The 57,671-nt window shown below is 66.0% G+C and carries 52 protein-coding genes (2 of these 52 cut by a window edge); 26 read left to right on the forward strand and 26 right to left on the reverse strand.

Annotation, left to right across the window (positions count from 1 at the left end):
* Window positions 1-281: the 5' end (the start) of an NAD-dependent epimerase/dehydratase family protein gene (locus IE92_RS0113280; RefSeq protein WP_030148992.1), read on the reverse strand. It extends 808 nt beyond the left edge of the window; the window shows 281 of its 1,089 coding nt (coding positions 1-281); it begins with the start codon at window positions 279-281; its stop codon lies off the left edge, out of view.
* Between the two features lie 61 nt (window positions 282-342).
* Complete coding sequence (locus tag IE92_RS0113285) at window positions 343-1,533, reverse strand: acyltransferase family protein (protein ID WP_052367304.1); 1,191 nt, start codon at window positions 1,531-1,533, stop codon at window positions 343-345.
* Between the two features lie 183 nt (window positions 1,534-1,716).
* Here IE92_RS0113285 and IE92_RS0113290 point away from each other — a divergent pair, with 183 nt between their 5' ends.
* On the forward strand, window positions 1,717-3,372 hold the full coding sequence (locus IE92_RS0113290) for a DUF2142 domain-containing protein (protein ID WP_281173600.1): 1,656 nt from the start codon (window positions 1,717-1,719) through the stop codon (window positions 3,370-3,372).
* A 94-nt stretch (window positions 3,373-3,466) separates the two neighbouring features.
* Here the strand turns inward: IE92_RS0113290 and IE92_RS0113295 are convergent, their stop codons facing one another.
* Window positions 3,467-5,941, reverse strand: a complete 2,475-nt coding sequence (locus IE92_RS0113295; RefSeq protein ID WP_281173601.1) for a glycosyltransferase — start codon at window positions 5,939-5,941, stop codon at window positions 3,467-3,469.
* Window positions 5,942-6,176: 235 nt separating this feature from the next.
* Here IE92_RS0113295 and IE92_RS0113300 point away from each other — a divergent pair, with 235 nt between their 5' ends.
* Window positions 6,177-7,532, forward strand: coding sequence for a glycosyltransferase (locus IE92_RS0113300; protein ID WP_043322174.1), 1,356 nt, complete (start codon window positions 6,177-6,179; stop codon window positions 7,530-7,532).
* 66 nt (window positions 7,533-7,598) lie between these two features.
* On the opposite strand, the gene IE92_RS0113305 is transcribed toward IE92_RS0113300, so the two are convergent.
* Both IE92_RS0113305 and IE92_RS18425 read right to left on the reverse strand, forming a co-directional pair.
* Window positions 7,599-9,011 (reverse strand): glycosyltransferase family 2 protein, encoded by a 1,413-nt coding sequence (locus IE92_RS0113305; RefSeq protein WP_156027559.1) that lies wholly within the window; start codon window positions 9,009-9,011, stop codon window positions 7,599-7,601.
* Window positions 9,011-9,385, reverse strand: a complete 375-nt coding sequence (locus IE92_RS18425; RefSeq protein WP_156027561.1) for a hypothetical protein — start codon at window positions 9,383-9,385, stop codon at window positions 9,011-9,013. The genes IE92_RS0113305 and IE92_RS18425 overlap by 1 nt, the downstream gene beginning before the upstream one ends.
* Before the next feature lie 128 nt (window positions 9,386-9,513).
* Here IE92_RS18425 and IE92_RS17460 point away from each other — a divergent pair, with 128 nt between their 5' ends.
* Together IE92_RS17460 and IE92_RS0113320 are read left to right on the forward strand one after the other, a co-directional pair.
* Window positions 9,514-10,677 carry a glycosyltransferase family 2 protein gene (locus IE92_RS17460; RefSeq protein WP_245601297.1) on the forward strand — a complete coding sequence of 388 codons (1,164 nt, stop codon included), beginning with the start codon at window positions 9,514-9,516 and terminating at the stop codon, window positions 10,675-10,677.
* Between the two features lie 134 nt (window positions 10,678-10,811).
* Window positions 10,812-11,738 (forward strand): ABC transporter permease, encoded by a 927-nt coding sequence (locus IE92_RS0113320; RefSeq protein WP_030149000.1) that lies wholly within the window; start codon window positions 10,812-10,814, stop codon window positions 11,736-11,738.
* 121 nt (window positions 11,739-11,859) lie between these two features.
* Here IE92_RS0113320 and IE92_RS17465 read toward each other — a convergent pair whose 3' ends face one another.
* Window positions 11,860-14,268, reverse strand: coding sequence for a hypothetical protein (locus IE92_RS17465; RefSeq protein WP_051701960.1), 2,409 nt, complete (start codon window positions 14,266-14,268; stop codon window positions 11,860-11,862).
* Between the two features lie 230 nt (window positions 14,269-14,498).
* Here IE92_RS17465 and IE92_RS0113330 point away from each other — a divergent pair, with 230 nt between their 5' ends.
* Both IE92_RS0113330 and IE92_RS0113335 read left to right on the forward strand, forming a co-directional pair.
* Window positions 14,499-15,743, forward strand: coding sequence for an ABC transporter ATP-binding protein (locus IE92_RS0113330; protein WP_043322176.1), 1,245 nt, complete (start codon window positions 14,499-14,501; stop codon window positions 15,741-15,743).
* A 55-nt stretch (window positions 15,744-15,798) separates the two neighbouring features.
* A complete protein-coding gene (locus IE92_RS0113335; protein ID WP_030149003.1) occupies window positions 15,799-16,668 on the forward strand; it encodes a glycosyltransferase family 2 protein in 870 nt (289 codons plus the stop codon).
* A 63-nt stretch (window positions 16,669-16,731) separates the two neighbouring features.
* Here IE92_RS0113335 and rfbA read toward each other — a convergent pair whose 3' ends face one another.
* The 3 genes from rfbA to IE92_RS0113350 form a co-directional block, all read right to left on the reverse strand.
* Window positions 16,732-17,604, reverse strand: coding sequence for a glucose-1-phosphate thymidylyltransferase RfbA (rfbA, locus tag IE92_RS0113340; RefSeq protein ID WP_030149004.1), 873 nt, complete (start codon window positions 17,602-17,604; stop codon window positions 16,732-16,734).
* A gap of 4 nt (window positions 17,605-17,608) precedes the next feature.
* Complete coding sequence (locus IE92_RS0113345) at window positions 17,609-18,214, reverse strand: dTDP-4-dehydrorhamnose 3,5-epimerase family protein (protein WP_030149005.1); 606 nt, start codon at window positions 18,212-18,214, stop codon at window positions 17,609-17,611.
* Between the two features lie 65 nt (window positions 18,215-18,279).
* Window positions 18,280-19,572, reverse strand: coding sequence for an alpha/beta hydrolase (locus IE92_RS0113350; RefSeq protein WP_030149006.1), 1,293 nt, complete (start codon window positions 19,570-19,572; stop codon window positions 18,280-18,282).
* Between the two features lie 139 nt (window positions 19,573-19,711).
* On the opposite strand from IE92_RS0113350, the gene rfbD reads away from it, so the two are divergent.
* The gene (gene rfbD / locus IE92_RS0113355; protein ID WP_030149007.1) at window positions 19,712-20,575 is read left to right on the forward strand and encodes a dTDP-4-dehydrorhamnose reductase; all 864 of its coding nucleotides are present in this window, start codon (window positions 19,712-19,714) and stop codon (window positions 20,573-20,575) included.
* A 112-nt stretch (window positions 20,576-20,687) separates the two neighbouring features.
* Window positions 20,688-21,818 carry a glycosyltransferase family 4 protein gene (locus IE92_RS0113360; RefSeq protein ID WP_030149008.1) on the forward strand — a complete coding sequence of 377 codons (1,131 nt, stop codon included), beginning with the start codon at window positions 20,688-20,690 and terminating at the stop codon, window positions 21,816-21,818.
* Between the two features lie 56 nt (window positions 21,819-21,874).
* Here IE92_RS0113360 and IE92_RS0113365 read toward each other — a convergent pair whose 3' ends face one another.
* From IE92_RS0113365 to IE92_RS0113375, 3 genes are read right to left on the reverse strand one after another with little or no spacing between them, the layout of a single operon-like run.
* Window positions 21,875-23,230 carry an LCP family protein gene (locus IE92_RS0113365; protein WP_030149009.1) on the reverse strand — a complete coding sequence of 452 codons (1,356 nt, stop codon included), beginning with the start codon at window positions 23,228-23,230 and terminating at the stop codon, window positions 21,875-21,877.
* Window positions 23,227-23,736, reverse strand: a complete 510-nt coding sequence (gene purE / locus IE92_RS0113370) for a 5-(carboxyamino)imidazole ribonucleotide mutase (protein ID WP_030149010.1) — start codon at window positions 23,734-23,736, stop codon at window positions 23,227-23,229. The genes IE92_RS0113365 and purE overlap by 4 nt, the downstream gene beginning before the upstream one ends.
* A 17-nt stretch (window positions 23,737-23,753) precedes the next feature.
* Window positions 23,754-24,938 carry a 5-(carboxyamino)imidazole ribonucleotide synthase gene (locus IE92_RS0113375; protein WP_425411845.1) on the reverse strand — a complete coding sequence of 395 codons (1,185 nt, stop codon included), beginning with the start codon at window positions 24,936-24,938 and terminating at the stop codon, window positions 23,754-23,756.
* 108 nt (window positions 24,939-25,046) lie between these two features.
* Between IE92_RS0113375 and IE92_RS0113380 the strand changes: the two genes are divergently transcribed.
* The 6 genes from IE92_RS0113380 to ptsP all read left to right on the forward strand — a co-directional run bounded on the left by IE92_RS0113380 (window position 25,047) and on the right by ptsP (window position 31,823).
* A complete protein-coding gene (locus IE92_RS0113380) occupies window positions 25,047-25,619 on the forward strand; it encodes a GtrA family protein (RefSeq protein WP_051701962.1) in 573 nt (190 codons plus the stop codon).
* Between the two features lie 249 nt (window positions 25,620-25,868).
* Window positions 25,869-26,645 carry a DeoR/GlpR family DNA-binding transcription regulator gene (locus IE92_RS0113385; protein ID WP_245601298.1) on the forward strand — a complete coding sequence of 259 codons (777 nt, stop codon included), beginning with the start codon at window positions 25,869-25,871 and terminating at the stop codon, window positions 26,643-26,645.
* Complete coding sequence (pfkB, locus tag IE92_RS0113390; protein WP_030149014.1) at window positions 26,642-27,589, forward strand: 1-phosphofructokinase; 948 nt, start codon at window positions 26,642-26,644, stop codon at window positions 27,587-27,589. Before IE92_RS0113385 ends, pfkB begins: the two co-directional genes overlap by 4 nt.
* A gap of 44 nt (window positions 27,590-27,633) precedes the next feature.
* Window positions 27,634-29,730: a PTS fructose transporter subunit IIABC gene (locus IE92_RS0113395; protein WP_030149015.1), complete on the forward strand. Its 2,097-nt coding sequence runs from the start codon at window positions 27,634-27,636 to the stop codon at window positions 29,728-29,730.
* 117 nt (window positions 29,731-29,847) lie between these two features.
* Window positions 29,848-30,117, forward strand: a complete 270-nt coding sequence (locus IE92_RS0113400; protein WP_030149016.1) for an HPr family phosphocarrier protein — start codon at window positions 29,848-29,850, stop codon at window positions 30,115-30,117.
* Window positions 30,114-31,823, forward strand: a complete 1,710-nt coding sequence (ptsP, locus tag IE92_RS0113405) for a phosphoenolpyruvate--protein phosphotransferase (RefSeq protein WP_245601299.1) — start codon at window positions 30,114-30,116, stop codon at window positions 31,821-31,823. Before IE92_RS0113400 ends, ptsP begins: the two co-directional genes overlap by 4 nt.
* A 159-nt stretch (window positions 31,824-31,982) precedes the next feature.
* Here the strand turns inward: ptsP and IE92_RS0113410 are convergent, their stop codons facing one another.
* Window positions 31,983-32,567, reverse strand: a complete 585-nt coding sequence (locus IE92_RS0113410; protein WP_051701963.1) for a PH domain-containing protein — start codon at window positions 32,565-32,567, stop codon at window positions 31,983-31,985.
* Between the two features lie 153 nt (window positions 32,568-32,720).
* Entirely contained in the window at window positions 32,721-33,533 is an 813-nt protein-coding gene (locus tag IE92_RS0113415; RefSeq protein ID WP_030149019.1) for a biotin--[acetyl-CoA-carboxylase] ligase, read from the reverse strand.
* An 87-nt stretch (window positions 33,534-33,620) separates the two neighbouring features.
* Between IE92_RS0113415 and IE92_RS0113420 the strand changes: the two genes are divergently transcribed.
* Complete coding sequence (locus tag IE92_RS0113420) at window positions 33,621-35,279, forward strand: acyl-CoA carboxylase subunit beta (RefSeq protein ID WP_043322179.1); 1,659 nt, start codon at window positions 33,621-33,623, stop codon at window positions 35,277-35,279.
* A complete protein-coding gene (locus IE92_RS0113425; RefSeq protein WP_245601300.1) occupies window positions 35,276-35,503 on the forward strand; it encodes an acyl-CoA carboxylase subunit epsilon in 228 nt (75 codons plus the stop codon). The genes IE92_RS0113420 and IE92_RS0113425 overlap by 4 nt, the downstream gene beginning before the upstream one ends.
* Window positions 35,504-35,867: 364 nt before the next feature.
* Here IE92_RS0113425 and IE92_RS0113430 read toward each other — a convergent pair whose 3' ends face one another.
* From IE92_RS0113430 to IE92_RS0113445, 4 genes are read right to left on the reverse strand one after another with little or no spacing between them, the layout of a single operon-like run.
* Entirely contained in the window at window positions 35,868-36,842 is a 975-nt protein-coding gene (locus tag IE92_RS0113430; protein ID WP_051701964.1) for a hypothetical protein, read from the reverse strand.
* On the reverse strand, window positions 36,842-38,101 hold the full coding sequence (locus IE92_RS0113435) for a sensor histidine kinase (protein ID WP_030149023.1): 1,260 nt from the start codon (window positions 38,099-38,101) through the stop codon (window positions 36,842-36,844). Before IE92_RS0113435 ends, IE92_RS0113430 begins: the two co-directional genes overlap by 1 nt.
* A 45-nt stretch (window positions 38,102-38,146) precedes the next feature.
* Window positions 38,147-38,806: a response regulator transcription factor gene (locus IE92_RS0113440; RefSeq protein ID WP_030149024.1), complete on the reverse strand. Its 660-nt coding sequence runs from the start codon at window positions 38,804-38,806 to the stop codon at window positions 38,147-38,149.
* Window positions 38,806-40,077: a class I SAM-dependent RNA methyltransferase gene (locus IE92_RS0113445; protein ID WP_030149025.1), complete on the reverse strand. Its 1,272-nt coding sequence runs from the start codon at window positions 40,075-40,077 to the stop codon at window positions 38,806-38,808. The genes IE92_RS0113440 and IE92_RS0113445 overlap by 1 nt, the downstream gene beginning before the upstream one ends.
* A 62-nt stretch (window positions 40,078-40,139) precedes the next feature.
* Between IE92_RS0113445 and IE92_RS0113450 the strand changes: the two genes are divergently transcribed.
* From IE92_RS0113450 to IE92_RS0113460, 3 genes are all read left to right on the forward strand, one after another.
* The gene (locus tag IE92_RS0113450) at window positions 40,140-40,802 is read left to right on the forward strand and encodes a Maf family protein (protein WP_030149026.1); all 663 of its coding nucleotides are present in this window, start codon (window positions 40,140-40,142) and stop codon (window positions 40,800-40,802) included.
* A 78-nt stretch (window positions 40,803-40,880) separates the two neighbouring features.
* Window positions 40,881-42,653: an acetyl/propionyl/methylcrotonyl-CoA carboxylase subunit alpha gene (locus IE92_RS0113455; protein ID WP_030149027.1), complete on the forward strand. Its 1,773-nt coding sequence runs from the start codon at window positions 40,881-40,883 to the stop codon at window positions 42,651-42,653.
* Window positions 42,654-42,888: 235 nt separating this feature from the next.
* Window positions 42,889-43,161, forward strand: a complete 273-nt coding sequence (locus IE92_RS0113460; RefSeq protein WP_162178508.1) for a hypothetical protein — start codon at window positions 42,889-42,891, stop codon at window positions 43,159-43,161.
* A 35-nt stretch (window positions 43,162-43,196) separates the two neighbouring features.
* Here the strand turns inward: IE92_RS0113460 and IE92_RS0113465 are convergent, their stop codons facing one another.
* Window positions 43,197-43,769: a TetR/AcrR family transcriptional regulator gene (locus IE92_RS0113465; protein ID WP_245601302.1), complete on the reverse strand. Its 573-nt coding sequence runs from the start codon at window positions 43,767-43,769 to the stop codon at window positions 43,197-43,199.
* A 182-nt stretch (window positions 43,770-43,951) separates the two neighbouring features.
* On the opposite strand from IE92_RS0113465, the gene IE92_RS0113470 reads away from it, so the two are divergent.
* Window positions 43,952-45,520, forward strand: a complete 1,569-nt coding sequence (locus tag IE92_RS0113470) for an MFS transporter (RefSeq protein WP_245601303.1) — start codon at window positions 43,952-43,954, stop codon at window positions 45,518-45,520.
* A 293-nt stretch (window positions 45,521-45,813) separates the two neighbouring features.
* Here IE92_RS0113470 and IE92_RS0113480 read toward each other — a convergent pair whose 3' ends face one another.
* The 3 genes from IE92_RS0113480 to IE92_RS0113490 form a co-directional block, all read right to left on the reverse strand.
* Entirely contained in the window at window positions 45,814-45,996 is a 183-nt protein-coding gene (locus IE92_RS0113480) for a hypothetical protein (RefSeq protein WP_030149031.1), read from the reverse strand.
* A gap of 102 nt (window positions 45,997-46,098) precedes the next feature.
* Window positions 46,099-46,401, reverse strand: a complete 303-nt coding sequence (locus IE92_RS0113485; RefSeq protein WP_030149032.1) for a hypothetical protein — start codon at window positions 46,399-46,401, stop codon at window positions 46,099-46,101.
* A gap of 179 nt (window positions 46,402-46,580) precedes the next feature.
* On the reverse strand, window positions 46,581-48,020 hold the full coding sequence (locus IE92_RS0113490; protein WP_030149033.1) for an NAD(P)H-quinone dehydrogenase: 1,440 nt from the start codon (window positions 48,018-48,020) through the stop codon (window positions 46,581-46,583).
* 96 nt (window positions 48,021-48,116) lie between these two features.
* On the opposite strand from IE92_RS0113490, the gene IE92_RS0113495 reads away from it, so the two are divergent.
* A complete protein-coding gene (locus IE92_RS0113495; RefSeq protein ID WP_030149034.1) occupies window positions 48,117-48,950 on the forward strand; it encodes a purine-nucleoside phosphorylase in 834 nt (277 codons plus the stop codon).
* Between the two features lie 157 nt (window positions 48,951-49,107).
* Window positions 49,108-50,796 carry a phospho-sugar mutase gene (locus IE92_RS0113500; RefSeq protein WP_051701965.1) on the forward strand — a complete coding sequence of 563 codons (1,689 nt, stop codon included), beginning with the start codon at window positions 49,108-49,110 and terminating at the stop codon, window positions 50,794-50,796.
* Window positions 50,797-50,853: 57 nt separating this feature from the next.
* Here the strand turns inward: IE92_RS0113500 and IE92_RS0113505 are convergent, their stop codons facing one another.
* From IE92_RS0113505 to IE92_RS0113520, 4 genes are all read right to left on the reverse strand, one after another.
* Window positions 50,854-51,126: a PTS sugar transporter subunit IIB gene (locus IE92_RS0113505; protein ID WP_030149036.1), complete on the reverse strand. Its 273-nt coding sequence runs from the start codon at window positions 51,124-51,126 to the stop codon at window positions 50,854-50,856.
* Between the two features lie 15 nt (window positions 51,127-51,141).
* Window positions 51,142-51,594: a PTS sugar transporter subunit IIA gene (locus tag IE92_RS0113510; protein ID WP_030149037.1), complete on the reverse strand. Its 453-nt coding sequence runs from the start codon at window positions 51,592-51,594 to the stop codon at window positions 51,142-51,144.
* Window positions 51,595-51,676: 82 nt separating this feature from the next.
* Window positions 51,677-52,801, reverse strand: coding sequence for an adenosine deaminase (locus tag IE92_RS0113515; RefSeq protein WP_030149038.1), 1,125 nt, complete (start codon window positions 52,799-52,801; stop codon window positions 51,677-51,679).
* A gap of 156 nt (window positions 52,802-52,957) precedes the next feature.
* Window positions 52,958-54,073, reverse strand: a complete 1,116-nt coding sequence (locus IE92_RS0113520; RefSeq protein WP_030149039.1) for a mannose-1-phosphate guanylyltransferase — start codon at window positions 54,071-54,073, stop codon at window positions 52,958-52,960.
* A gap of 281 nt (window positions 54,074-54,354) precedes the next feature.
* Here IE92_RS0113520 and sdhC point away from each other — a divergent pair, with 281 nt between their 5' ends.
* The 4 genes in view from sdhC to IE92_RS0113540 are tightly spaced (at most 40 nt apart) and all read left to right on the forward strand, a layout consistent with a single transcriptional unit that may run on beyond the window.
* On the forward strand, window positions 54,355-54,774 hold the full coding sequence (gene sdhC / locus IE92_RS0113525) for a succinate dehydrogenase, cytochrome b556 subunit (RefSeq protein WP_255505689.1): 420 nt from the start codon (window positions 54,355-54,357) through the stop codon (window positions 54,772-54,774).
* 10 nt (window positions 54,775-54,784) lie between these two features.
* Window positions 54,785-55,231: a succinate dehydrogenase hydrophobic membrane anchor subunit gene (locus IE92_RS0113530; RefSeq protein ID WP_030149041.1), complete on the forward strand. Its 447-nt coding sequence runs from the start codon at window positions 54,785-54,787 to the stop codon at window positions 55,229-55,231.
* 40 nt (window positions 55,232-55,271) lie between these two features.
* Complete coding sequence (sdhA, locus tag IE92_RS0113535; protein WP_030149042.1) at window positions 55,272-57,074, forward strand: succinate dehydrogenase flavoprotein subunit; 1,803 nt, start codon at window positions 55,272-55,274, stop codon at window positions 57,072-57,074.
* 2 nt (window positions 57,075-57,076) lie between these two features.
* Window positions 57,077-57,671, forward strand: partial view of a succinate dehydrogenase iron-sulfur subunit gene (locus IE92_RS0113540; protein WP_030149043.1) — the 5' portion only. Its footprint extends 167 nt past the window's final position; only the first 595 of its 762 coding nucleotides appear in the window; it begins with the start codon at window positions 57,077-57,079; its stop codon lies off the right edge, out of view.

Here is a 57,671-nt window from a genome sequence, read left to right on the forward strand (position 1 = left end):
TGGGCGGTTCCGGTCTCGGCGGCCAGGTGCACTACCAGATCAAACGGACCGTGCTCCAGGACGCGGTCCCAGTCCTCGGGGTTCACCACGTCGCCCACAATCAGTTCGGCCTTCTCGTGCAGGTCGGCCGGACGCTTGCCGCCCGGGTGGACCTGCGGGTGCAGCGAGTCCATCACGACCCACCCCTCGCTACGGTCGGCGATCAGCTGCGAGAGTGCGCTACCGATGAAGCCGGCGCCTCCGGTCACCAAAACCTTGCCGAGGGATGCCTTCTGAGTCACGTGATTTCCATTCATTGTGGGAGTCGATGGGGAATGAATTCCCCTGTCAAGGGTAACGGGTTTATACGGAACGGGTGGCATTGGCGACCTCGGTACGCTCCCCGGTGCCGACGAATGGGGAGCGTAGGCGATCGAACCAGTAGCGGATCCCGCGACCAGGTCCCCAATCCTTCAACCGCATCGCCCACTTTTCGAGCCCGTGCCAGCTAATCCACGCACATCCAAACGCGATCAGGACACACAGCGCGGTCCAGAGCGGATAGCCTAGGTGATGCCAGCCGAGAGATGCGGTGACCTGCTGGGTAAGGAACCCATAGAGGTACATGCCATAGGAGTAATCGTTTTTGGCTCCGATCCACTGCCACGATTTCGGCAGCGCAGATGCCAAATAGAAGATGAAGTAGGCCGCGGCCGGATAACCGAAAAGGTTCAGCCACCCGGTGAGCGCCGCGACCAGGGCGAGAACGCCCGCCAGGATTCCCATCCAATGACGCATCGGAATACGTTTGCCGTAGAGCGCGGCGCAAGCGCCCCAGAGGAAGATCAGGGTGAGGTCGATGTGGTAGCGGTCAGCGAAGTAGGGAAATGCTGCGAACAGTGGTTCGGGACGGAATCGGGCGATCAGCGCGATCCCCACAAACCCCAGCGTGGCCAGTGGCACAACCCACTTCGCAAAGCGCAATGCCATCACCAGCACCAACGCGCCAATCATGACGTAGCAGCCCCACTCATAGGCAAGAGTCCATAGGGAGCCGTTAAACACGCTCGAGGATGTTTCCACACCGTACGGGGTGTTGGTGACAAAGATGTCGAAGATTCCAAACGGGCCGCCCTGAAGAGTGGCGTTACTCCACACGTAGTGAAAGGGCCCACCGGGAGCGCGCACCCAGTACTCCGCGAGCGGACGCCCCATGCTCATCCAGGCGATCGGTCCAACGCCGGCCGCGGTCACCAAAATCACCAGCCACAGCGCCGGAAAAATACGGAGGACTCGTCGCCAAAAGTACTGCACGACGTCGGAATTCATTCCGCTCTTTGTGATGAGATAGCCACTGATCGCAAAAAACCCCAGCACCGCCAGCCCACCCAGGTTGTCCTGTCCACGGGTGAAGATCACAACCGGGTCATGGCCCCAACCGCCCAGCGGAAATGCGTGGGAGAAAATCACCGCTGTCGCCAATACCAGGCGGATTACCCCCAGTGAGTTACGGTGCCCGTTCAGCGCCTGAGACAGGCTTCCTCGCGGGGTCACTGGGCACACCACTGATCTGCGGGGTAGGTTTCCATCCGGGATACTCCGTTTCGTTCACACTCGGTTGCGGATTAATACACCGCGGAAGGGCCCAGATCTTGGGGCCCTAAAATGCCCGAGCAACATAACTGACGCGTGCGGGCGCTGCAAAAGAACGACGGCCCGGCACGTAAGATGGCAAGCATGACTCAACCGGCCTCACGACCAAAATTCCCTGCGATACTCATCATAATTGCCCTTCTCGCGGGATTTGCGACACTGGGGATCTGGTCCGTGTCCTCTCCGGCCGGATCAAGCCCCGATGATGACTTCCATATGGCTAGTATTTGGTGCGGCCAGGGAGATCGTGACGGACTGTGTGAGCCCGGCCCCACGGCAGAGACTCGGAAACTACCGGCATCGTTTCAAGAGCTTGTCTGCTACAGCTTCAAGCCCGATGTAGCGGCCAGCTGTCAGGGACCGAACTTTAATGAGCCGCACAGCAACACGATTACAACCGATCGCGGAAACTTCGGCACTCCGGTGTACCCGGGTGGGTTCTACGCCGTGCTCAGCGTGTTTGCCTCCGATCACATCACAAGCTCGGCGATTGCGATTCGCCTGTTCAACTCGGCGCTATTTATTGCTCTCCTGGCGGTGGCGGCCTGGGCCCTGCCCCGAAACCTGCGCTTCCCGTTGATCGGCGGCACGCTGGTCACCGTGATCCCGGTCGGGGCGTTCATGATCGCCTCGGCAAACCCCACCAGCTGGTCGATCACCTCGGCCACCGTCACCACGATCGCAATGCTCGGATACTTCCGCACCAGCGGCAGACAACGTTGGATCCTCGCGGCAATCGCTGCGGTGGCGATCCTGATTGGAGTCTCCGCACGCGGTGACAGCTCCGTCTATGTGATCATTGGTATGCTCGCGGCGAGCGTCCTCGGATTTGGATACAAACGGGCACAGTGGAAAACGCTAATTCTGCCGGTGGTGGTTTCGCTGATTGCCGTTGTGCTCTATCTCTCCTCGCCGCAGGCAACCGTCACCGCAGATGGCACCGCATTCGCGCATAACAACCCGGGAATGGGCCTCGGCACCCTCCTCTACAGCAACCTGGTTGAGCTGCCTCAGCTATGGTCGGGGCTCTTCGGACTGCGCTGGGGCCTGGGCTGGCTGGACACCGCGCTGCCCGCCGTTTCCTGGCTTCCTCCGCTCGTGGTGTTCGGCGCCATGGTCTTCACCGGCCTGCGCATCATGAACGCACGCAAGTCCGTAGCGATGATCGGGCTGGGTATCGCGTTTGTGATGATCCCGCTATACGCACTGGTGGCCAACAAGGTTCTGGTGGGTGCCGAGGTCCAGCCTCGCTACCTCTTCCCCATCTTCCTGATGCTGGTGATCGTTGGGCTGGTTCCCCTGGGCCGACGGGAAATCACCCTCTCCTGGGCGCAGCGTATTGTCATTATCGCGGCGCTGAGCGTTTCACAGTCCCTGGCGCTGCGCTCAAACCTCCAGCGCTATGTGGGATCGCACGGATCGCTGAACATTGATTTCGGTGCACAGTGGACGCCCAGCGGCCCCTTCTCCCCGTTCCAGCTGTGGATTCTGGGCAGCGTACTGTTTGCCGTGACACTGATCGCTCTGGCAATCCTGATGGATCTGCCGCGACGACGAGGATCCGAACTTCCGCTGCGTGACGAGACGCCCCGCAGCGGCGCGAAAATCGATGCCCCGGCAGCGCAGGCTTCCCAGCCCGCAGCGAGCCTCACAGCGGCGGTCGAAGAACCCCGGATTGGAGAACGCTCCCGCGCATCCCACGCCCAGGATGGCGCGGAGGGCCTACCCACGCGCGCCTAGCCACGCGAAACCACGCTTCGCGCACGCCACGCGCTTAGCACCGTGCCCCGGTCATCTTTCGATGGTCGGGGCACGGTGCTGAGCTAGCGATGCTCTAGCGCGACAGGCGCGACTTTACCTTGCTCAGCAAGACACGCGGTCCCCCATTTTTGAGGTAGAACCCAACGAGTTCGATGTCCTTGGCGAGGCCTCGCTTACGCTTGCGGACCGTACGTCCGGTCTCGGCCCGATCCAGACGAGCCCCGGCTGCCACGCGGTCGGGGGCGAAGTGAGCGCCCTCCACAAAGTCAACCAGCGGGGCCAGCACGCGCTCCCACTTGTATTCCTCACGTACGCGGGCGACATTTGCCCGTGCGTTAGCGGCAAACTCCTCGTCGAAGAGCACGCGATCCAGGGCGGCAACCAGACCATCCACATCCTCGGCGTCCACCGCGACACCCAGCTGGTTACGCTCGACCAGTTCGGCAAAGTGGTCACCCCGGGTGACCACCATGGGCAGCTCGGCCCAGAGGTAGTCGAGGATTCGAGTGCGGAAGGAGAACGTGGTCTCGATGTGTGAGTAGTGCGTACTCACCCCCGCATCGGCCTCCATCAGGAAGTTCTGCCGGTCGGCGTAGTCAACCCAGGATGAGTTGAAGAATACGTTGCGGTCTGCCACACCCAGCTCCGCGGCGAGCGCACGAGACTCGGCGATGATCGCCATCTCCGGCACCCCGGGGTGGGGATGCTTGGTGCCCTGGAAAAAGAGCTTGACGTTGGGGCGGGTTTCGGCCAGCTTGGCCACCGCACGGATCAGGTTCTTCGGGTCAAACCAGTTATAGACGCCCCCGCTCCAAAGCAGCAGCTTATCGTCGGCGTTGATGCCGGGCCAAACCCCCTTGAGCACGTCGCGTTCATGCCGAGGCGGCGTCGAGTCCAGACCAAACGGCACCACGCTAATCAGCCCGGTCAGGTCGGGGTCATCGGCGTAGTTCGCCGGGTTGATCCGGCCAAGCGCCGCCAGCTGTCCCAGATAGAAGTGACGCTGTCGCTCGGAGGCGCACAGGAAGAAGTCACCCCGCTCAAGCTGTTCGTTGAGGACATCGGTGGCCGAGGACACCTGGCGGGTCCACTCGGCATCGCCGTGTTCGCGCCCCTGCTCAAGGTGCTCAAGGTGCATCGGGTCATAGATATCGCAGACCAGGACCTTGGTGGTGTTCCGAATCGAGGGGAACATCGCCATGGCAAGGCCCTGGAACACGATAATGTCCGCCTCGGCTTCGAGCGCCCGCATCGCCTTGTCATCCCCGGGCGCAACGTGCACGATGTCAAACGGCGCGTCAATATCCTTGACCCCGGCCAGGGTGACCAGGGTAACCCGGCTCGTTACCGAAAGGGCCTGAGCCATATTCCAGGCACGGATCGCCGGTCCCGCCATCTTGACACCGATCGGATCACCGGTGATCACCAGAACGTGGCGGTCCTTGGGCCCATCGAGTACCGCAAAGGTCTCTACCAGGTTGACATAGCCCTTGTGGAAGTAGTCACCGGTGAACGCGGGCGCATCGGTTTCGCCAAAGAGACGCCACAGCGTCGCATCGGAGACCACCCGCTCGGATTGGATCTTTTCCCGGTCGGCGCGCAGACCCGGAAGCTCGGAAACGAACTGATCAACACCGTAGAGGGTGGCCAGGGTCGACTTGGCAACCTCCTGCATCTCGTCGTCTGAACCGCCATTACGCAGATCCAGGGAGGTCGAATCTAGCTCGCCACGGGCCACGGCACGACGTGCGGTCAACGCGAGAGCCGCCGCGAGGTTTTCGTGCAGAGACTCCTGGCCGAGGTTCTTGTACATCGTAAAGAGGGCGTTGCGCTCAAGCAGATAGGTTTCCTTGAACGCACCAAACTTGCTCATCGATGCGTGATGCTTGTGGAAGGCCAGGGACTCGGGCTCATACACGTAGCGGTAACCGGCCAGGTTCAGGCGCCACCCCAGGTCCACATCCTCGAAGAACATGAAGTAGCGCTCGTCAAACCCGCCCAGCTGATCGTAGACGCTGCGACGAACAAACATTGCCGCGCCGGTACCAAACAGCACGTCGTGTACGGTGTCGGGCACGCTGGGCACGGGCTCACCGGTGAGGGGCTTATAACCCATGCCATACCAGGTGAGAGCGGCACCGATAAAGTCGACCTTCTCGCCCTCCCAGTCCAGCACTCGACTGGCGACGGCACCAATCCGTGCGGAGGTTTCAAAGCGAGCGACAGCCGCGGCGATCCAACGCGAATCGGGGCGCGCATCGTTGTTCAAAAAGGCAACGTATTCGCCTCGGCTCTTGCGCACGCCGAGGTTACACCCGCCGGCAAACCCAAGATTCTCGGCGGATTCAATCAGGGTGATCCCGGTGGCTTCCGCCTTCAGCCGTGCGGCGCTGTCATCACCAGAGGCGTTTTCCACCACCACGATCTCCAGCCGTTCCTGCGGCCAGTCCTGCTCCTGCAGGTGCCGAATCGCTGCCAACGTGTCATCGGTTCCCCGGAAGTTCACAAGGATTACGGAGACAACACCACTCTGCCCGTTTGGCAACACAGCACCTCTTTCAGTCGAGTCTTGTGCAGTGCCATCCTACCAATCCGTGCCTCGGGCGCTGCCGAGCACGGCATTCCGGGCCCGTTATCCCGGGCGTGGGCCGCGCAGGCGAGATCCCACCAACGTCCCGGAGCCCCCTGTAAACTGTCTGGTGGCCCGCGCGCCCGCGTTGCTGAACTGCGGGCTGCACCGAGGCGGTGCCCTTCCCGGAATAGACTTCGAAAGCAGATATCTGATGGCAGCCACACCCAGTACCACTCGCACCCCGCGGATCCTGATCGCCACCGGTGACACGCTGGGTGCTCGCATGGCGGGACCGGCAATGCGCGCCTGGCACATCGCCCATGAGGTGTCCGCGGTGGCCGAGGTTCACCTGGTTTCCACCGCCCGCTGCGATCTCTCCGAAGCTCCCTTCCCGGTCTTCGCCGTCAACGATGAGCAGCTGCGAGCCGAGGTCGAATGGGCCGACGCGGTCGTCTTTCAGGGACATCTGATCCACCACAATCCGTGGATCGCCGACACCGATACCGTGATCGTGGCTGACATTTATGACCCCATGCACCTGGAGACCCTGGAACAGGGCCGCTACCTGCCCGAGGACCAGCGGATGAACTTTACCCTGCAGACCGCGGAGGTCCTCAACGTGCAGATCGAGCGCGCGGACTTCCTACTGTGCGCATCCGAGAAGCAGCGCGACTTCTGGCTCGGGCAGCTCGCCGCGCTGGGGCGAATCAACCCGGTTACCTACGATGCTGATGCCAGTCTGCGTTCGCTGCTCGCTGTTGCACCGTTTGGTGTCACCAATGAGGAACCCGAGCCCACCCGGCACGCAATCAAGGGGGCCGTCCCCGGCATCGGTGCCGAAGACAAGGTGATCCTGTGGGGCGGCGGTATCTACAACTGGTTTGACCCGATCACCCTCGTGCACGCGGTTGATGACCTGCGCAAGCGCCACGATAACGTCAGACTGTTTTTCATGGGGATGAACCACCCCAACCCCGATGTTCCGGTCATGGAGATGGCCACGCGCACCAGAGAACTGGCTGCCGAGCTCGGCCTGACCGATACCCACGTCTTCTTCAACAATGAGTGGGTCGACTATAACGACCGGGTGAACTACCTGTGCGATGCCGATGTGGGGGTTACAACCCACTTTGAGCACGTGGAAACCGCCTTCAGCTTCCGGACCCGGATGCTCGACTATCTCTGGGCGGGCCTGCCGATCGTCGCTACCGGTGGCGATACCTTCGACTCGATCATCACCACCAACGGTCTGGGTATCACCGTCCCGCCCGAGGATGTGAACGCGCTTTCCGCTGCCCTGGAGACCGCGCTGTTTGCCGAGGAACGCGAGTCGATGGCACAGGCTTCGAAGGCCCTGGCACGCGAGATGACCTGGCTCAACGCGCTGCGTCCGCTGGTGGAATTCTGCGCCGCCCCGCACCGCGCCCCCGACCTGGTGGCCGGCCTGTCAACCCCGCGCTCGGAGTACGTCCGTTCGCTGGAGACGCGGATCGCCGGCCTCGAGCAGAGTGCTTCCTGGCGGCTGACTGCCCCCCTGCGCAAGCTCACCGGACTGCGCCACCGCTAGGACGGCACACCAATCACAAAGCCCCTCGTCGCGAGCGCGACGAGGGGCTTTGTGATGGAAATGGTATTAGGATCCGTGGGTCCAGAACGGGTCCGATCCCTGCACCAGCCAACGGGCGTGCAGTCGCTCATGCTCCCACTCGTGCACGGTACCAATGCGCGTCTTCGACTCGAAGTGATACCCGCGGGCGGAATGGACCCAGACCATGCTGAGGCCGAGGGTAGCGATCTTCCGGGAGAAGTCGACGTCGTTATAGTTGCTGGGCAACCCCTCATTGAAACCACCGATCTCGCGGTAGGTCTCGCGGCGCAATGCCACACAGGCGGCGGTGAGTCCGGAGGCTTCCCGATCCAGCAGGAGCACGTCGCGCGGGCCGTCCTGGTGGGCCGGCTGGGTGATCATCGCGTGGCGTGGGCTGCGTCCGGCATACCAGTGCCCCACGTGCTGGATGCTGCCATCCTCAAACACCAGGAATGCTCCGGTAACACCCACCCGCTGATCGGCAAGGGGGGCAATGAGATCCTCGATGAACCGCTCCGAGGTGACTCGAACATCGTCGTTGAGCATGAGGACGTAGTTTCCGCGGCTATGCACAAAACCCACGTTGCACTTCTCGGAGAAGTTAAAGGGGCGGGTGTACTCAACCAGCACAAGCGAGTCTCCGGCGAGCGCACGGAGTTCGTCCAGCACATCCTTCGGGGTGGCGGTGTCATACACCACAACGAATTCCAGATGTGCATCGGGGCTGGAGGCGAGCACCGAACGCACGGCTTCCACAACAAAGACCTGTTCCTGTCCCAGTACCTCGCCGCCGGTCCCCCGGGTGGGGATCACGATCGATACCAGAGCGTCCTCGATAACCGGGCGTCGCACCCGGGCACCGGCGGAGGTATCTTCGGGCACCACAGACCAGCCGGGCAGACGGGTTTCAAGCACCTCATTAATGTGGGCCATGCTGGACTGGTCGCGGGCCTGGTCCTGTTCGTACTCCCTCACCACACTCCAGGCGAGATCCTCATGAACCACGACGTCCGAGCCCTCAAACCCGAGACTTACGGCCAGCGCGTGTACGTCGAGGACACGCAGCAGCTCCCACTGAGACTCGCTTAGAACATCGGGGCGGACAAACACCGCGGGTCCCAAGAAGTCCTGCACCAGCGCCCGTTGGGGGGACCACGCCACGCGGCGCAACACAATCGAGGCATCCGAGCCCGTTTGCACCAGGGAATTAGCGTAGATCAGCCGGGCCCGGGGGTGATGATGGATAGCCTCGCGCACGCGATCGAGGGTTTTTTCGGCCAGGGTGGAGCCGAATCGAAGAATTGTCAGCCCGTACTCTCGCAACGAGTCGTCCAGGTGCGGTTGAGCCGCGGTGACCACGACGATCTCGCCGGGCGCGAACCCCGCACGCACAGCAGATTCTCGGGCGACGTCGAGCTGCGGATCGCTGAGTCCACGCCCGTCAATAATGCAGCGCACTAGCCCGCGCTCCGCGAGCCACGCAGCAGGGAGAGTGGACGCAGCACCGCATGACCGACCCGCCAGGTGCGGCTGGCCCGGAATGCTTGCTCCTGCTCGCGCAGACGCACATCACTCTCGTGGCGCAGCGTATTGAGTTCGCCCTCGAGTGCTTCGACCCGCTCCCACGCACCCTGCGCGTTAAGGGCAGCCTGGGCGGCATCGCCATCGCCCACGCGAGTGCGCAGCGCCTCAAGCTCCTGTTGACTTCCGATGAGCTGGTCCCGCAGCCGCAGCCGCTCATGCTCCAACTCGCGGACTCGCGCGGTCAGCACGTCCAGGGCGTCGTCGTTCTCGGCACGACGCGGAGATTCCTCTGCGGGGGTCTGAGTCACGGGGTCACCTTTCGCTTGGCACGGCCGTTTGGCCACGGCACATTCTATCGTTTGCCCCGCCCATAACCGCCGGGGATGCCCTCTCGTTCAGGATCTCATGCGTACAATAACCGGTGGAGGCACTACCTATGACACCAAGAATTGTGATGACGATCATGGTCCGCGATGAGGCGGATGTGATTGCGTCAATGATTGATCACCACCGCGAACAGGGCGTCGCATTTTTTGTTGTCACCGACAATGGGTCGGTGGATGGGACCACCGAAATCCTGCAGGGTTACGCCGACCAGGGGATTCTTGAACTGCGACACGATCCGGTACATCGCAAGCAGCAGTCCCCCGTGGTCACCCAGATGGCGCGGGATGCCTACACCCTGCACGGGGCCGACTGGGTACTCAACGCGGATGCCGACGAGTTCTGGGTTGCGAAGAACCCGGAAATCACCCTCGCCGAAGCATTCAGTCACATCCCCAAAAGCATTCGCTCGTTTATTGTTCCCGTGGTGGATATGACCGGGGCACCCGCCGAAGCCGGAACCGGGCTCGAGCGCCTCCGTTTCCGAGACACGCGCGATGCAGCCGAACTGGCCAGAATTGGTCTCCGCGATCATTCGACTCACGATTGTGCACACGTGGGTGATCCCGAGGTCAACGTGGTTCAGGGGAACCACTTCGTGAGCATCGCCTCCGAAGGGGCTCCGGACCCCGAATGGGAGATCGAGGTGCTGCACCTGCCCTGGCGTTCCTGGGACCAGTTCCGCCGCAAGGTTGAAAATGCCGGTCGCTCCTATGAGGCCAATCCCGAGCTGACTCCGAGCCCGAACCATCACGGTATGCGGGACTACAGTCACCTCCGCGCCGGGACACTGCGTTCGCTCTATATTGCGCGCTGTCTCAGCCCCGAGGAGATTGCCGGGGCCGATCAGAACCCCGACTTGAACCTGGAATCCCGCTTGCAGAAGAGCGGAATTCGGGTTGTCCCCGATGTACTCTTTGCCCCCGAGACGGAGGCCGAGGAGCGCACCCTGGGGCTGCTTCGCGCCGACGCTTTCAGGCTGAACGCACGGCTCTCCCACACCACCGCCGAGCTCGAACACACGGCAGCCGAGCTGGCCGAGTCTCGGGCACATGCGGCTCGGCTGCAATCCGAGCTGGACACGCGAACGGCCGAACGCGAGGATGCTCACCACCGTCTCGATCTGACTCAGCGCGAACTGCAGGCTCTGCGCCGGCGGTTCCTGGTCCGGGTGGATTCGCGTCTGCGGCGCACCTCCTCCTCGGGGGCCAACTAGTCGGTTCTTTCGCCCGATCCCGCGGCAAACCTCCCCGCGATCTGCGCTGCACGTCGGACGTTCAGGCAGCAGCGGTTAGACTACATTCTTGACCACTGTGCCCGTGCACGGACGCTTGAACGGAAAACAACTGGATGAACCCGCAGGAACGCATGGCCGCCCTGGAGCGCCTCCCCTTCGAAAACATTGGCTCGAGCGAACGAGGCGCACACCGGTTCTGGGCGCAGGTTCGGCTGATTCTGAAGAATCGTGCCATGCTGCTGCTCTTTGTGAAGCGCGACCTCAAGTCACGCTATAAGGACAGCGCGCTCGGCTTTTTCTGGACCCTGGTCCGGCCGATCACCCAGCTGCTGATCTACTACGTAGTACTCGGTAAGTTCCTTGGAGCCGAGCGCGGCATCCCCGAGTTTGCGATCTATATCTTCTCGGGTCTGACCATCTATGGCCTGTTCTCGGAGATGGTAATGGGTGGAACCGCCTCGGTGATTGCCAATGCCGGTCTGGTAAAAAAGGTGTACCTGCCGCGTGAGCTCTTCCCGCTGGCGACGATCGGTTCGGCCCTGTTCAACTTCGCCATCCAGCTGGTGATTCTGCTGGTAGCCACCCTGGCGATGGGCAGCTTCCCGTGGACCCCGAACATGGTCTACGCAATCCCCTCGCTGCTTGTTATTTTGCTCTACGGCACCGCGCTGGCGCTGCTGCTCTCGGCGGTGAACGTCTACCTGCGCGATGTGCAGTACCTGGTAGAGGTTGTGCTGATGGTGCTGATGTGGGCCTCGCCGATCCTCTACGCCTGGAAGTATGTGCGCAACGTACTCGGTGACGGTATCCTGCTCAGCATCTACAACTCCAACCCGGTCACGATGGCCGTGCTGGGCTTCCAGCGGGCCTTCTGGACCGCCGGAGACCCCACAAACACCTCCGACCCGGCGATGCACGCGGCCTACCCGGAAAACCTCATGATGAACCTCTGGATCGCCGCCCTGATCGGCGCGGTCGGGGTGTTCCTCGCGCAGCGCCTATTCGCTCGTCTGCAGGGTAACTTCGCGCAGATGCTCTAGGCACCACGTCATCCCACCGAGGAAAATCGCCCCACCCATCGGGTAGCCGCCTCAACAAATAACTCCCCGTGATCGAAGCAGACGCTTCGATCACGGGGAGTTTGGTATTTCGGGTGTATCTCTAACGCACGGTCACCGCGCGACACCCGAGCTGGGTGGGAGCGGCAGAACCCGCACTGATCGCATAGGTGCACACCTGGTAGGTACCGGGAGGCGATGCCATCGAGTAGGTGAACCCGTGTGCCGCGCCTGCCTGAGGATACCCAGCGGCCACGTCGGGACGGTTCAGGTTAGCCAGGGTCGGCTCACCGGTGCCGTTACGGTAGACGTGAACGGGAATCGACACACTCGGATTGGCCGGGTCAAGAGCCCAACCGCTCACCTGGATTCCTCCGGGCACAGCGGTCACCGCCTCGAGATTACCGATCGGCGAGCGATTATCCGCGGGCGGTGCCCCGGCAACCGTCACCGAACGGCAACCCAGCAGTGTATTTCCGGCCTTGCCGATGCTGTCAATCGCATAAGCACACACCTGATAGCTGCCCGCTGCCGCCGGAATCGACTCCGAGAAGCCGTGGTTCGGACCGTAGTCCGGGTAGCCACGAGCAACATCCGGACGCGGCTTGTCAGCCGTGTACGGACGTCCATCCGAGCCCACATAGATGTGAACCGGGATCGGGTTCTCGGTATCGGGATCCAGCGCCCAACCAGAGACGCTGATCTTACCGTTCGCGGACGTTGCTGCCTCAAAATTACCGATGGGCTTTCGCCCCTGCTCGGTAATATTTGACAGCACCGTCACGGTCTGACATCCCAGTGTGGTCGGAGGCTGGCTCCCCGTATCGATCGCGTATACGCACACGTTACGAGCACCCTTAGTAGCCGGCACCGTCACCGAGAAACCGTGCTTTGCACCGTACTGAGGGTACAGGGCGCCGACATCGTTGCGTACCTGATCCGCGGTGAACGCCGCGCCGACACCGTCGACGTAAACGTGCACCCGGATCGAGCTCGCGGTGTCGGGGTCCAAAGCCCAGCCAGAAACCTGCACGGTTCCGGGTCCGGCAACGACCGCTTCAAGGTTACCGATCGGGGATCGGTTCAGATTGGGAATGCCAGCGGGAATATTCACGGTCTGGCAGCCCAGAGTCGTGGATGCCTTACCGGCAGTATCAATCGCGTAGACGCACACGTTCTGGTTTCCCGAGACTCCGGTCACCGTCGCGCTGAAACCGTGACCCGCACCGTACTTGGGGTAAATCCGCCCGATATCGGAGCGGTCCAGATTGGCGGTGAAGGGCTGGGCGGTGTTGCCCACGTAAACGTGAACAGCGACCGGTCCGAGCGAATCAGGATCGATGCTCCATCCCGAAACGGTCACCTGCCCGGGCCCGGTGGAAACCGAATCAAGCGACCCAAAGGGCGCTCGACCAAGCTCCGGCGGAGCCCCTGCGGGCAGCGTCAATGACTGACATCCCAACAGGGTGTTCGCACCGGTGGTGGTGTTAATGCCGTAGACGCACACGTCCGCGGCCCCATCAAAGAGCACGGGGATCTGTTGGCTGAACCCGTGACGCCCCACATCGGGGCGGTTGAGGTCTGCCAACAAAACGGTCGGGGTGCCATTCACATACACATGAACGTTAATCGGGTCGTTCGTTGCCGGATCCGAAGTCCATCCCGCCACGGTAATCAGACCGGAAGAACCCTGTACGAGTTCTAACTGGCCGGTGGGATTGCTGGGAGTGCCGCCACCCTGGGTCGAACCAAACCAGTCCACAAAGTACTGGTAGAAGTTGCGGTTTCCGTAGGTGGAGCAGGAGTCACCGACACCATAGCCTGCGGCGATGGCGGCGGCGTTAGGCTGATACGGCGTGTAGTAATACAGCGCCGCGGTGGCCTTGTTCTTGATCGTCACGGTGCCCGTGCCACAGGAGACGTTGGGGTGCCACTGGATCTGTGTCGGCTTACCCACGGGGTAGCGGGTAAACCAGGCGGTGTTGCCGTACAGCTTAAACTGACGAGCGGCGCTATACAGCTGGTTGAAATATCCGAAATAACGGGTATCACAGGCAGCAGTATCCGGGCAGGCGTAGCCTGTTGCACGCTCCCACGCATAGCTCCCCAGCGGACCCGGTGCCGACTTTGTAATCAGCCCCTGTTCCTTCTGAAGCAGCACGATCAGCACCTGAGGGTTGATGCCACAGGCCTGAGAAACCTTCACCAAAATCTGGGCCGCGGTTTCCCGCGACGCTCCGTTATACGCCTTGCAATAGCTATCGCCATCACGAGAGGGCGTATCCATTACCAGGTTTCGCATACACACGTTTCCCGGTGCGCACGCGGCCACCTTGGATTCGAGGAAGGACTGAACCTGCGCCGCGTTCATCGTGTTGCCGTTATAAAACACGTCATCGCTGATGATGTTGGCGGGGTCAAATTTGCTCAGGTCGGCGGCCGAGGCCGGAGCTGGTTGGGCAACCGGAAAGGCGGTCAGGACGACCGCGGCGAGCGCGATGACAATAACCATCGCGCGCCGACGTAATCGTCGATTGTCTTTGAGGAATGTTCTTGCCACCCTTTGAGCCTATGGCACCTCCCACAATTTAGCGTCTTCGCCTCGTTTTTTGTACCAATTCGGGTATTAAGACATCGTCAAAAGCGCCCACCCTACGGGAGACAAATAGGAGTTATTCAGGGTGCCCGAGATAGAATCGGGTGTTCACCCCGTACCAATCGACACCGAGGGATCAAATCCGCATGAGTAATTCCACCGAGGCGATCCCCGCACCCACGCTGGTATCCGTTGAAAACGTGTCCAAGCGTTTTGTCATCCGCAAGGACAACTCCCTCAAGGAGCGCGTGGTCAATGTGGGTCGCGGTGCCAAGCACAAGGAAGACTTCTGGGCTCTGCGCGATGTCTCTTTGGAGATTAAGGCGGGCACCACCGTCGGCCTGATCGGGCACAACGGTTCCGGGAAGTCCACGCTGCTCAAGGTGATCGGTGGCATCATCGACCCCACCGGCGGCAGCGTCAAGCGCCGCGGACGGATGGCGGCCCTGCTGGAGCTCGGCGCGGGATTCCACCCGGACCTGTCGGGGCGCGAAAACGTCTACCTGAACGCCGCAATCCTGGGTCTCTCCCGCGAGCAGACCGATGAGCAGTTTGATGACATCATCGCGTTCTCGGGTATCGGGGAATTCATCGATACCCAGGTGAAGTTCTACTCCTCCGGCATGTATGTGCGCCTCGCCTTCGCCGTGGCCGTGCACACCGACCCCGACATCCTGCTGGTGGATGAGGTCTTAGCGGTGGGTGACGAGGCGTTCCAGCGTAAGTGCATGAACCGTATCCGCGAGTTCCAGGAACAGGGTCGAACCATCATTCTGGTGACCCACAGCCTGGGCACCGTTGTTGATCTGTGTGACTACGCGGTGCTGCTCAACAAGGGCGAGGTCGTCTTCCAGGGCGACTCCCGTGAGGCAGTGGCCGAGTTCCGCGACATTCTTGAGGATCGCCGACAGGCCGAGATCCAGGCCGACGCCGAGCGTCACGCCTCGCAGGAGAACGTCGTTGTTGAGGACATCGAGCCTCCGATCCGGTACCGCGTCGAGGCCACCGCCGTCTCCTCCAACCCTCAGGACCCCACCGTGCTGCGCAACGGAGACGACCTCACCGTGACGATGGACTTTGATGTGCGCGGTCAGGTTGACGACTGGATCTGCGCGATCCAGGTGGACAACACCATGGGACACGCGACCGTCGGCACCAAAAACTCCATCCTCGGGGTAGAACTCGCCCCGCTGAGTGGAAAGCGCCGAGTGGGCTATATCTTCAAGAACTGCAACTTCGGTGACGGCAAGTTCTTTGTCAACGTGTCGGTGCTCAGCCCCTCGGGTCAGCACCTGTTTGATAAGCCGCAGGCCTGCTCGATCGACTCGGTAACCCCGATTCCCTCGGGCGGCGCCATGTACCTCGAATCGGAGATTTTCGGCGAGATCTAAGCCCCTCCGCCGATGGCCCAACGTGCCCCTCTTACGCTCCCCTAAACTGAATCCAATGAGTCTCTCGCAAATGCCTCGCGTAGCCGCCGTCGTTGTCACCTATAACTCGGGTGATGATCTCGCGCGATTCCTCGACTCCGTGACGCGCTCAAACCTTCAGCCAGGCTCGGTTATCGTGGTCGAAAATCACTCTGCCGGGGCTCGGGATAGCGAACAGACGGCACGCGAATACGACGCCAATTGGCTTGGGCTGCCCGAAAACATCGGTTATGGCAGCGCGATGAACCGTGGGGCCAAGGCGGCTCATGATGATGCCGAGTATTTGTTGCTGTGCAATCCCGACCTGGTTGTAGAACCCGGAGCCGTGGAAATCCTCACCGCCTGGCTTGATGAACATCCCGAGGTTGCGGCCGCAGGCCCCCGAATCCTCTCCGACGACGGCACCGTGTATCCCTCAGCCCGGGCGATCCCCTCACTCACCACCGGGATCGGTCATGCCTTGCTCTCGCCGTTTTGGCCGCAAAACCCCTGGTCGCGCCGCTACCGTGCCGACAGCGATTACTCGGATGAACCACGCGATGCCGGCTGGCTCTCCGGTGCCTGCATACTGGTGCGCCGCGACGTTTTTGAATCGTTGCAGGGGTTCGATGAGGGCTACTTCATGTACTTTGAGGATGTCGATCTGGGCTACCGCCTCGCACAGGCCGGGTGGAAAATCAGTTATGTGCCGCAGGCGGTCGTGCGGCACAGCGGGGCCGGTTCCACGCACACCGAATCCGAGCGGATGCTTCGTATCCACCACGAGAGCGCCTACCGATTCATCCGCCAGCGGTACGCCGGCTGGTGGCGCGCACCGCTGCGCCTGGTCATCCGGCTGGGACTCTCACTGCGATTCCAGCTTGAGCGGCGTCGCAGCCGCGCCTAGGGGCAGCAGAAACAGCAATGGGGCACTTCCCGGAGGAAGCGCCCCATGAGTCCTAACTGAGGATTAGCTCTTTGCCGAATCGGCCAGACGAGCCAGGTACTTGCCGTATCCGCTCTTGACCAGCGGAGCCGCCAAAGCGCTCAGCTGCGCATCGTCGATCCAGCCCGCACGCCAGGCGATCTCCTCGATGCAGCCGACCTTGAAGCCCTGACGGTCCTCGATCACGCGCACATACTCGGAGGCCTGCATCATCGACTCGAATGTGCCGGTGTCCAGCCAGGCGGTGCCACGGTCCAGAACCTGAACGTGCAGGTTGCCCTGGTTTAGGTAGCGCTCGTTCACCGTCGAGATTTCCAGCTCGCCACGGGCGCTGGGCTCGATGGTCTTGGCGATCTCGATGACCGAGTTGTCGTAGAAGTACAGGCCGGGCACCGCGTAGTTGCTCTTGGGGTTGGCCGGCTTTTCCTCGATCGAAATCGCGGTGAAGCTGTCGTCAAACTCGACCACACCGTAGCTGCGCGGGTCGGCAACCGGGTAGGCGAAGATCACCGCTCCGTCGATCTCGTTGTGATTGCGCAGGGCCGAACCGAGGCCTGTGCCGTGGAAGATGTTGTCGCCGAGGACCAGCGCGACCGAGTCATCGCCGATGAATTCCTCACCGATAATGAAGGCCTGTGCCAGGCCGTCCGGCGAGGGCTGCACGGCATACTCCAGGCGGATGCCGAGGTCCGAACCATCGCCGAGGAGCGCCTTGAACTGCTCGTTGTACTCGGGGGTGGTGATGATCAGGATCTCGTTGATCCCGGCCATCATCAGGGTCGACAGGGGGTAGTACACCATCGGCTTATCGTAGATGGGCATGAGCTGCTTGGAAATGCCCTTGGTGATCGGCCACAGCCGGGTGCCGGAGCCTCCGGCGAGAATGATGCCCTTCATGGCGTTAGTTACCCTTCAGCGAGTCGTAGTAGGCGCGTGCGGCTTCCCAGGTGGGCAGCAGGCCCGCGGCGGCGGCTTCGGCGAGACCCGGAGCCTCGGTGTCCTTGGGGGAAAGCAGCGGCTCGCCGGCCTCCTCGGGGAAGACCAGACCGATTTCCGGGTCGAGCGGGTTGATCCCGTGCTCGCGGTCGGGACGGTACACGTCGTTGACCAGGTAGGTCACGGTGGCGTCATCGGTGAGGGCCACAAAGCAGTGTCCCAGGCCCTCGGAAATGAAGATTGCGCGACGGTCTACGTCGTCCAGCAGGACCGAGTCCCACTGACCGAAGGTGGGCGAACCCACCCGGATGTCGATCACGAAGTCGAGCACCGCACCGCGCGGGCACATCACGTACTTGGCCTGGCTCGGCGGCACATCGGCAAAGTGGATGCCACGAACCGAACCGCGCTTGGACACCGAGGTGTTCACCTGCGCGAGCTTGATCGAGCGGCCGGTGGCCTCTTCGAGTCGGTCAAAACGGTACGCCTCAAGGAACAGGCCACGATCGTCACCAAACTGCTTCGGGGTGATCTCGTAGCTGTCCGGGATCTTCAATTCACGAATTTGCACGGTGGCAGTCTACCAATGACTGCCTCGAAACTTGGTGTGTACGGCGAGAGCCTCCCGATCCCGGACTATTTTGTCTCCAGGCCCAGCACTGGATAAAGCACCTTGAAGCCCGCTTCCAGCCCTCCTAGGAGGGCATCAACCCCGTGTCCGGCCCCAGGCACGGAGACCAGCGTTGTTTTCATGCCCGCGGCGCGGGCCGCGGCCTCCACCTTTTTGGCTTCCTCGGTAAAGAGCGGGTCGTTCCCACCCGCGGTGAACACGGCGGTGGTGTTGGGGTAGGTGTTACGTGTGAGCAGGGTGAGCGGCTTGACCTCGTTGTAGGCGACCTGATTTCCGCCAAATACCTCACGCAGGGCCAGCTTGGGATCACCGGTGCCCTGGTACTCCTCGCCGGAGACGTCAATCACATTGTGGAACAGAGTGGGATACTTCGCCGCGAAATAAATCGAGCATTCCCCGCCGTTTGAATACCCGGCGACGGTGGTGAAGGCGGGATCCTTGATGACGTTCAGGTTGGCATGGGCCCAGTTCATCACGTCCCGGGTGATATAGGTTTCGACCTTGCCATACTTTGTCGAGTCCAGACACAGCGTGTCTAAGTTGGGGTTGCCCAGCTGATCGGCTACCACGACTATCGGTGCCAGACCCTGATGCTTGGCCGCATAAGCGTCGAGTACCTGCCCGATGAAACTCGGGTTGGGATCCCCCGGCTGGCCCATCATCATGATGACCAGGGGCAGCGGCGGGGCGTTTTTCACCCGCGCGGCGGGCGGCAGGTAGATCCCGGCCGGACGCGCCTTGAACCCCGAGATGACTCCCGGGATGACCTGGGTTCCGGTCTCCCCCGCGGCGGGCATATCCGCCGGCGGTTTCCAGGTCTGATAGAGGGGACCGGATACCTCCGTGGGGGTCTTGGTGGGGGAAACCAGGGCGATGGGTTTTTCGGTGGAAATGTGCAGGAACGCCCCCAATGTGGGGTTGATGCCAAAGGCCGCATTGATGCCCACGGTGGCCGCCAGCGCAAACGCGACAACCCCGAGCGCCGCGATCAGTTTGCGCCACCAGCGGCTGCGCCACAGGTTCACCAGGGCGATCAGGATTGCGGTAATCGCGGCCACGCCCCACACTCGCGCCTCGGGTCCGATCGGTCCACCAAACAGGTTGAGCCCACGTTCGAGCAGGAGCACCACGGCGGTTCCGCCCAGGATTCCGCCCAGCAGGGTGATCGCGATCGTCCGGACCCAGCGCCAGCCACCGGGCCGTACCAGCAGATATACCAGCAGGGCCGCGGCCACCGCATAGCTCACCACCACCACCGGGCCGGAGACGATATCGAGGTCAAGGAGCTGGGTGGACACGAGGGGGCTCCTTGCAGGTAGGAATATGAGGGTGGTTTTTCCAAGGCGGAACGACAACCGAGAGTATTACGCATTTCTGACCGCTACCTGTACCCGGTATGGACCCCGTAGAATCGGGGGAACAACACGTGAGGAACACATGCGCTACCTGATCACGGGAGCGGCCGGAATGCTCGGCCGCGACCTGCAAACCGTTTTGGCCGACCAGAGTGTCACCGCGCTGGATCGCGCCGCACTCGACATCACCGACCCCGATGCCGTGCACGCCGCCGTCGCCGGCCACGACGTGGTCATCAACTGCGCCGCGTATACCGCGGTGGATGCGGCCGAAACCGATGAGGACGCCGCCTATGCAGTGAACGCGCTGGGACCGCGCAACCTGGCCGCCGCGGCGGCCGCCCACGGGGCCAAGCTGATCCACGTCTCGACCGACTATGTGTTCGCCGGCAACGCCACCGAGCCCTACGCCGAGGACACCGCCCGCGCACCGCTGAACGCCTACGGCCGCACCAAGGCCGCCGGCGAGGAATTTGTGCTGGGCGAGCACCCGACCGGTAGTTTCATCGTGCGCACCGCCTGGATCTACGGCGAGCACGGCAACAACTTCGCCGCAACCATGCTGCGCCTGGCCGGCAGCCACCCCACCGTGAGCGTGGTCACCGATCAGGTGGGGCAGCCCACCTGGACCCGCGACCTGGCCACCCAGCTGCGTCTGCTGGCCGAGTCCGACGCTCCCGCCGGCGTCTACCACGGCACCAACGCGGGCCAGGGCAGCTGGTTTGACTTCACCCAGGCGATCTTCGCCGAGGCCGGGCTGGACCCCGAGCGCGTGCTGGAGACCGACAGCGCCTCCTTCGTGCGTCCCGCTCCGCGCCCCGCGTATTCGGTCCTCGGCCACGCGGGCTGGACGGCCGCCGGCCTGCCGATCATGCGCGACTGGCGCGAGGCCCTGCACGAGGCAATCGCCTCGGGCGCGATCCACGCCCCCGAGCCCACCGCCTAGCCAGAACGGCCGCGCCTTCGGGCGCGGCCGTCCTACTCGGCCCCACCGGCATCCCCGCGCGGCCTCGCGCGCCACACCGCCCGGTCTTTTCACCCGCAGGAGGGAACCCACGATGTCCGCAGTACTCCGTGTCATTCTCGATTCGGCCCTCACCCCCGGTCACGGCGGTAACGGCCGCTACGCCGAGGAACTCACCCGCGCCCTGATCGCCACCGCCCCGCGCGGATGCAGCGTGCACGGGGTCGTCTCGGCCCAGCCGCAGGAACGCATCGACGAGCTCGCGGCCCGCCTGCCGGGGATCACCGAAATTCAGCGCTCAAACCTGCCGCGGCGCGAGCTCACCACCGCCTGGCAGCTGGGAATCACCACCCAACTGGGTGAGGGAATGATCCACGCCCCAAGTCTGCTGGCCCCGCTGCGTCGACACGATCGCGCCACCGCCCAGATCGTGGTGACCCTGCGCAACACCCTCGCCTGGACCGATCCCAAGAGCCTCACCCCCACCTCGGTGGCCTGGCAGAAGCAGATGCTCAAGCGCGCCCGCAAGCATGCCGACGCGATCGTGGTCCCCACCCATGCGGTGGCCGCGCAGCTGGCCGAGATCGCACACTTTGGGGACCGGGTCCGGGTGATCCCCGAGGCACCGGCCAGCACCCTGGCCCTGCCCGCCGACGCCTCCTGGCGCGCCAGCAACCTCGACCTCCCCGAGCGCTTCCTGCTGACCCTGGGCAGCCTGGATCCGCGCCGCGGCCTCGACCCACTGCTGCAGGCTCTCGCCCGGCCCGGTGTGCCCGATCTGCCGCTGCTGGTCATCGGTCCCGATGCCTGGGGCTCCTCCTCCCTCGCCCAGGCCGCCGATGAGGCGGGGCTTGACGAGGGCCGTGTGCGCGCCCTGGGCGACCTCGGCAGCGCCGACCTCGCCACCGTGTACGCCCGGGCCACGCTGTTTGTCTACCCGAGCGTGCGTGAGAGCACCGGGATGCCCCTGCTCGAGGCCTTCTCGCTGGGAACCCCGGTGCTGCACACCGACGATCCCGCGCTGCTGGAGATCTCCGGCGGGGCCGGGGAGGCCGTGGAGGCCGGGGACGACGGCTTTGCCGAGCGCCTGGCCGCCTCGATCACCGAGCTGATCGAGGACGATGAGCGCCGCGAACGACTGGGCTTTGCCGGCACCGACCGCGCCCAGGTCTTCGGCTGGCGTGACTCGGCCGAGCGGGTCTGGGCACTGCACGCCGAGCTCTAGCGCCGCCCACACACACAACCGGCCCCGTCCGAGGACGGGGCCGGTTTGGTCGTGCCCTAGTTGGTGGGCGTGGTTTTCGGGTGCAGCAGGTCGTTGATCTTGGACTTGATCTCCGGCACATCCGGATGGTCCTGATCGATCCCGTTGGCCGGGGTCAGCTCGAGCTTTTGCACCGGGAGCGCGCGGGTCTTGGTAGCCAGGTTCACGAAGTAACCCAGCAGATCCTGCGGAATATCGGTCTTCACCACCTGCGACCCCGCCTCGGCGATGCCCTGGAACTTGGAGAACACGTTGGCCGGGGTGAACTGCTTGAGCACGGCCTCCTGAAGCTGACGCTGACGCTCCATCCGGTCGAAGTCGCTGGTGCCGTGGCGCGAGCGGGCAAACCACTGGGCGTGGTAGCCGTCCATGTGCTGGGTGCCGGGTTCGATCCACTCGACGACACCCTTGAGGTTCTCGTCTCCGCCGATCGGCAGGCGCTTGTCCACGGTGATCTCCACGCCACCGAGGGCGTCGATCAGGTCGGCAAAACCCTGCATATCCACCAGGACGTAGTAGGGAATGCGCAGACCGGTCAGGGCCTCGGCGGCGTCCTTGGTGGCCTCGATGCCCGGGGAGGATCCCTCGGCCTTGGCATCGGGATAGTAGTCGGGGTGGCGCAGTTCGGCCTCGGTATAGATCGAGTTGAGCTTACATGCGCTCACATCACACCTGTTGTAGCCATTGGGGTAGCGCTTATACATCGGCGAGGACTCGTTGAACGGCACGTTCAGCATGTCTCGCGGCAGGCCGATCATCGTGGCCTGCCCGGTGTCGGCGTTGATCGAGACCACCGAGAGGCTGTCCGGGCGCATGCCCGAACGGTCGGGCCCCGCGTCGCCACCGAGCAGCAGGATGTTGTAGTACCCATCGGTGGGATCCTCGGGCGGGGCGCTGGTCCCAAACAGCTTGCCCAGGGTGCCGCTGGTCACGTTGGCCACATAGGCACCCGCCGAGGCGGCACCGGTCGAGGCCACCAGGAAGACCAGGCCCAGGGCCAGGATCAGGACCCGGCCGAGCGGGGATGCCTTGATGATGCGCACCAGGCGCAGCGTATCGATGGTCAGCACAAACCACAGCACCGCATAGGCGACCAGGACAATCTGGGCGATCAGCAGGAACCAGGAGTTGGTCGCGAACGAGAACAACTGCTCCGGGTCGGTCAGATACAGTACCAGGGCGGCGATCCCGGCGATCCACATGATCAGGGTCGAGACCAGGCCGATCCGCCCCAGCCGGCGATTACCGGCGAGGACCTGCGCCGAGCCGGGCAGCACAAAGCCCAGCAGCACCAGCCACCACCCGCGCCGGGTCATCACCTGCGGCGACGCGGTGTTGGGGTGCCGGATGGGCGATTCGCTCTGCTCGATCATAGGCGGGCTTTGAGCGCTGCGTTCTTTTCCTCTACCAGCTCGGCAAGCTCGCGCTGGTAGGTGGCGAGGGTTTCGGCGAGCGCCGAATCCGCGGTGGCCAGGATCCGGGCGGCCAGGATCGCGGCGTTCTTTGCCCCGCCGATCGAGACCGTTGCCACCGGAATACCGCCGGGCATCTGCACGATCGACAGCAGCGAGTCCATACCGTCCAGGGTGGCCAGCGGAACCGGCACACCCACCACCGGGAGTGTGGTCACCGAGGCGAGCATCCCCGGCAGGTGCGCGGCACCGCCGGCACCGGCGATGATCACGCTGAGCCCGCGCTCGCGCGCCTGCTCGCCGTAGGTCACCAGCTTGTGCGGGGTGCGGTGCGCGCTGACAACCTCGACCTCGTGGTCGATGCCGAACTCGCTCAGCTGAGCGGAGGCGGCGGCCATGACGCTCCAGTCGGAGTCGCTTCCCATGACGATGCCAACACGGGGATTTTCACTGGAGTGATGAGACATGGGTCAATGCTAACGGGTCAACCCTGGAAGCGGGACTCGATCACCCGGGCGCGTTCACGCACGGATTCCAGGTCGGTGCCGGTCACATTGACGTGGCCCACCTTGCGACCCGGGCGCGGGGCCTTGTTGTAGTTGTGGATCTTGGCATCGGGGAACTCGGCCATGACCCGCGGGTAGCGATCCCCCAGCGTGCCCTCGAGCGGACCGCCCAGAATATTGGCCATCACGGTGATCGGGGCCCGCGGGGTGGTGGCCCCCAGCGGCAGATCGGCGACCGCGCGCAGGTGCTGCTCGAACTGGCTGGTGATCGATCCGTCCTGGGTCCAGTGACCCGAGTTGTGCGGACGCATCGCCATCTCGTTGACCAGCACCCGGCCGTCGGTGGTTTCAAACAGTTCCACGGCGAATACACCGGTGATTCCCAGTCCGTCGGCCAGCGCACGGGCGATCCGCTCGGCCTCGGCGGCCACGGCACCGTCGCTCCCCGGGGCGGGGGCGAGCACCTCGGCGCAGACGCCGTCGCGCTGGATGGTCTCGACCACGGGCCAATAGGCGCTCTCGCCACCGGGACGACGCGCGCCCAGCAGGGCCAGCTCGCGGGTGAAGTCCACCAGTTCCTCAACCAGCAGGCTGCCGGTGTCGCCGGACTCGGCCACCGCGGTGAACCAGTCGGTGGCCTCGGCGGCCGAACGCACCACGCGCACACCCTTGCCGTCATACCCACCACGCGGGGTCTTCAGCACCCCGGCACCGCCGTGGGCGTCGAGGAAGATCTGAAGCTCGGCGGCCGAGCGTACCTCGGCCCACTCGGGGGTGGGCAGGCCCAGCTCGGTGAGCTTGGCGCGCATCAGCAGCTTGTCCTGTGCGTAGAGCAACGCCTGGGGTCCCGGGTGCACCCGCACGCCGGTGGCCACCAGCGCGGCGAGCACCGACTGGGGCACGTGCTCGTGATCGAAGGTGATCACATCCACGTCTCGGGCGAAGCTCAGCACGGTGTCCAGGTCGCGGTAGTCCCCCACCGCGCTGGCACCGATTTCGGCCGGGGATCCGGGGGTCTCGGCGAGCACCCGCACATCCAGGGCCAGGTTGATCGCGGCGGGCATCATCATCCGCGCCAGCTGACCGCCACCGATTACTCCGATTTTCAGCACGTGGGTCTCCGTCTCCGAGGGGTTGTGTTCTTCAGCACACTCAAAGCTAATGTTATAGAACTGCGGGTAGACTATCCGTCCGGTGCACATCTTTCCGTTTGGTGCACAGACAATTGCCGAGAACACCCACCCGGGGAGTTTTCCGCCCGAGGGGGGTAAATGAACCTGAGTCGCGTGAAATCCGCATCCTGGTACCCGCTGTTTATGCAGCTCTTCAAGTTCGCCGTGGTTGGTGGCGCCGGTTTTGTTGTGACCGCCGTGTCCTTCAACCTCCTGCGCGTCGGTCCGCTGAACCCCGAGCATGTGAAGAACGGCGTGGTGATCGCCACGGTGATCGCCACCACGCTGGCCATCATCACCAACTGGCTGGGTAACCGGTTCTGGACCTTCGCCACGCACCGCTCGAACAGCACCGTGCGTGAGGGTGTGGAGTTCTTTGCCGTGAGCTTTGCCGGCATGGGCATCAGCACCCTGTGTGTCTGGGTGTCCCACGATGTGCTCGGCTTCACCTCCGCCGCCGCCGACAATATCGCGCTGAACGGCGTGGGCCTGATCCTCGGCTCGGTCTTCCGCTTTGTGCTCTACCGGTACTGGGTGTTCTCCCCCAACCGCGACCGTGCGGCCGAGGAGATCACCGACCTGGAGGCCAGCGCGGCCGAGTTCACCGAACCGGACATCGAGATTTCCAAGGTTCCCGAGGCCAAGACCGTGGCCCGGGACGAGATCCACTAGCTTTCCGCCGGGTCATCCGGCCGCCACACACCCTCACCCTCGATCGGGCCCAGCCCGACGGGAAGGTGAGGGTGTTTTGTCGTATCCGGGGAGGTGTCGCACGTCCGCCCGTTTCCCGCCGAATCCACGCCTTTTCCACCGAAACGCAGAATTCCCACCCTGTTAATTTGCTAAATCCGCGCTCGTTAATGTTGTTACGTCTTTGTTTTGCTCCGTTTGTGTGGGACTATATTTCAAATTCCTCTACCAATGACGGGAGATGCCGTGTACGCCGCGGAACGACAGCAGCTCATCCTCACCCTGGCTCGCAGCCAGGGACGGGTCGAAGGCAGCGCACTCGCCGAACAGTTGGATGTGACGGCGGAAACCATCCGTCGCGACCTCACCGCCCTGGAACGGCGCGGACTGGTCAAGCGGGCACACGGCGGAGCGATCCCCACCGATGCCCTGAACTCCGAGCTGGATCTCAGCGAGCGCATCGGCCGCCACTCGAACGATAAGCGCAGCATCGCGCTGCGGGCACTCGAGCAGCTTCCCGAAACCGGAACCATCCTGTTGGACGCCGGCACCACGACCCTCGCCATCGCCCAGGCCCTCCCCGCCGATGCCGAACTCACGGTGGTCGCCAATAGCCCGATGATCTGCGCCGCCCTCTCCACCAAGCCCGGCATCACCCTGCTTCAGCTGGGCGGTCAGGTGCGCGCGATGACCGGGGCCGCGGTCGGGCGCTGGACCACCGATGCGCTGGCCGAGCTCAGCGTGGACGTGGGCTTTATCGGGACCAACGGGTTCGACGTGGCCCGCGGGCTCACGACCCCCGACCAGATGGAGGCCGCGACCAAGCGAGCCATGGTCACCGCGAGCCGCACCACCGTCCTGGTCGCCGATTCCAGCAAGGCTGCCAACGTGCACCTGCACCGCTTTGCGAGCCTGGAGGAGATGGACGTGGTGATCACCGACTCCGCCATCGACGAGGACTTTGCCGAGGCGATCCGCGCGGCCGGACCCAACGTGGTGAACGCATGATCATCACCCTGACTCCCAACCCCAGCGTGGACCGCGCGGTCACCGTCGAGGCCCTGCACCGCGGCCAGGTGTTGCGGGCGGCATCCTCCCGGATCGATCCCGGTGGCAAGGGTGTGAACGTGGGTCGGGCGCTCGCCAGCATGGGCGAGCAACCGCTCGTGGTAGTGCCCTCCGGTGGCCCCGAGGGCACCCTGCTCGAGGCGCTGCTGGCGAAGACCGCGGTGCCCACCCGGATCGTGCCGATCGCCGGGAGCGTGCGGATGAACATCAGCGTGCTGGAGCCCGATGGCACCACCACCAAGCTCAACGAGGCGGGCCCGACCCTCGGCTCGGCGGACGTGCACGCGCTGTTTGCCGCCACGCTCTCCCCGGCCACCGCGGGCACCTGGATCACCGGCTGCGGCAGCCTGCCGCCCGGGGCCCCCGCCGACCTGTACGCGCAGCTGATCGCCGAGGCGAAGCGACTCGGTGCCCACGTGGCGATCGATTCCTCGGGACCGGCATTTGCCACCGCCGTGGCCGCGATCCCCACGCTGATCAAACCCAACCGCACCGAGCTGGAAGAGCTCACCGGACGCTCGCTCACCACGATGGGCGCGGTCATCGACACCGCCCGCGAGCTGGTCGACACCGGCATCCGGTTTGTCGCAGTGAGCCTGGGCCGAGACGGCGCGGTGCTGGTCAGCGCGGACACCGTGGTGCACGCGCGCTCGATCGTGACCGACCCGGTATCCACCGTGGGTGCCGGTGACTGCATGCTTGCCGGATTACTTTTCGGCCTGAACCGCGGAGAGGACGAGGCGGATGCACTGGTCCGCGGGGTCCGCTGGGGTGCCGCCGCCGTCCGTCTGCCCGGCACCGAGGTGCCCGCGCCCGCCGACCTTGAACACATCGAGGTCGACCTGATCCGCTCCCCGCGGCGCGATCTGCCCCTGAACGACTAATCACCCACCTCCCCGCTTTACCGAAAACCCTGAAAGGAATCGATATGCCACTCATCAACGTCGAACAAGTGGTGCTCGACCTCACCGGAGCCGACCGACACGAAGCCACCCGTACCCTAGCCCAGCGCCTGGTTGCCAGCGGACGCTGCACCGACATCGACCTGTTTATCGCCGATGTGCAGGAGCGCGAGTCTAAGATGGCCACCGGACTGCCCGGCGGCATCGGGATCCCCCACGCCCGCAGTGCGGCGATCACCGAGCCCTCGCTGGTCTTCGGCCGGATCGCCGACGGCATCGATTGGGGTGCCAAGGACGGCCCCGCCCGTCTGGTGTTCCTGATCGCCGCCCCCGCCGACGGCGGAGACGCCCACATGCAGGTGCTCCCCCAGCTGGCGCGTGCGCTGATGCACAACGACTTCCGCGAGGCGCTGCTGAGCGCGGCCACGCCCGAGGAGGTCGTGGCCATCGTCGAGGAGCACGTGCAGCTCAAGGCGGAGAAGCCCGCGGCACAGGCCCCGGCCGCCCCCGCCGCGGAGGCTACCGCTGCCGGCACCCCCGCCACCGCTCCCGCGACCCCGGCTCCCGAGGCCTCCCCGGCTACCACCGCCGCCCGCCCGCTGCGCTTTGTGGCCGTGACGTCCTGCCCCACCGGCATCGCCCACACCTATATGGCCGCCGAGGCGCTGGAAAACGCCGCCCGCGAGGCCGGCCACCAGATCCTGGTGGAAACCCAGGGTTCGGCCGGATCCACCCCGCTAAACCCCGCGGACATTGCCGCGGCCGACGCGGTGATCTTCGCCCACGACGTCGAGGTCAAGGATCGCGCCCGCTTCGCCGGCAAGCCCACGATCGACGTGGGCGTGAAGAAGGCGATCTCCGCCGGTCCGCAGCTGCTGATCGACGCGGGAAACCTGGCCGCCGCCTGGGCCGCCGACCCCGCCCGCGCCGCCGCAGCGGCGAGCGCGACCCCGGTGCCCAGCGAGTCCTCGGAGCGCAAGGGCTTTGGAACCCGCCTGCAGCAGTGGTTGATGACCGGTGTCTCCTACATGATTCCGTTTGTCGCCGCCGGCGGCATCCTGATCGCCCTCTCGTTTATGCTCGCGCAGATCGCGCTGGGCCAAAACGGTGCGATCGAGATCGTGAAGTACGGCATCCACACGCAGGACGCCGCCTTTGACATCACCCAGAACTTCAACATCGCCAGCCTCACCTCCTGGGCGGGTCTGCTGTTTGTGATCGGATCCACCTCGTTCGGGTTCCTGGTTCCGATTCTCTCCGGCTACATCGCCTTCGGGATCGCCGACCGTCCGGGTCTGGTTCCCGGCATCGTCGGCGGTGCGCTGGCGGCCTCGATGAACGCCGGCTTCCTCGGCGGTATCGTGACCGGTCTGCTGGCCGGTGCGGTCGCGCACTGGATCGCCGGCTGGAAGGTCCATAAGGGTGTCCGCGGCGTGATGCCGGTGGTGGTCATCCCGCTGCTGTCCACCTTTATCACCGCGGGTCTGTTTATCGCGGTGCTGGGTCGCCCGATCGTCTGGCTGATGACCTCGCTCAACGACGGCCTGAACGGCCTGACCGGTGCCGGCGTGCTGGTGCTCGGCCTGATTCTCGGTGCGATGATGGGCTTTGACCTCGGTGGTCCGGTCAACAAGGTGGCCTACGGATTCGCCACCGCGGGTCTGGCGGCAGCCGGTGCCTCGATGGATGCCCCGCAGCTGAAGATCATGGCCGCGGTCATGGCAGCCGGAATGGTCGCCCCGCTGGCGATGGCCCTGGCCACGACCCTGCGCCCCAAGCTGTTCTCAGCCCCCGAGCGCGAAAACGGTAAGGCAGCCTGGCTGCTGGGTGCCTCGTTCATCTCCGAGGGCGCGATTCCGTTTGCCGCCGCCGACCCGATCCGCGTGATGATCTCCTCGACCATCGGATCCGCGGTGACCGGTGGCCTGGTGATGCTCTTCGGTGCGACCCTGCGCGCCCCGCACGGCGGTATCTGGGTGCTCCCGCTGATCGGTCAGCCGCTGCTGTTTGTGCTGGCCCTGGCCATCGGTGTGGCGATCACCGCCCTGCTGGTGATCGTGTCCAAGTCGATCGCCGCCCGGAACAAGCTGGCCGCCCAGGCGACAGCTCAGGTCGCCGTCTAGTTCCCCAACCCTGTACGCCCGCTCCCGAACCGACACAGCCGGGCGCCGTCTCACTCTCACCCCTGTACGCCCGCCGCGCGGCGGGCTACCGTAGTCACAGTTATCAAAGGAGTCATCATGGCAACTCGTACCGCCACCATCGCCTCATCCATCGGCCTGCACTCGCGTCCCGCCGCCATCTTTGTGGAGGCCGTCGAGGACTCGGGCCTCGAGGTTGAGATCGGCCGCGTGGGCGAGCCCACCGTAGACGCCGGCAGCATCCTGGGCGTGATGGCCCTGGGTGCCCGCAACGGCGAGGTTGTTGAGCTCACGGCCGAGGGTCCGGACGCCGAGGCCGTCCTGGACCGCCTGGTCGCGCTGCTGAACTCGGACCTGGACGCCGAGTGAGCACCATCGGCGTCGCCGACGGTTCCGCGGTAACCGAGGTGCGGCAGGGCGTGGGCGTGAGCCCTGGTTCCGCCTATGGCCCGGTGGTTCAGGTCGCGGCGCCGGTGCAACCCCCGCAGAACGAGGAGGCCCCGGCGGATCCCGCCGCGGCCTCCGAGGCGGCGATTGCCAGCTTCATGCACGTGGCCGAGGACCTCGAGGCCCGCTCGGCGCGGGCGGATGACACCGCCCGGGACGTGCTCAAGGCCACCGCGATGATCGCCCGCGACCGTGCCCTGCACCGCGCGGTGACCAAGCACCTGGGCGAGGGCAATGGACCGGCCACCGCGATCAACCTGGCCATCGACGAGTTCGCGGCCAAGTTTGAGGCCCTCGGCGGCTACTTCGCCGAGCGGGTCACCGACCTGCGCGACATCGGCTCGCGGGCGATGGCCCACGTGCTGGGGCGGCCTGCACCGGGGGTGCCGCCCTTTAGCGTGCCCAGCATCATCCTGGCCGAGGATCTCGCGCCGGCCGAAACGGCGACGCTGGATCGTTCCCTGGTCCTGGGCATCGTGACCCGCGCCGGCGGACGCACCAGCCACACGGCGATCCTCGCCGCGCAGATGGGCATCCCCGCGGTGGTCCAGCTGCCCGGCGCCACCGAGATTCCCGCCGGAACCCCGATCTCCCTGGACGGGGACACCGGTGAGGTGGTGCTGAACCCCGATCCCGAGGTCGTCACCAATCAGCGTCTGCGCCGCGAGCGTCGCGCGGCCGCCCTGGCCGAGGTCTCCGGCCCCGGCAGTACCCAGGATGGGCACCCGATCGCCCTGCTCGCCAACATCGGCGGAGCAAAGGACGCCGAGCTGGCCGGTGCCGAGGACCTCGAGGGTGTGGGCCTGTTCCGCACCGAGTTTGTGTTCCTCTCGGCCGCCCACGCCCCGACCCTGGAGGAGCAGACCGCGATCTACAGCCGCGTCTTTGCGCCCTTCGACGGACGCCGCGTGGTTGTGCGGACCCTGGATGCCGGGGCCGATAAGCCGCTGGCCTTCGCCAACCTGGGCGAGGAGGAGAACCCGGCGCTGGGACGCCGCGGTCTGCGCCTCTCGCAGGCGAAGCCCGAGCTGCTGGAAACCCAGCTGCAGGCGCTCGCCGCCGCGGCCCGGGCCACCGGGGCGGACGTGCGGGTGATGGCTCCGATGGTGGCCACCATCGCCGAGGCCCGCTGGTTTGCCGAGCGGGTGCGTGCCAACGGCCTACCCAAGGCCGGGGTCATGATCGAGGTGCCCGCCGCGGCCCTGCGCTCGGCGCAGGTGCTGGCCGAGGTCGACTTCGGCAGCCTGGGCACCAACGACCTGGCCCAGTACACGATGGCCGCCGACCGGATGGAGGGTGAGCTCTCCGAGCTGCTGGATCCCTGGCAGCCCGGCGTGCTCGACGTGATCGCCGCCGCCGCGACCGGCGCCAAGCATGCGGGTAAGCCGCTGGGCGTCTGCGGGGAATCCGCCGGGGACCCGCTGCTGGCCCTGGTGCTGGTGGGCCTCGGCGTCACCAGCCTGTCGATGGCGACCAGCAAGATTCGCGGGGTGCGCCTGGCGCTCAAGACCCACACGCTGGAACACTGCGAGCGTCTGGCGGCCGCGGCCCTGGCCGCCGAGGATCCCGAGGGTGCCCGGGCGGCCGTCCGCGCGGCGGCGACTCCCGAGCTGGTCGCGCTGCTCTAGCCCGCTACACACAAAGGCGCACGCCCGCGGGCGTGCGCCTTTGTGTTGCCCGGGGAACACGCGTCGGGGCGAGAAGGTACCGGATTCGTGCCGCGGGGAGCGTTCCCGAAATGATAAGAAGTCGCCGGAATCGCGCCACGGCGCGCGTTCCCGGAACGGCTAGAAGGCCCCGGACTCGCGCTGCGGGGCGAGCGAGGGCACAACCTGGTTGACCTCGATCAGGTGGTGCAGGGTGTCCACGACCTGGCGGGAGCCCGGCACCGAAACCAGGACCAGCGGCCGATCGGTACCGGCGGTGAGCACGATCGTGGCCGAACCGGAGAGCGCCTGGATCGGCCCGCGCCGGGTGGCGATCTCATAGCCGCGGCTGTGGAACACCTCGCGCCGCTCACGCACCAGGAAGCCGCGGTGCATGATGACCCGACGGGTGGTGATCGTGCTGCGTCGGTTGAGCCACACCAGGTAGGGCCAGAGCACCAGGAACACAAACACGGCGATCGCCCCGCCCACCACCATCCAGAACTCCGGTCCGGTGGGGAATCGGCTGATTCCAAACACCAGGGCACCGGGCAGCGTGATAAAAATCAGCGCCGGCAGGATCAGGAAGCGTGCGTGGCGACGCAGCCGGGCAACCACCCGCTCGGTGGGCACCACACTGGGTGTGGGAAACATCGGGGCACCGGCGGGAGCTCCGAGGATCTGGGTGGCGTCCCCGGTCCCGGGGCCGCGGGTGAAATCGACCATGGTCCATTCCTATCAGCAAGCGCGCCCGGGCGGTGGATGGCTCGGCCGAAACGGCGGGATTTTGGGCCGTTTCCCGGGCGCCGGTGGGGAGGTCCGTTGCGTACCCCGAAAAGCGGGGCTGCGTAAATCGCCCGGGCGCCGGTGGGTGCGGCGCTAGTCCTGCGCGCGCAGGTGGGTGATGTCCCCGGCCGAGACCGTGGTGTGCGCGCCGGTGTCGGCATCCACGATCACGATGCGTCCGTCCGCGTCCAACGCAAGCGCCCGGCCGAACTGGAACACCCCGCCCGGACGCTCGACCCGGACCGAGCGACCCAGGGTGTCCAGGCGAGCCTCCACGCGCGCCCGCAGCCCCGAGGCCTCGGCGTCGCCCCCGGCGGCCACCAGGGCATCGTAGAGCTCGATAAACACCGCCAGGTACTCGGCCAGCAGGGCGTCGGGGTCGGGATCCGCACCGAGCACCGCGAGCGAGGTTGCGGTGTCCACCGGAAGCTGGGCGGCGGTCATCGCCGTGTTGATGCCGGTCCCGATCACCACCGATCCGTCGGCCGAAATCTCGGCCAGCACGCCGCATATCTTCTTGCCGGCCACCAGCACATCATTGGGCCACTTAACCCGGGCATCCGGGGCGGCACCGGCCGCGCTCAGCCGCGCGTTAATCGCCTCGGCCATCGCGGTCCCGGCCAGCAGCGAGAGCCACCCGTAGCTCTCCATCGGCAGCTTCCCGGCCGGACGCACCAGCAGCGAGATCGCCAGTCCACTGCCCGAGGGGGAGGTCCAGACCCGGTCCAGGCGTCCGCGTCCGGCCACCTGGGTGTCGGTCAGCAGCACGCTCAGGTGCGGCCAGCCCGCGGCGTCGGCGGTGGCCAGGGCCAGCAGGTCGGCGTTGGTCGATCCGGATTCTGCCAGCCAGCGCAGGCGCTGGGCGAGGGCACGGGAGCGGGTCAGCGAGGGCGCGTCTTCGGTCATTCCCCCAGAATACGGCCTCGGGATCCCCACCACCGTTCGCCATCTGAGCATTCCCACAACGAAACACGATTCACACTGTAGGAACCGATGAACCCGCCAGATGGGGGTGGTCGAGATAGAGTAAACCGTGTGACTGATTCTTTAGCCCAGCCGAACCCCGCCGACGGCGCGGACCTCTTTACCACCGCCGGTCGTATCGCCGACCTCAAGCGTCGCTATGACGAGGCCGTAACCGCGCCCAGTGCCGCGGCCGAGGCCAAGCAGCATGCCAAGGGCAAGCAGACCGCGCGCGAGCGCATCGAACAGCTGCTCGACCCGGGCAGCTTCGTGGAACTGGACGAGTTTGTGCGCCACCGCACCACCGCGTTCGGCATGGACCGCTCGCGTCCCTACGGTGACGCGGTTGTCACCGGAACCGGCACCATCCACGGTCGCCAGGTGGCCGTGTACTCGCAGGACTTCACCGTCTTTGGCGGCTCGCTCGGCGAGGTAGCCGGCGAGAAGATCATCAAGGTCATGGACCTGGCCCTGAAGACCGGCGTGCCGATCCTCGGCATCCTCGACTCCGGCGGGGCCCGCATCCAGGAGGGTGTGGTGGCCCTCGGCAAGTACGGCGAGATCTTCCGCCGCAACACCGCCGCCTCGGGTGTCATCCCGCAGATCTCGATCATCATGGGCCCGGCCGCCGGTGGTGCCGTGTACTCCCCCGCGCTGACCGACTTTGTGATCATGGTTGATAAGACCAGCCAGATGTTCGTGACCGGCCCCGACGTCATCAAGACCGTCACCGGCGAGGACGTGGGCATGGAGGAGCTCGGTGGCGCGCTGACCCACAACACCCGCTCGGGTGTCGCGCACTACCTGGCCGAGGACGAGTCCGACGCGCTGGACTACGCGCGCTCGCTGGTCTCCTACCTGCCGGATAACAACCTGGCCGAGCTGCCCGAGTACCCCACCGAGGTGGACCTCGAGACCAGCGACGCCGACCGCAAGCTCAACGTCCTGATCCCCGACTCCCCCAACCAGCCCTATGACGTCAAGACCGTCATCGAGCACGTGGTGGACGGTGGGGAGTTCCTCGAGGTGCAGCCGCTGTTCGCCCCGAACATCGTGATCGGTTTCGCCCGCGTCGAGGGACGCCCGGTGGGTATCGTGGCCAACCAGCCGCAGGCCATGGCCGGCACCCTGAACATCGAGGCCGGCGAGAAGGCCAGCCGCTTCGTGCGCTTCTGTGACGCGTTCTCGATCCCGATCCTGACCCTGGTGGATGTGCCCGGCTACCTGCCCGGCACCGACCAGGAGTGGACCGGCGTGATCCGCCGTGGCGCCAAGCTGCTCTACGCGTACGCCGAGGCTACCGTGCCGCTGGTAACCGTGATCCTGCGCAAGGCCTACGGTGGCGCGTACATCGTGATGGGCTCCAAGCAGCTCGGTGCCGACATCAACCTGGCCTGGCCCACCGCCGAGATCGCCGTGATGGGTGGTCAGGGCGCGGTCAACATCCTCTACCGCGGCGAGATCAAGCGGGCCGAGGAGGCCGGCGAGGACGTCGCCGCCGTGCGCACCAAGCTGGCCAACGAGTACACCTACAACGTGGCCAGCCCGTTCCTCGCCGCCGAGCGTGGCGAGCTGGACGGCGTGATCGAGCCCGCGGCCACCCGCGTCGCGGTGATCAAGGCCCTGCGCTCGCTCAAGACCAAGCGTGCGAGCCTGCCGCCCAAGAAGCACGGAAACATCCCGCTGTGACCGAGGCGAACATGCCCGCCCCCGCGATGCGCTTCATGCGTGGCGAGCCCACCGAGGAGGAGATCGCCGCGGTGTCGGCGGTCCTGACCCTGGTGCTGGCCGAGGAGGGTGCCCGCGCCGAACGCAGCGAGCCGGCGAACGTGTCGGCCTGGACGCATTCGCAGCGCGCGATTCGTCCGGTGGTGCGGCCCGGCGCCGGACGCTGGCGCGGTTTTAGCGGGTAAGCACCTCTTTTCCCCGAACGGCGGCCCCATGCACATGCATAGGGCCGCCGTTTTGTCGCATGACACGCCCGGAAGTCCCCAAAGAATCACGGTTCGGATCAGCGCAAACGTTTGCACTTTTGCCAATACTGTCGTTTCGCTTGGACGCGCCGGGGGTTTTCGACCAGAATAGACAACGGATACACGGTGCTCGCATCGTGCATCTACCAAGACACTCGTTCTAGGGTAAGAACAACGTCTTGGGGGGAGGATGGAGAGACTATTCGGGTTAGTCTCTTCAACCGGAACGGCCGGGGTTGTTTTTACAAACAATCCCGGCCGATTTCTTTTAACCGATGCCGCTCGTTCCGGTGATGAACGAGGCTCAGAGGTTGCGCGGGATCAGCGTGCGGAACTTCAGCTCATCCTCGCCGTCGGTCCCGGGACCGATGCCCACGATGGTGACCGCGATGTCCCCGGTGCCGCTGCGCACGACCACGCGCCCACGCTCGATCTGTCCCAGCGAGAGCACGATCCGGTCGGCGATCTGCTCGCGACGGTGGGCGGGCAGCCCCAGCAGGCCATCCTCGTCCAGCAGGTCCACCCGGATGCCGCGTCGGCGGGCGTCCAGGGCCGCCAGACGCACCGGGTCGCTCAGCAGGCCGCGGCCACGGATTTCGTCCCGCAGACCGGCTTCCAGCACCTCGGACTCGCGACGCTGAGCCATCGAGAGATCCCCCTCGGACTCCACGATCGCACGCAGCATGGGCGCGGCCCGCAGCTGGGTCTGGCGCAGGCGGTGCAGCCGGATCTCCCGATAGGCATCCTGCCCGGCCCGCAGCAGCGCGGTTTCCCGGCTGGCCTGCATCAGGCGGGCGTTGTCGCGGCCCAGCCGGTTCATCGCGTGCGTCAGCAGGCTCGCGGCCACCATCCAGACGATGGATCCGGGCAGACCGATGCCCAGCGCCCCCAGCGGGCCCGCCCAGGCCATCGAGATGCCGATCAGCACCAGCGTGCCCGCCCAGGCGGTAATTTCGCGCCCGCGCACCAGCGTGATCACCATCAGGGTTCCGATTCCGGCGATGGGCCAGGTGGCGTAGCCGTTGGGGACGGTGGGATCCAACGGCGGAATCACCAGCAGCAGCACGGCCGCCGAGACCACCACGTTGACGATCGCGACCGCGCGCGGCAGCGGGCGCCCGCCTGGCCAGGCCAGGCTCAGCGCCGAGGCCGCCCAGTAGAGCGCGATGGCCAGCAGCACCGGGTCGGCATCGGGGTTTTGCTCCAGGTGGGTCAGCCCGAGGACGCCGTGTAGCGCCGAAAAAACGGCGGCCAGGATGAGCAGGGGCACTCGACGCACTAGTTGGTCCCTCCCTGCGGCGACCAGGAAAGAACCACCCGGGTTCCGCGATCCGGGGCCGAGAGGATGCGCACCTCGCCCCCGACCGACTCCACTCGTCCACGGATCGACACCCGCACGCCCAGGCGTCCGGGTGCGATCTGGTCGGGCCTAAACCCGCGCCCGCGGTCGATGATTTCCAGCACCAGGCTGCCCGGCACCGGCGCACGCATGGTCAGCTGGCGCGCCACCTCGGAATCCCCGGCGTGCTGCACGCTGTTGGTCAGGGCCTGGGTGGCCGCCTGGATCAGCGCATGGGCGACATCGGCGGGCAGGGTGCCCTCCATCTGGCCATAGCGCTGCACCAGGATCGGCACATCGAGGGTGGCCACGGTATCGGTGAGCCGTTCCTGGACCACCGCGAGGGCCATCCGCTCCTCGCTCGGGGCAGCCAGGGCGACCGCGGTGGTGAGTCGCACGATCGCCTCATCGGCCATGTCCCGGGCGATGTGCTGTTGCTGTTCGGTATTGGCGTGCACGGCGGCGCTCAGGCTGGCCAGCACGGTATCGTGCACCAGCGCGTCCACCTCGGCACGCTCGAGTTCCTGGGCAGCGCGCTCGACGGTGCCGCTGTACTTTTCCAGCGCGAGCCGGGCGGTGGTATCCACCTGGCTCACGGCCGAGCGGAACAGGTCCACCAGGATCACCACCAGGGTGCCCAGGGTGAGCGAGAAGATCGCGTCCATCATCGGTTCGCGGGCCCCGATCACAAAGCCCTCGTGGACCACCCCGCTGATGCCCACCAGCACGGCGATCAGCGCGGTGTAGCACAGCGCAATCGTGCGCCCGAAGGCCTGCGCGACACACGCGCTGGCGACGGTACAGAGGTACCAGATCCAGGACGGCGGCTCCAGCGGGTCCGGCACAAAGCGCACCCAGAGCAGGACCGCGAGCAGGTAACACACCACAAACAGGATGCTCGCCCGGCGCTGCAGCCAGGGCCACGGGGTCGCGAGGACCACCAGGACCAGCGGCACCAGTTCGAGCAGCGCGACCGAGTAGCCGATCAGCTGCGGGCCGAGGCGTCCCATCCCATCGGAGAGGATCCCGGAGAGTGCCAGCAGGCCATAGAGTAGCCCGCTCGCGCCGATACAGATCGCGATCCAGCGTTCGACCCGGACCGCGCCGAGCGAGCTCACCGCGGCAATCGAGTTCAGCTCCCGACCGAGCCGGGTGTTCCGCTCGGCCTCCTGGGCGCTCTCCTCGGGCAGGCTTACCATGAGCGGATTTCTACGGGAGTTTTTGTGGGGAGCGGGCGACGGGCGCTAGCCGATGGGGTCACCGAGGCCTCCGGGAATGTCCTCCAGGATGCCGTCCTCGACCGCGCGGCGCAGCAGTTCCAGCTTGGTGCGGGCCGGACGGCCCACCTCCACGTACTTCCCGCGAATGCGGTTCAGGTATTCCTTGACGGTGGACGGGGCGATGCCCAGCTCCACGGCCACATCCTTGAGCGGCAGACCCGAGGCATACAGGCTCAGCACATCGCGCTCGCGCGGCCCGAGCTGTGCTACCGCAAACTGCCGGTCGGCCTCGATCGCGCTGGCCCACTCCAGGTTGGTCAGCGGACCGCCCCCGGCGACGGTTTCGATCGCCGCCACCACGTCGTGCGCGGGAGAAGACTTGGGGATGACCCCGGCGGCACCGGCGGCCAGGGCCTCGCGGACCAGGCCCACCCGGTCGGCGATGCTGTGAATCAGCACGGCCGCGCCATCCCGGGAGACCGCGCGCACATTCTCGGCCACGCTGGATCCGTCCCCCAGCGAGAGATCCAGCACCACGACGTCCACCGGCACCCGGATCTCCAGGAACTCGGCGACCCCGGCGGTGCTGGACACGATGCGGTGACCGGCGGCTGCACACACGGCCTGCAGGCCGAGTCGGACCGACTCGTGATCATCGATCACGGCAATACGCACGGCACCCATCAGCGCCGCCCGGTCCGCACCAGCGAGGCCACGGCCTCGACGTGGTGGGTGTGCGGGAAGAGGTCGAATCCGCTCACGCCGGTGAGGGTGTAGCCCGAGGCGGTGAGCTGGCCGAGGTCGCGGGCCAGGGCCACCGGGTCGCAGGCCACGTAGATGATCTGGGCCGGGTCGAGCTCCACCAGCTGCTCGATCACGCGCTTGCCGGCACCCGAGCGGGGCGGGTCCAGGACCACGGTTCCGGCAGCCAGGCGCGCACGCTCGGCCGATCCGGCGTTCTCGAACAGTCCGCTCAGGTAGGCATCCACCCGGGCGGTCTGGGCGCTGGCCCCGATCCACTCGGCGAGGTTCTCCCCCGCGTGCACGGTGGCCCGCTCGCTGGATTCCACGCTGGTGATCCGGGTGCCCGCACCGAAGCGGTCACCGACGGCGGCGGCCAGCAGGCCCACCCCGCCGTAGAGGTCAAGGTTGCCGGCGGACGGATCGAAGTAGTCGGCGTCAATCGCCTCCTGCACGGCGGTGGTCAGGACCTGGGCGGCCCCGTGGTGCACCTGCCAGAAGCCGTTCTCGGCCAGGCGGAACTCGCGTCCGCCCACGGTCTCGATGATGGTCGGGGCATTCGCCGGGGCCACCGGCGCGCGACCGCGACGGCGCACCTGCTCGCGCAGGTTCACCCGGGTTTCGCCCCCCGAGGTGTGCAGAATGTCGATCGAGGCGGTCCCCGCGGGGACGCCGTGGCGCGGCATCGCCTCGGCGATGGCCGCGTGGGCCAGCGGCAGGTCGTCCACCTCGATTACGGTGTGGGTGCCCGACGCATAGGGCCCAACCCGGCCCTCGCCGTCCACCTGGAGGCTCACGCGGGTACGCCAGCCCAGGCCGCCGGTCTCGTCATCGCCGGGGACCGCGGACACGGTGACCGGCAGCTCGATGCCGCCAAACCGGGCCAGGGCCTCGGTCACCACGGTTTCCTTGAGGCTGCGCTGGTGGGCCAGGTCGATGTGTCCAAACTCGGCCCCACCGGCACGCTGCGCGGGATCGCGGGTGATGCTCGCGGCCGACCACACGTGCTCGCGACGGTGCTCGGAGGGCTCCAGAACCTCAAGGGTATCGGCCTCCCAGAAGCTGGACTTCTGACGGCGGACCCGGGCGCGCACGCGCTCGCCGGGGATCGCGTCGGTGACAAAGACCACGCGGCCCTCATGTCGGGCGATAAAGACACCACCGTGGGCTACGTTGGTTACATCAAGTTCGAGGATCTGGGGGTCGGATTGCACACTCACACTCCGAGCTTCCCACGTTTTCCCCGCCGCGACCTACTTTTGTGCCAAGGAACGTCATGACCCTGTACCTCGCCTCCACCTCTCCCGCCCGCCTGATGCTGCTGCGCTCGGCGGGGATCGAGCCCGTGATTGTGCACTCTCACGTGGATGAACCGGCCACCGTCGCCGCGGCCGAGGCAGCCTCCGGTCCGCTCTCTACCCCAGAAATGGTGGCGCTGCTGGGCCGGGCCAAGGCCGAGGCGGTGACCCTCGATGCCGACGGCAACCCGCTGGATGGCTTCGTCCTCGGTGGAGACAGCTCGTTCGAGTTGGATGGTGTCTCCCAGGGCAAGCCGCATACGGCCGAACGGGCCACCGCGCGCTGGGAAGCTCAGCGCGGCCGCACCGGCACGCTGTATTCGGGACACTGGCTGATCGACTACCGCGGCGGGGTTCCGCGCGCCGCCACCGGCGGGGTGGCCCGGGCCACGGTGACCTTCGCCGACAACATCACCGATGCCGAAATCGCCGCCTATGTGGCCTCGGGCGAGCCGCTGTGGGTGGCCGGCGCGTTTACCCTGGACAGTTTGGCCGGTGCCTTTATCTCCGAAATCTCGGGACACCCCTCAACCGTTATTGGCCTTTCCCTCCCGCTTTTGCGTGATTCTTTCGCGGAATTAGGGGTGTTATGGACGGATCTGTGGAACCGACCCGGGGCCCTCGGCGCGGTGGAACTGTAGGGTTTCACGCAATCCGATTCACTTTTTTGTGAGAGTCCACCAAAGCCCGAGGCCAAAGGCATCGTAGGCTAGGGGACTGTGCCCCGTATTACTAAAGTTCTCATCGCCAACCGTGGCGAAATCGCCGTCCGTGTAATTCGTGCTGCCCGCGACTCGGGAATCGGTTCGGTTGCCGTCTATGCCGACCAGGACCGTGACGCCCTCCACGTGCGCCTCGCCGATGAGGCCTACGCCCTCGGCGGCAGCACCAGCGCCGAGACCTACCTCGTCATCGACAAACTCCTCTCGGTCGCCCGCCGCTCCGGCGCCGACGCCGTGCACCCCGGCTACGGCTTCCTGGCCGAGAACGCCGACTTTGCTCGCGCCGTCATCGGTGCCGGCCTCACCTGGATCGGCCCGAGCCCCGACGCGATCGAGCTGCTGGGCGACAAGGTTTCCGCCCGTCACGTGGCCGAGAAGGTGGGCGCACCGCTGGCCCCCGGAACCCTCAACCCGGTCTCCGGCACCGACGAGGTCCTGGCCTTCGTGGATGAGTTTGGCCTGCCGGTCGCGATCAAGGCCGCCTTCGGTGGCGGTGGACGCGGCCTCAAGGTGGCCCGCACCCGCGAGGAGGTGCCGGAGATGTTTGACTCGGCCACCCGCGAGGCCGTGGCCGCCTTTGGCCGTGGCGAGTGCTTCGTGGAGAAGTACCTCGACCAGCCGCGTCACGTCGAGACCCAGTGCCTCGCCGACGCCGAGGGCAACGTGGTGGTCATCTCGACCCGCGACTGCTCGCTGCAGCGTCGCCACCAGAAGCTGGTGGAGGAGGCTCCGGCCCCGTTCCTCACCGATGAGCAGAACGAGCTGCTGTATGCCGCTTCCAAGGCCATCCTCAAGGAGGTTGGCTACCAGGGTGCCGGTACCTGCGAGTTCCTGATCGGCAAGGACGGCACCGTGTCCTTCCTCGAGGTCAACACCCGCCTGCAGGTTGAGCACCCGGTCTCCGAAGAGGTCACCGGTATCGACCTGGTGCGCGAGCAGTTCCGCATCGCCGAGGGTGGACTGCTGGACTATGCGGACCCCAAGCCCGAGGGCCACTCGTTCGAGTTCCGCATCAACGGCGAGGACCCGGGTCGCGGCTTCCTGCCCCAGCCCGGCCCGATCCACGTGTTCAAGACCTTCGGTGGCCCCGGCATTCGCCTGGACTCCGGCGTGACCGCCGGGGACGAGATCTCCGGTGCCTTCGACTCGCTGATCGGCAAGATCATCGTGACCGGCAAGACCCGCCAGGAGGCGCTTGAGCGTTCGCGCCGTGCCCTGGACGAGTTCGAGGTTGCCGGCCTGCCGACCGTGCTGCCCTTCCACCGCAAGATCGTTCGCGATCCTGCCTTCGTGGGGGCCGACGGCACCTTCGGGATCTACACCCGCTGGATCGAGACCGAGTTCGTGAACGACATCGAGCCCTGGGACGGCGAGCCGCAGGCACTGGGTGCCCCCGCCGGTCGCAACACCGTGGTGGTCGAGGTTTCCGGCAAGCGCCTCGAGGTCAGTCTGCCCGACTCGGTCCTGCCCGCGCAGAACTCCGGTGCCCGCAAGCTCGCGACCCCGCCCGCCCGCCGCGGCTCGGGCTCCAGCTCGGGTGCCCGCGCCACCGGCGACTCGGTGGCCTCCCCGATGCAGGCCACGATCGTCAAGGTCGCGGTCGAGGAGGGCCAGAAGGTTGTCAAGGGCGACCTGGTGCTTGTGCTCGAAGCCATGAAGATGGAGCAGCCGATCACCGCCCACAAGGACGGCGTCGTCAGCGCGATCAGCGCCCCGGTTGGCGAAACCGTCTCGGCCGGCCACGTCCTGCTGAACATCCTCGACGCGTAACCGCGCCCACACAGCGCAGCGCCCCGGCCGGGTTTCCTCGGCCGGGGCGCTGCGCTGTGCAGGGGCTGCGTCGCGTGGGCTGCGTCGCGAGTACCCACACCGTGCGTGGGCACCGCCACGCGTGGATTTCGCGCACGGGGCTTTTACGCGCGTGACTTTCGCACGTGTAGGCGAAATCCCGCCCCGTCAGCGCGGCGACGCACCTGCACGCCGCAGCCTCTCCATACTGGTCACCGTGGAAATCAAACGGGGACACATCACGGCGCTGGTGTTTGCAGCAATTATCGCGATCGCGCTGGTGGTGTTGGTAATTCTCGGTTTTGGACTGGCGAATCTGCCCGGGTCGGCCCTCGCCTGCGAGGGTGAGGTCGTCTCGACGGACCTGTGTGAGCCGGCCAAGCTCGGGCGCACCATCTTTGGTGGCCTGATCGCCGCCGGTGCACTGATCGCGCTGGCAATCGTGGCCGTGGGTGCGGGCGCGCTACTGTTGCGCCGAAACGCGCGCTAGAAAGCGAGCATTCGACGGGAGGCTCCGATCGGCAGCTACGGGCGGGCCGTGCGGATCCCGTCGAAGGCGAAGCCGAGCACACGCTCGCCCTGTTCCTCGGTCTCGTAGGCGACGCCGGCGACGCCGACCACCAGGCGGATCACGTCGGCGATCTCCACGTCCGGACGCACGAGGCCCGCGGTCTGGGCGTTTTCCAGCAGGGGCTCCCCCGCCGCGTACATCGCGGTCCGGCAGCACAGCATGGTTTCCGAGCCGCGGTTCAGGCCGTCCAACAGCGCACGCTTGGTGGCCAGGAACGGGATGAACTCGCGCAGCCACGCCTCGAAGGCGTCCCACTCGCTGCCGCCGTCCTCAAGGTGCTCATCGGCCTTGCGGCACAGCACCAGAACCTCGGACGCATAGACGCGCTCGATCAGATCCTCGCGGGTGGGGAAGTTGCGGTACAGCGTCCCGATGCCCACGCCCGCGCGGCGCGCGACCTCCTCCAGGGAGGCGGTGATGCCCTCCTCGCGAAAAACAACCTTCGCGGTCTCGATCAGCGCGTCGTAGTTGCGGGCCGCATCGGCGCGGTGGGGTCGGCTGGTTTCAACCAGGGTCTCGAGTTCCACCAAATTTCCTTCCAACACTTGCAAACCGGAGGAACCCTCCGGTAATCTAAGAGCATGCCTCCGGTAATCCAGGAGGACGCCTCCACTTTACTCCTCGTGCAGGCCATAATCTACCCTTCGGCACGACACTCCGACTCACCCAGCAGCCCGAGCGTTCGAGTCGTTTCTGAAAGGTTCCCACCGTGTCGACTACGATTCGACGTCCACTCACGCTCATCTTCCTGATCCTCGCCATCGCCTCCGCGGCCATGTCGATGCTTCAGTCGCTGCTGAACCCCGCGCTCCCGCTGATCCAGCAGGAGCTCCACACCACCCAGACCGCGACCACCTGGATCCTGACCGCCTGGGCCCTCTCGGCCGCGGCCAGCACCCCGCTGGTGGGCCGGATGGGTGACCTGTTTGGCAAGAAGCGCACCATCCTCTTCGCCCTCGGCGCGATCGTGGCCGGAAGCATCCTGGCCACCTTCGCCCCGAGCATCGGACTGCTGCTGGCCGGCCGCGTGCTCCAGGGCCTCGGCGGTGCGGTCTTCCCGCTGGCCTTCGGCCTGATTCGCGAAAACTTCCCCGCCGCCCGCGTGGCCGGTGCCGTGGGCATCATGTCCTCGGTGATCGCCGTGGGTGGTGGCCTGGGCAGCGTCCTCGCCGGCCCGATCGTCGATGCACTGGGCTGGCGCGCGCTGTTCTGGCTGCCCGCCGCCGTGGTTGCGGTGGTCGCCATCGGTGCCGCGTTTGTCCTGCCCGAGTCCGCCTCCCGTCCCGGCGGACGCCTGCGCCCGCTCGGTGCGGTGCTGCTGGCCGGGTGGCTGGTCGCCCTGCTGCTGCCGCTATCCAACGGCTCGCGCTGGGGATGGGCCTCGCCGCTCACCATCGGCCTGTTTGTCCTGGCCGCGCTGCTGATGCTGGTGTGGATCCGAGTGGAGGCCACCTCCCCCACCCCGATCGTCGATATGAAGATGATGCGTCTGCCCGCCGTGTGGACCACAAACCTGGTGGCCTTCCTGTTTGGTGCCGGCATGTTCGCGATGATCACCTTCGTCCCGCAGTACGTCCAGACCAGCCCCGCCCAGGGCTACGGCTTCGGGGCCTCGGTCACCCTGGCCGGCCTGGTCATCCTGCCGATGACCGTGGGCATGGCGGTCGGTGGTGCCTTCAGCGCCCCGCTGACCCGCCTGCTCGGCTACCGCATCCAGCTGATGACCGCGAGCGCAATGGGCGCGATCGGTTCCGCCCTGATCGTGATTGAGCACTTCGCACTGTGGCAGATCGCCCTGGCCTGTGGCATCTACGGCCTGGGGCTCGGGATCGCCTATGCCGCGCTCACCAACGTGATCGTGAACGCGGTTCCCGCCCATCAGACCGGCGTTGCCACCGGAATGAACACAAACATTCGCACCGTGGGTGGCGCCGTGGGTACCGCGGTCTTCGGGGCGATTGTCACCTCAACCGCGGGTGTGGCCGGGCTGCCCACCGCCGCGGGCTACACCGGGGCGTTTGTCTTCATCACGATCACCGGGATCGCCGCCACCGCGGCCGCCGCACTGATTCCCGGTCGCCGCCCCGCACGGGAGGCATCCGATCCCAAGACCACGGTCGAAACCGCGGCACCCACCCACGCCGAGGCCCTGGAGGCCGAGGCCTCGGTGGTCATCGCAACGGCCGGCGCCGCCCTTCCCGCCGACGAAATTCCCGCGGACATCGAACCCGACCTCGATGCCGCCCCCGCACTCCGCGACGGTATCTCCGCGCGGTAACCCGGGCCGATTCTGGCCCACACACGATTCCGAAGGGAGCATCTACACACGATGATCACAACAGCCCTCCGCTTAGGCGAGGCCGTTCGCGGCCTCTGGAACGACATGCGCGACTCGGCCTATCTGCGCCGCGCACTCCGCGAAACCGATTCCCCGCTGGAATCCGCGGACGACTCGGTACCGCTTAAACCGTGCAGCCCCTGCATCGCATAACGGAGAAACGCGCCGCTCCCGGCGCGACCCCGCGACACCCAGAAGGCCCGGATCCTCACGGATCCGGGCCTGTGTTGGTCCTAGCTGTTTTCGGCGGACGCGGGGGTGTGCGCGTCGGGATCATCCACGTGGGTGGCCGCGCCGTACTCGGTGGCGCCGCCCTCGTCGGTCCAGTCGCTCCCGGTCTGATCGCTGTGCGCCGGATCCGATACGTGATCGTGTTCGGCGGGTGTTCCGTTGGTGCCCTCGGTCTGTGCGTTCATAACACTCCTCTCGCGGTTCACGGCCCCGGATTCCAAGCGGCGAAACCCGAGGTTTGTCCCGACACACTACCGCGCCCGGGCACCGATTGCGAGCCCTTGGCGCTACGGATGCGGCCCGACCCCGAGCACGGTAATCTCCCCCTCCCCCGGGCCGTAGCGCCACAGCAGTCGCCAGGCCGAGGGGGTGTGGTGCTCGACATAGGATCCAAACACCCCGACCCCGTCCTCATCGTTGACCGCGACGTGCTTATGGCTGCGGAGCGAAGGATACAGCGGATCGTTGGCGAGCTTCTCCAGGGCAAGCTCGACCCGGCGCCGTTTCTTCCGCATGGATGGACTGCCGCGCAGGTCTTCCAGCGCGCGGCGGCACCCCTCGGAATATCGAAGTTCAAATTTCTGGGCCATCGGGGCCTCCTCACACTCGGTGTGAGAACAGCGTGCGCCGCCACGATGGGTAATACCGGTATGGCGAGAAAACCCCCGGAAAACAAGGGATCCCGCCCGCGGACAACGCGGACGGGACCCGAAACGCCAGACGCCAGGTGTCAGACGCCAGACGCCAGACGCCAGACGCCAGAGTGAAACTAGCCGACGCGGTGCATCGCCTTGGCGGCATCGGTGATCGAGCCCACCAGCGACGGATACACGGCAAAGGCCGCCGCCACCTGGTCCACCGTCAGGCGGTGCTCCACCGCCAGCGCGAGCGGGAAGACCAGCTCGGAGGCCTTGGGGGCCACGATCACGCCACCGAGCACGGCACCGGAACCGACGCTGGCAAACAGCTTCACGAAGCCATCCTTGATGCCCATCATCTTGGCGCGCGGGTTGTGAGCCAGCGGCAGCTTATAGATTTCGCCGCGGACCTTGCCGTCCTCGATCTCCTTCTGGCTCCAGCCGACGGTTGCGATCTCCGGCTGGGTGAAGACGTTGGCGGCCACGTTGCGCAGCTCGATCGGGTTCACCGCGTCACCCTGGGAGTGGTAGATCGCCGTGCGCCCCTGCATCGAGGCCACCGAGGCCAGCGGCAGGAACGTGGTGCAGTCACCGGCGGCGTAGATGTTGGGAACCGAGGTGCGGGCAACCTTGTTCACGCGGATGTGACCGGACTCGGTCATCAGCACGCCGGCCTCCTCGAGGCCGATGCCCGCGGTATTGGGGATCGAGCCCACGGCGATCAGCGCGTGTGAGCCGGACACCGTGCGACCATCGGAGAGCGTGGCCAGCACGCCGTCACCGTCGCGCACCACCGAATCGGCGCGGGACTTATTCAGCACGGTCATGCCGCCGCGCTTGAAGACCTTCTCGATCACCGCGGCGGCGTCGGCGTCCTCGCCAGGCAGCACCTGGTCGCGGCTGGAGATCAGGGTCACGGTTGAGCCCAGGGCGCGGTAGGCCGAGGCGAACTCGGCACCGGTCACGCCAGAACCCACCACGATCAGGTGCTCGGGCACGGTCTTGAGGTTGTAGAGCTGGGTCCAGGTCAGGATGCGCTCGCCGTCGGGCTTGGCGGTGTCCAGGATGCGGGGGCTCGCGCCCACCGAGACGACGATGGTGTCCGCTTCGATCCGGTCAAAGTCGGCACCGGTGCCGCCGGACTCGGTCGAGGCGATGACCGCGTCGCGGCCGTCGAGGCGTCCGTGCCCGTCGATGATGGTCACGCCGGCCTCGACCAGCGACTGACGCATGTCCTCGGACTGCGCGTGCGCCATGCTCAGCAGGCGCTTATTCACCGCGCCCAGGTTGACGGCCACCTCGGGCTGGATCGGCTTGCCGGTGTTCTCATCCTGCGCATAAAAACGGACCCCGAGATCACTCGCGGTCCGAATGGCGGTGGTTGCCTCGGCGGTGGCAATCAGCGATTTGGAGGGGACAACATCGGAGATGACGGCGGATCCGCCGACCCCGATCCGCTCGATCAGGGTCACCTCCGCGCCGAGCTGTGCGCCGGCCAGGGCTGCCTCGTAGCCGCCCGGGCCGCCACCGATTACCGCAATCTTTTGGGTGCGTTCAAAGTCGTAGACCATGACCTCCATTCTTGCAGGCTTATCGGGGCGTTCAAAGTGAATTCGGCGCGCCTCGAAAACGGGCGCGATCCGGGGTCTTTGGCTAGAGTGGAAACCATGTCAGACTCCACCACAAACCCCCTGCACGACCCGGCCGTTTCGCCGCGCGAGGTTGCCGCCGAAGCCGCCGCCCAGATCGCCGAGAAGACCGGCGTCGCCTCGCACGATATCGCGCTGACCCTCGGCTCCGGCTGGGGCAAGGCTGCGGACCTGCTCGGTGAGACCGTCGCCGAGTTCCCCGCCGAGGAGGTCGTCGGCTTCTCCAAGCCCGCGCTGCCCGGCCACGGCGGAACCCTGCGCTCGATCAAGCTGCCCAACGGCAAGCACGCGCTGGTCATCGGCGCCCGCACCCACTACTACGAGGGCCACGGCGTTCGCCGCACCGTCCACTCGGTGCGCACCGCGGCCGCCGCCGGTGCCAAGACCATGATCCTCACCAACGGTGCCGGTGGCATCAAGGAGCACTGGACCCCGGGGACCCCGGTGCTGATCAGCGACCACATCAACCTCACCGCGGACTCCCCGCTCGAGGGTGCCACCTTCGTGGACCTGACCGACCTGTACTCCTCGCGTCTGCGCGACCTGGCACGCACCATCGCCCCCGAGCTGGACGAGGGTGTGTACTGCCAGTTCCGCGGACCGCACTATGAGACCCCCGCCGAGGTGCAGATGGCCAAGACCATCGGTGGCCACATCGTGGGTATGTCCACCGCGCTGGAGGCAATCGCCGCCCGCGAGGCCGGCATGGAGATCCTGGGCATGTCCCTGATCACCAACCTGGCCGCCGGAATCTCCCCCACCGCGCTCAGCCACACCGAGGTCATCGAGGCCGGTCAGGCGGCCGAGGCCAAGATCAGCGCGCTGCTCGCGCAGATCGTCGCGGCGATCTAATCCGTTAGAGCACGTCACGTGGCGGCGGCACCGAGATTTCGGGCCGCCGCCACACCGCGTTAATCACCGCTTCCACACCCGGTTTTGCGGCCGATCCGGTTAGCATGGTGGACATGCAAACTGCAATGAACAGCCTGAGCCGACCCGGCGGAGCCCGATGAGCGGCGAGAATACCGGTTCCGTTCCGGTGTGCACCGACCTGCTTGAGCGCGCCGAGGCGTGGCTCGCCCAGGATCCCGATCCGGAGACCCGCGACGAGCTCTCCGCGATCCTCGAGGCCGTCCGCGGCGGCGACTCCGCCGCCCGCGCCGACCTGGCCGACCGCTTCGCCGGACGCCTGGAGTTTGGCACCGCGGGCCTGCGTGGCCGCGTCGAGGCCGGATCCAACCGGATGAACCGCGTCCTGGTCTCCCAGGCCGCCGCCGGCATCGGAGCGTTCCTCAACGCCCGCGCCGGCGACACCACCCCGAGCGTCGTGATCGGCTATGACGGCCGCAAGAACTCCGACGTGTTCGCGCGCGACAGCGCCGAACTGCTCTCGGGTGTGGGCATCCGAGTGACCCTGCTGCCGCGTCCGCTGCCCACCCCGGTGCTGGCCTTCGCCGTCCGTCAGCTGGGCACCAGCGCGGGCATCATGGTGACCGCGAGCCACAACCCGCCCGCCGATAACGGCTACAAGGTGTACCTCGGCGATGAGGATGCGGGCTCGCAGATTGTCGCCCCGGTGGATGCCGAGATCGCGACCCAGATCCTGCGCATCGCGACCGACGAGAGCGTGCTGGATCTGCCCCGCTCCCCCGAGTATGCGATCGCCGATGAGGCCGTGATCGACGCCTATGTTCGCGCGACCGCGGCCCTGGTTGACCAGACCCCGCAGCCGCTGCGCGTGGTCTACACCGCGATGCACGGTGTGGGCTGGGAAACCTTCGCCCGGGTGGTGACCGCCGCCGGACTCCCCGAGCCCATCGCCGTGGCCGCCCAGCGCGACCCCGACGCCGCCTTCCCCACAGTCGCGTTCCCCAACCCCGAGGAGCCCGGCGCACTGGATCTGGCCATCGAGACCGCGCGCGAGCACGGTGCCGACCTGATCATCGCCAACGACCCCGATGCCGACCGCTGCTCGGTCGCGATTCCCGATCCCGCGGCACCCGGCGGCTTCCGCCAGCTGACCGGTAACCAGATCGGCTGGTTGCTGGGATGGCGTGCCGCCGAGCGGGCCCGCGCCACCGGTCGTCACGGCGCGCTGGCCTGCACCATCGTGTCTTCCCCGGCCCTGGCCGAGGTCGCGCGTCAGTACCAGCTGGACTTCGCCGAAACCCTCACCGGGTTCAAGTGGGTCTCCCGGGTCCCGCACCTGCTGTTCGGCTACGAGGAGGCCATCGGCTACCTGGTCAACCCCGACACCGTGCACGATAAGGACGGCATCTCCGCCGGCCTCGCCGTGCTTGAGCTCGCCGGTGCCGCCGCCGAGGAGGGACGCACCCTGGGCGACATGCTCGACGAGTTCGCAACCCGCTTCGGTTACTTCGGCAGCGACCAGCTCTCGATCCGCTTCACCAACCTGGCCCAGATCCCCGCGCTGATGGCGCGTCTGCGCGAGACCCCGCCGGCCCTGCTGGGCAGCCGGGAGATCGTCAAGATCGAGGACCTGTCGGTCGCCACCGCCGAGCGCCCGGGCACCAACGCGCTGCGCTGGGAACTCTCCGACGGTGCGCGGATCATGATTCGCCCGAGTGGAACCGAGCCCAAGGTCAAGTTCTACCTCGACGTGCGTGGCGAGGACGAGACCGTCCTGGAGAGCCTGGTCGAGATCCGCAGCGACCTCACCGAGCTGGTTTCGGAATAGCCTCACATACACAACGAGCCGGGTGGATCACTCCACCCGGCTCGTTGTGTGTTGACGCTAGCTCAGGGCCTCTTCGAGCTTGTCAGCCAGCTCGTCCAGGTCGAAGTAGTTGTTGATCACGATGATCTCCGCGTAGGTCTTGCCGATGGCCGGGACCAGCTCCGAGGAGGTGAGGATGATCTGGGCGTCGGCGGCGGCGGTCATGACCGAGGCCGCATCGCTCGCGGTGACCGTGGCTTCCAGGCCCAGGCGGGCCAGCGCGCGCTCGGCGTTCACCTTGAGGATGCCGGATGTTCCCACCCCGGCCCCACAGATTGCAACGATGTGCATCATGGTTGACCCCCTCTATTCCGCGGCCGGAGCCCCGAGGATATCGCGCACACGCTCCGCGGTCGGGGCATCGGCCAGGGCCGGGATCGACCCGGCATCGTTGAAGACGTTGGCCAGCTCGGCCACCGTGGTGACGTGCTCCTCGGTTCCGGTGACGGCCAGGCCGATGACCACGTTGACCGGGTCGTTATGCGGGTGTCCAAACACCACGGGCTCGGCCAGGGTGACCACGGCGATGCCCGAGTTCAGCACGTCGGGGCCCGGGCGGGCGTGCGCGAGGGCCAGGCCCGGCGCGATCACCACGTAGGCACCAAATTCCTCGATGACCTCGATCATCCGGTCGGAGTAGCTCTCGGCGGTGAAGCCGCCACGCTCAAGAGCGTTGCCGGCAAGCCGCACCGCGTCACGCCAGTCACCCGCACTGGCGTGCAGGTTGATTGCGTCGTCGGGAAGCGGGGGTAGCGGCATGAGATCCTCACTGAATCACGGGGGCGAAGGGTTCGTTCTTCCAGGCTACCGGTTCCCACCCCGAGAATCGGTAGAACGCTCGCTATGCGTCTGCCGCGGCGTCGAAACCTGCACGAATGCGCTCGGTCAGGTACTCCCGGTCCTCGGTGGGCATAAACGCGGCGGCGGCCGCATTGAGCTGGAAGATTTCCAGGTCTTCGAGGTCGTATTCGAAGGCCGCCGAGAGCAGGGCCAGCTCGCGGGTCAGCGAGGTTCCGGTGACCGTGCGGTTGTCCACGTTGACCGTGACTCGGAAGCCCAGCTGGTAGAGCAGGTCGAAGGGGTGATCCTCGAGCTCGTCACCCCACGCGTCGATGGCTCCGGTCTGCAGGTTCGAGGAGGGGCTGAGCTCCAGCGCGATCTCGCGGTCATTGACCCAGTGCGCCAGCTCCCCCATCTCCACATAGACGTTGTCGCCCTCGGTACGACGCACCTCGATATCCTCGGCCAGGCGCACGCCGTGGCCTAGGCGCAGGGCGCGTCCATCAAACAGCGCGCCCTGGATCGAGTCGAGACCGGCGGCCTCCCCCGCGTGCACGGTGACCGGGAAGTAGTGCTGGGCCAGATAGTCGAAGGCCAGGCGGTGCCGGGCGGGAGGGAAGCCGTCCTCGGCACCGGCGATGTCGAATCCGACCACGCCGTGATCGCGATGACGCACGGCCAGCTCGGCGATTTCCAGCGCGTTATCCGCATGACGCATCGCGGTGAGCAGCTGGCCCACCTCGATCTCGCCCCCGGCTCGGCGCACATCATCCACCCCGCGCTCGAGACCCTGCTGCACGGCCTCGACCGCGCGGTCGAGGGTCAGCCCGCCCCGCAGGTGCTGCTCGGGTGCCCAGCGAATCTCGGCGTAGATCACGCCGTCGTCGGCCAGGTCGTGGACAAACTCACGAGCAACCCGCGCCAGTGCATCCGCCGTCTGCAGGACGGCGATGGCCAGGTCAAAAGTCTTCAGGTAGGCGGGCAGACTGCCGGCGCTGGCCTGGTCGATAAACCACTCGGCGAGTTCCTCGGCGGTGTTGGCGGGGGCCTCCAGGCCGGCCGCGGCGGCCAGGTCCAGGATGGTCTGCGGGCGCAGTCCACCGTCCAGGTGGTCGTGCAGCGACACCTTGGGCAGGGCCCGCAGGTTGATGCCGCCGGGCAGAGTGTAGTTATCCGAGGTACTCACCCGGCAAAGTCTACCCGCGACCCTCGCGAAACGACAGGGTAAATCCAATGCCGTTCATACACTCGTCATCAGGCGACCGATTTGTTGATATATCAGCGGTTTTAGATACCACAAAGCCCGCGAATTCAGACTGAGAATTCGCGGGCTTCGAGGCGTCTAGAGCAGGTCGTTGCGACCGGAGATCTTCAGCGCATCCACCACGGATTTCACCCGCTGGGCGTGCTCGCTGGTGGTGACCAGCAGGGCGTCCGGGGTGTCCACCACCACGATGTTCTTCACACCGATCAGGCTGATCACGCGGTCGGTCTCGGACACCACGATGCCGCTGGAGGCATCCGCCAGCACGCGTGCATTCTCGCCCAGGATGGCCAGGTCGCCGCCGGCACCGCCGGTGTTGAGCTTGGCGAGCGAGGCGAAGTCGCCCACATCGTCCCACTTAAAGGCACCGGGGATCACCGCGAGGCGACCGGCTGCCGCGGCGGGCTCGGCCACCGAGTAGTCGATCGCGATCTTCTTGAGCGTGGGCCAGATGCGGTCCACCGCGGGGCCGCGGGTTGCCGGGTCATCCCAGGCGGCGGCGAGTTCCACGATCGAGGCGCGCAGTTCGGGCTGGTTACGGCCCAGCTCCTCGAGCAGCACATCGGCGCGGGTGATGAACATCCCCGCGTTCCAGAGGTATCCGCCGTCGGCCAGGTAGCTCTGCGCGGTGGGCAGGTCGGGCTTCTCCACGAAGCACTCGACCGCGCGGGCACTCGCTGCACCGGTGATGTTCAGGTCATCGGCCACCTTGATGTACCCAAAGCCCACGGCGGGCTCGGTCGGGGTAATACCGATGGTCGCGATAAACCCGGCGTCCGCTGCCAGCACGGCCTCGTTCACGGCGGAGCGGAACAGGCGGTCACCGCTGATCACGTGATCTGCGGCGAATGAACCGATGATCGCGTCCGGCTCCCGGCGCACCAGGATCGCGGCGGCGAGGGCGATGGCCACGGTCGAATCCCGAGGATCGGCCTCCAGCACGATGTTCTGGTCCGCGAGCCCGGGCAGCTGCTCCTCCACGGCGGCGCGGTGCGCGCGTCCGGTCACGACCATGATGCGCTGGTCACCGGCGATCGGTGCCAGTCGGTCCCAGGTCGCCCGCAGCAGGGTCGAACCGGAGCCGGTGAGGTCGTGCAGGAACTTCGGTGCATCCGCGCGGGACAGCGGCCACAGTCGTGAGCCGACACCCCCGGCCGGAATCACGCTAAAAAAGCGGTCGAGTGCGGGTTTCATGTCTCCAGGGTAGTCGGCGCAACCTGGGAGGAGCGGGCGACTCGGCGGGCAACGCCTCAATCACCGGCGCCTCCCGGCGGGTGTCGCGTCACCCAGACAGCAAATTTGCCGGGAGTTCCCGGTGAACAGCTGGTTTCGGACAGCGAATATCTCCGACCACTAAGGGTCGCCTAAGCGGTAACCGACTCATTGTCGACATAGGATGGGCGTAGCGCCTAAAAGACGCACGACGGCTCGTGTGGCTGTCGACCGAGGCTTCGACGATTATGGGAGGGCTGTTCGTGTCAGTGCAGACTGCAGGGACTCCACCGAAGGCATCAAAAAAGAAACCGCGTCCCGCGGGTACGCTGTACCGCGGTCACGAGGGCATGTGGTCATGGGTTTTCCACCGCATAACCGGCGTCGCGATCTTCTTCTTCCTGCTGGTTCACGTGCTGGATACCGCGCTGGTGCGTGTATCCCCCGAGGCGTATGACGCCGTGATCGGCACCTACCAGACCCCGATCATGGGCATTGGCGAGGTCGGCCTGGTGGCCGCGATCGTCTTCCACGCCTTCAACGGTCTGCGGATCATCCTGGTGGACTTCTGGTCCAAGGGCACCCGCTACCAGAAGCTCATGTTCTGGATCGTGATCGCCCTCTGGGTGCTCACCATGCTCGCCTTTGTGCCGCGGCACCTGACCAACGTGTTCAGCCACTAGGAGGCCCGCCATGACTACTACCGAAATCGCGGCTCCCCGCTCCCCCCGCACCCGTGGAAACGGCACCAACTGGGAAAAGTGGGGCTGGCTGTACATGCGTGTCTCCGGCGTTGTGCTGGTGGTACTGATCTTTGGTCACCTGTTTGTGAACCTGTGGCAGGGCACCGGCGTCTCCGCCATTAACTTCGCCTTCGTGGCCGGCAAGTGGGCCGACCCGTTCTGGCAGTGGTGGGACGTCATCATGCTGTGGCTCGCGCTGATCCACGGCGGCAACGGCATGCGCACCATCGTCAACGACTACGCCCGTGGCCGCACCACCCGCGGCATCCTGAAGATCGCCATCCTGGCGGCCGTCGCGATCCTGATCATCCTCGGCACGCTCGTGGTCTTCACGTTCGACCCCTGCATCGGAAACCCCTCCTCCGATGCCCTGATTCAGCTCTGCGCCGCGCACTAGCGACCGCGGACACCCAACGATCAACACATTGGAAAATTCTGTGACGAACAGCACCCAGGGATCCACCATCGTAGGCGGCGTCCACTACCACCAGTTCGACATCGTGATCATCGGTGCCGGCGGTGCCGGAATGCGCGCGGCCATCGAGGCCGGACCGAATGCCAAGACCGCCGTCATCTCCAAGCTCTACCCGACCCGCTCGCACACCGGTGCGGCCCAGGGTGGCATGGCCGCCGCCCTTGCCAACGTCGAGGAAGACTCGTGGGAGTGGCACACCTTCGACACGATCAAGGGTGGCGACTACCTGGTCGACCAGGACGCCGCCGAGATCCTGGCCAAGGAGGCCATCGACGCGGTCATCGACCTGGAGAACATGGGTCTGCCCTTCAACCGCACCCCCGAGGGCAAGATCGACCAGCGCCGCTTCGGCGGTCACACCCGCGACCACGGTAAGGCTCCGGTTCGCCGGGCCTGCTACGCGGCCGACCGCACCGGCCACATGATCCTGCAGACGCTGTACCAAAACTGCGTCAAGCACGGCATCAACTTCTTCAACGAGTTCTACGTCCTCGACCTCATCATGACCGAGGTGGACGGCGTCAAGCAGCCCTCGGGCGTGGTCGCCTATGACCTCTCCACCGGCGAGCTGCACGTCTTCCAGGCCAAGGCGATGATCTTCGCCACCGGTGGCTTCGGCAAGATCTACAAGACCACCTCCAACGCCCACACCCTGACCGGTGATGGCGTCGGCATCGTCTGGCGCAAGGGCCTGCCGCTCGAGGACATGGAGTTCTTCCAGTTCCACCCGACCGGTCTGGCCGGCCTCGGCATCCTCCTCACCGAGGGTGCCCGCGGTGAGGGTGCGATCCTGCGCAACGCCTCGGGTGAGCGCTTCATGGAGCGCTACGCCCCCACCATCAAGGACCTCGCCCCGCGTGACATCGTCGCCCGCTGCATGGTCCAGGAGGTGGCCGAGGGCCGCGGTGCCGGACCGCACAAGGACTACGTGTACCTCGACTGCACCCACCTGGGTGCCGAGGTCCTGGAAACCAAGCTGCCCGACATCACCGAGTTCGCCCGCACCTACCTGGGTGTCGACCCGGTGGTTGAACCCGTCCCGGTGATGCCGACCGCCCACTACGCCATGGGTGGTATTCCCACCAACGTCAACGCCGAGGTTCTGCGCGATAACACCACCGTGGTTCCGGGTCTGTACGCCGCCGGCGAGTGCGCCTGCGTGTCCGTGCACGGCTCCAACCGTCTGGGCACCAACTCGCTGCTCGACATCAACGTGTTCGGGAAGCGCGCCGGAAACAACGCCGTCGAGTACGTCAAGACCGCCGAGTTCGTGCCACTGCCCGAGGACCCCGCCAAGGAGGTGCGCGAGCTGCTCGAGCAGGTCCGCACCGGAACCGGCACCGAGCGCGTGGCCGTGCTGCGTAAGGAGCTGCAGGACCACATGGACCGCGGCGCCCAGGTGTTCCGCACCGATGAGTCCCTCGCCGAGGTCACCGAGACCATCCACCAGCTGCGCGAGCGCTATAAGAACATCAGCGTCCAGGACAAGGGCAAGCGGTTCAACACCGACCTGCTCGAGGCCATCGAGCTGGGCTTCCTGCTCGACCTCGCCGAGGTGGTTGTCTTCTCCGCCCGGAACCGCAAGGAGAGCCGCGGCGGTCACATGCGCGATGACTTCCCCAAGCGCGACGACGAAAACTACATGCAGCACACCATGGCGTACCTGAGCGGCGATCCGCACTCCGCCGACGCCGGTGACCACATCACGCTGGACTGGAAGCCCGTGGTCATTACCCGTTACCAGCCGATGGAAAGGAAGTACTAATCGTGGCTACCGCTACCGCCGAGAAGCCGCCGGCAGCCGCCGATGCGGTCCCGTCCTTCACCGTCACCCTAATCATCCGCCGGTTCGACCCGGAGGTTGACGAGGAGCCGCGCTGGCAGGACTACGATGTGGAGCTCTACGGTACCGACCGTGTGCTCGACGCGCTGCACAAGATCAAGTGGGAGCAGGACGGGTCGCTGACCTTCCGCCGTTCCTGCGCGCACGGCATCTGCGGCTCGGATGCGATGCGCATCAACGGCCGCAACCGCCTGGCCTGCAAGACCCTGATCAAGGACCTCGACATCTCGAAGCCCATCTACGTGGAGGCCATCAAGGGTCTGCCGCTGGAGAAGGACCTCGTGGTCGATATGGAGCCCTTCTTCGAGTCCTTCCGTGAGGTGCAGCCCTTCCTGCAGGCCAACAGCACCCCCGGCACCGGCAAGGAGCGCGTACAGTCGGTGGCCGACCGCGCCCGCTTTGACGACACCACCAAGTGCATCCTGTGCGCCGCGTGCACGTCGTCCTGCCCGGTGTTCTGGACCGACGGCCAGTACTTCGGCCCGGCGGCGATCGTGAACGCCCACCGCTTCATCTTCG

The sequence above is a fragment of the Mycetocola saprophilus genome, assembly GCF_000718085.1.
Lineage (GTDB): Bacteria > Actinomycetota > Actinomycetes > Actinomycetales > Microbacteriaceae > Mycetocola > Mycetocola saprophilus.

Excerpts from the sequence above, each read along its gene's own strand:
- IE92_RS0113290 (WP_281173600.1), top strand. The coding sequence starts at position 1,717 with ATGACTCAACCGGCCTCACGACCAAAATTCCCTGCGATACTCATCATA.
- IE92_RS0113300 (WP_043322174.1), top strand. The coding sequence starts at position 6,177 with ATGGCAGCCACACCCAGTACCACTCGCACCCCGCGGATCCTGATCGCC.
- IE92_RS17460 (WP_245601297.1), top strand. The coding sequence starts at position 9,514 with ATGACACCAAGAATTGTGATGACGATCATGGTCCGCGATGAGGCGGAT.
- IE92_RS0113320 (WP_030149000.1), top strand. The coding sequence starts at position 10,812 with ATGAACCCGCAGGAACGCATGGCCGCCCTGGAGCGCCTCCCCTTCGAA.
- IE92_RS17465 (WP_051701960.1), bottom strand. The coding sequence starts at position 14,268 with ATGGTTATTGTCATCGCGCTCGCCGCGGTCGTCCTGACCGCCTTTCCG.
- IE92_RS0113330 (WP_043322176.1), top strand. The coding sequence starts at position 14,499 with ATGAGTAATTCCACCGAGGCGATCCCCGCACCCACGCTGGTATCCGTT.
- IE92_RS0113335 (WP_030149003.1), top strand. The coding sequence starts at position 15,799 with ATGAGTCTCTCGCAAATGCCTCGCGTAGCCGCCGTCGTTGTCACCTAT.
- rfbA (WP_030149004.1), bottom strand. The coding sequence starts at position 17,604 with ATGAAGGGCATCATTCTCGCCGGAGGCTCCGGCACCCGGCTGTGGCCG.
- rfbD (WP_030149007.1), top strand. The coding sequence starts at position 19,712 with ATGCGCTACCTGATCACGGGAGCGGCCGGAATGCTCGGCCGCGACCTG.
- IE92_RS0113360 (WP_030149008.1), top strand. The coding sequence starts at position 20,688 with ATGTCCGCAGTACTCCGTGTCATTCTCGATTCGGCCCTCACCCCCGGT.
- IE92_RS0113365 (WP_030149009.1), bottom strand. The coding sequence starts at position 23,230 with ATGATCGAGCAGAGCGAATCGCCCATCCGGCACCCCAACACCGCGTCG.
- purE (WP_030149010.1), bottom strand. The coding sequence starts at position 23,736 with ATGTCTCATCACTCCAGTGAAAATCCCCGTGTTGGCATCGTCATGGGA.
- IE92_RS0113380 (WP_051701962.1), top strand. The coding sequence starts at position 25,047 with ATGAACCTGAGTCGCGTGAAATCCGCATCCTGGTACCCGCTGTTTATG.
- IE92_RS0113385 (WP_245601298.1), top strand. The coding sequence starts at position 25,869 with ATGACGGGAGATGCCGTGTACGCCGCGGAACGACAGCAGCTCATCCTC.
- pfkB (WP_030149014.1), top strand. The coding sequence starts at position 26,642 with ATGATCATCACCCTGACTCCCAACCCCAGCGTGGACCGCGCGGTCACC.
- IE92_RS0113395 (WP_030149015.1), top strand. The coding sequence starts at position 27,634 with ATGCCACTCATCAACGTCGAACAAGTGGTGCTCGACCTCACCGGAGCC.
- IE92_RS0113400 (WP_030149016.1), top strand. The coding sequence starts at position 29,848 with ATGGCAACTCGTACCGCCACCATCGCCTCATCCATCGGCCTGCACTCG.
- IE92_RS0113410 (WP_051701963.1), bottom strand. The coding sequence starts at position 32,567 with ATGGTCGATTTCACCCGCGGCCCCGGGACCGGGGACGCCACCCAGATC.
- IE92_RS0113415 (WP_030149019.1), bottom strand. The coding sequence starts at position 33,533 with ATGACCGAAGACGCGCCCTCGCTGACCCGCTCCCGTGCCCTCGCCCAG.
- IE92_RS0113420 (WP_043322179.1), top strand. The coding sequence starts at position 33,621 with ATGAACCCGCCAGATGGGGGTGGTCGAGATAGAGTAAACCGTGTGACT.
- IE92_RS0113435 (WP_030149023.1), bottom strand. The coding sequence starts at position 38,101 with ATGGTAAGCCTGCCCGAGGAGAGCGCCCAGGAGGCCGAGCGGAACACC.
- IE92_RS0113440 (WP_030149024.1), bottom strand. The coding sequence starts at position 38,806 with ATGGGTGCCGTGCGTATTGCCGTGATCGATGATCACGAGTCGGTCCGA.
- IE92_RS0113450 (WP_030149026.1), top strand. The coding sequence starts at position 40,140 with ATGACCCTGTACCTCGCCTCCACCTCTCCCGCCCGCCTGATGCTGCTG.
- IE92_RS0113480 (WP_030149031.1), bottom strand. The coding sequence starts at position 45,996 with ATGAACGCACAGACCGAGGGCACCAACGGAACACCCGCCGAACACGAT.
- IE92_RS0113485 (WP_030149032.1), bottom strand. The coding sequence starts at position 46,401 with ATGGCCCAGAAATTTGAACTTCGATATTCCGAGGGGTGCCGCCGCGCG.
- IE92_RS0113490 (WP_030149033.1), bottom strand. The coding sequence starts at position 48,020 with ATGGTCTACGACTTTGAACGCACCCAAAAGATTGCGGTAATCGGTGGC.
- IE92_RS0113495 (WP_030149034.1), top strand. The coding sequence starts at position 48,117 with ATGTCAGACTCCACCACAAACCCCCTGCACGACCCGGCCGTTTCGCCG.
- IE92_RS0113500 (WP_051701965.1), top strand. The coding sequence starts at position 49,108 with ATGAGCGGCGAGAATACCGGTTCCGTTCCGGTGTGCACCGACCTGCTT.
- IE92_RS0113505 (WP_030149036.1), bottom strand. The coding sequence starts at position 51,126 with ATGCACATCGTTGCAATCTGTGGGGCCGGGGTGGGAACATCCGGCATC.
- IE92_RS0113510 (WP_030149037.1), bottom strand. The coding sequence starts at position 51,594 with ATGCCGCTACCCCCGCTTCCCGACGACGCAATCAACCTGCACGCCAGT.
- IE92_RS0113520 (WP_030149039.1), bottom strand. The coding sequence starts at position 54,073 with ATGAAACCCGCACTCGACCGCTTTTTTAGCGTGATTCCGGCCGGGGGT.
- IE92_RS0113530 (WP_030149041.1), top strand. The coding sequence starts at position 54,785 with ATGACTACTACCGAAATCGCGGCTCCCCGCTCCCCCCGCACCCGTGGA.